The 57671-nt window shown below is 65.1% G+C and carries 50 protein-coding genes and 2 tRNA genes (2 of these 52 cut by a window edge); 19 read left to right on the top strand and 33 right to left on the bottom strand.

Annotation, left to right across the window (positions count from 1 at the left end; translation table 11 throughout):
• Positions 1-1346: the 5' portion of a DUF885 domain-containing protein gene (locus ACFPPA_RS10480; RefSeq protein WP_377319713.1), read on the bottom strand. 466 nt of this gene lie to the left of the window's left edge; the window shows 1346 of its 1812 coding nt (coding positions 1-1346); its start codon is at positions 1344-1346; its stop codon lies off the left edge, out of view.
• Between the two features lie 1062 nt (positions 1347-2408).
• On the opposite strand from ACFPPA_RS10480, the gene ACFPPA_RS10475 reads away from it, so the two are divergent.
• Positions 2409-6353, top strand: coding sequence for an EAL domain-containing protein (locus ACFPPA_RS10475; RefSeq protein WP_377319712.1), 3945 nt, complete (start codon positions 2409-2411; stop codon positions 6351-6353).
• 155 nt (positions 6354-6508) lie between these two features.
• On the opposite strand, the gene ACFPPA_RS10470 is transcribed toward ACFPPA_RS10475, so the two are convergent.
• The 8 genes from ACFPPA_RS10470 to cyoA all read right to left on the bottom strand — a co-directional run bounded on the left by ACFPPA_RS10470 (position 6509) and on the right by cyoA (position 15142).
• On the bottom strand, positions 6509-9127 hold the full coding sequence (locus ACFPPA_RS10470; RefSeq protein WP_377319711.1) for a sensor domain-containing protein: 2619 nt from the start codon (positions 9125-9127) through the stop codon (positions 6509-6511).
• A gap of 282 nt (positions 9128-9409) precedes the next feature.
• The gene (locus ACFPPA_RS10465) at positions 9410-9607 is read right to left on the bottom strand and encodes a DUF3606 domain-containing protein (protein WP_377319710.1); all 198 of its coding nucleotides are present in this window, start codon (positions 9605-9607) and stop codon (positions 9410-9412) included.
• Positions 9604-9843 carry a hypothetical protein gene (locus tag ACFPPA_RS10460; protein WP_377319709.1) on the bottom strand — a complete coding sequence of 80 codons (240 nt, stop codon included), beginning with the start codon at positions 9841-9843 and terminating at the stop codon, positions 9604-9606. The genes ACFPPA_RS10465 and ACFPPA_RS10460 overlap by 4 nt, the downstream gene beginning before the upstream one ends.
• A gap of 446 nt (positions 9844-10289) precedes the next feature.
• Positions 10290-11087, bottom strand: coding sequence for an SURF1 family protein (locus tag ACFPPA_RS10455; protein ID WP_377319708.1), 798 nt, complete (start codon positions 11085-11087; stop codon positions 10290-10292).
• Positions 11084-11491, bottom strand: a complete 408-nt coding sequence (gene cyoD / locus ACFPPA_RS10450; protein ID WP_377319707.1) for a cytochrome o ubiquinol oxidase subunit IV — start codon at positions 11489-11491, stop codon at positions 11084-11086. The genes ACFPPA_RS10455 and cyoD overlap by 4 nt, the downstream gene beginning before the upstream one ends.
• Entirely contained in the window at positions 11488-12114 is a 627-nt protein-coding gene (gene cyoC / locus ACFPPA_RS10445) for a cytochrome o ubiquinol oxidase subunit III (RefSeq protein ID WP_377319706.1), read from the bottom strand. The genes cyoD and cyoC overlap by 4 nt, the downstream gene beginning before the upstream one ends.
• On the bottom strand, positions 12111-14093 hold the full coding sequence (cyoB, locus tag ACFPPA_RS10440; protein WP_377320677.1) for a cytochrome o ubiquinol oxidase subunit I: 1983 nt from the start codon (positions 14091-14093) through the stop codon (positions 12111-12113). The genes cyoC and cyoB overlap by 4 nt, the downstream gene beginning before the upstream one ends.
• A 53-nt stretch (positions 14094-14146) precedes the next feature.
• Entirely contained in the window at positions 14147-15142 is a 996-nt protein-coding gene (gene cyoA / locus ACFPPA_RS10435; protein WP_377319705.1) for a ubiquinol oxidase subunit II, read from the bottom strand.
• Positions 15143-15363: 221 nt separating this feature from the next.
• On the opposite strand from cyoA, the gene ACFPPA_RS10430 reads away from it, so the two are divergent.
• Positions 15364-16698 (top strand): MFS transporter, encoded by a 1335-nt coding sequence (locus ACFPPA_RS10430; RefSeq protein WP_377319704.1) that lies wholly within the window; start codon positions 15364-15366, stop codon positions 16696-16698.
• Positions 16699-16868: 170 nt separating this feature from the next.
• Here ACFPPA_RS10430 and ACFPPA_RS10425 read toward each other — a convergent pair whose 3' ends face one another.
• A complete protein-coding gene (locus ACFPPA_RS10425) occupies positions 16869-17858 on the bottom strand; it encodes a LysR substrate-binding domain-containing protein (RefSeq protein ID WP_377319703.1) in 990 nt (329 codons plus the stop codon).
• Positions 17859-18170: 312 nt separating this feature from the next.
• Here ACFPPA_RS10425 and cysG point away from each other — a divergent pair, with 312 nt between their 5' ends.
• A complete protein-coding gene (cysG, locus tag ACFPPA_RS10420; protein WP_377319702.1) occupies positions 18171-19658 on the top strand; it encodes a siroheme synthase CysG in 1488 nt (495 codons plus the stop codon).
• Positions 19659-19726: 68 nt separating this feature from the next.
• Positions 19727-20668, top strand: coding sequence for a cysteine synthase A (cysK, locus tag ACFPPA_RS10415; protein WP_377319701.1), 942 nt, complete (start codon positions 19727-19729; stop codon positions 20666-20668).
• A gap of 103 nt (positions 20669-20771) precedes the next feature.
• On the opposite strand, the gene ACFPPA_RS10410 is transcribed toward cysK, so the two are convergent.
• A complete protein-coding gene (locus ACFPPA_RS10410; protein ID WP_377319700.1) occupies positions 20772-22022 on the bottom strand; it encodes an MFS transporter in 1251 nt (416 codons plus the stop codon).
• Positions 22023-22148: 126 nt separating this feature from the next.
• Here ACFPPA_RS10410 and ACFPPA_RS10405 point away from each other — a divergent pair, with 126 nt between their 5' ends.
• Together ACFPPA_RS10405 and ppk1 are read left to right on the top strand one after the other, a co-directional pair.
• Positions 22149-22955 carry an AraC family transcriptional regulator gene (locus ACFPPA_RS10405; RefSeq protein WP_377319699.1) on the top strand — a complete coding sequence of 269 codons (807 nt, stop codon included), beginning with the start codon at positions 22149-22151 and terminating at the stop codon, positions 22953-22955.
• Between the two features lie 214 nt (positions 22956-23169).
• The gene (gene ppk1, locus ACFPPA_RS10400) at positions 23170-25332 is read left to right on the top strand and encodes a polyphosphate kinase 1 (protein ID WP_377319698.1); all 2163 of its coding nucleotides are present in this window, start codon (positions 23170-23172) and stop codon (positions 25330-25332) included.
• A gap of 123 nt (positions 25333-25455) precedes the next feature.
• Here the strand turns inward: ppk1 and ACFPPA_RS10395 are convergent, their stop codons facing one another.
• Positions 25456-26772: an ATP-binding protein gene (locus ACFPPA_RS10395; protein ID WP_377319697.1), complete on the bottom strand. Its 1317-nt coding sequence runs from the start codon at positions 26770-26772 to the stop codon at positions 25456-25458.
• Entirely contained in the window at positions 26769-27485 is a 717-nt protein-coding gene (gene ompR / locus ACFPPA_RS10390) for an osmolarity response regulator transcription factor OmpR (RefSeq protein ID WP_377319696.1), read from the bottom strand. Before ompR ends, ACFPPA_RS10395 begins: the two co-directional genes overlap by 4 nt.
• Positions 27486-27693: 208 nt before the next feature.
• On the opposite strand from ompR, the gene ACFPPA_RS10385 reads away from it, so the two are divergent.
• The 7 genes from ACFPPA_RS10385 (at position 27694) to ACFPPA_RS10355 (ending at position 33130) form a co-directional block, all read left to right on the top strand.
• Complete coding sequence (locus ACFPPA_RS10385; RefSeq protein ID WP_377319695.1) at positions 27694-28341, top strand: hypothetical protein; 648 nt, start codon at positions 27694-27696, stop codon at positions 28339-28341.
• 110 nt (positions 28342-28451) lie between these two features.
• Entirely contained in the window at positions 28452-28889 is a 438-nt protein-coding gene (locus ACFPPA_RS10380; RefSeq protein ID WP_377319694.1) for an EF-hand domain-containing protein, read from the top strand.
• The gene (locus ACFPPA_RS10375) at positions 28889-29704 is read left to right on the top strand and encodes a sterol desaturase family protein (RefSeq protein ID WP_377319693.1); all 816 of its coding nucleotides are present in this window, start codon (positions 28889-28891) and stop codon (positions 29702-29704) included. The genes ACFPPA_RS10380 and ACFPPA_RS10375 overlap by 1 nt, the downstream gene beginning before the upstream one ends.
• Positions 29704-30657 carry an alpha/beta hydrolase gene (locus ACFPPA_RS10370; protein WP_377319692.1) on the top strand — a complete coding sequence of 318 codons (954 nt, stop codon included), beginning with the start codon at positions 29704-29706 and terminating at the stop codon, positions 30655-30657. The genes ACFPPA_RS10375 and ACFPPA_RS10370 overlap by 1 nt, the downstream gene beginning before the upstream one ends.
• Before the next feature lie 164 nt (positions 30658-30821).
• A complete protein-coding gene (locus ACFPPA_RS10365; RefSeq protein WP_377319691.1) occupies positions 30822-31022 on the top strand; it encodes a hypothetical protein in 201 nt (66 codons plus the stop codon).
• A 526-nt stretch (positions 31023-31548) separates the two neighbouring features.
• On the top strand, positions 31549-32742 hold the full coding sequence (locus ACFPPA_RS10360) for a hypothetical protein (protein WP_377319690.1): 1194 nt from the start codon (positions 31549-31551) through the stop codon (positions 32740-32742).
• Positions 32729-33130, top strand: coding sequence for a hypothetical protein (locus ACFPPA_RS10355; protein WP_377319689.1), 402 nt, complete (start codon positions 32729-32731; stop codon positions 33128-33130). The genes ACFPPA_RS10360 and ACFPPA_RS10355 overlap by 14 nt, the downstream gene beginning before the upstream one ends.
• An 84-nt stretch (positions 33131-33214) precedes the next feature.
• On the opposite strand, the gene ACFPPA_RS10350 is transcribed toward ACFPPA_RS10355, so the two are convergent.
• From ACFPPA_RS10350 to rnd, 7 genes are all read right to left on the bottom strand, one after another.
• Positions 33215-33826 (bottom strand): hypothetical protein, encoded by a 612-nt coding sequence (locus ACFPPA_RS10350; protein WP_377319688.1) that lies wholly within the window; start codon positions 33824-33826, stop codon positions 33215-33217.
• 187 nt (positions 33827-34013) lie between these two features.
• Entirely contained in the window at positions 34014-34511 is a 498-nt protein-coding gene (locus tag ACFPPA_RS10345) for a hypothetical protein (protein WP_377319687.1), read from the bottom strand.
• Positions 34512-34617: 106 nt separating this feature from the next.
• A complete protein-coding gene (locus ACFPPA_RS10340) occupies positions 34618-34839 on the bottom strand; it encodes a helix-turn-helix transcriptional regulator (protein WP_377319686.1) in 222 nt (73 codons plus the stop codon).
• A gap of 103 nt (positions 34840-34942) precedes the next feature.
• On the bottom strand, positions 34943-35491 hold the full coding sequence (locus tag ACFPPA_RS10335) for a hypothetical protein (protein WP_377319685.1): 549 nt from the start codon (positions 35489-35491) through the stop codon (positions 34943-34945).
• Between the two features lie 90 nt (positions 35492-35581).
• Complete coding sequence (locus ACFPPA_RS10330) at positions 35582-36811, bottom strand: tyrosine-type recombinase/integrase (protein ID WP_377319684.1); 1230 nt, start codon at positions 36809-36811, stop codon at positions 35582-35584.
• 161 nt (positions 36812-36972) lie between these two features.
• Positions 36973-37048, bottom strand: a tRNA-Ala gene (locus ACFPPA_RS10325).
• 59 nt (positions 37049-37107) lie between these two features.
• The gene (gene rnd / locus ACFPPA_RS10320; protein ID WP_377319683.1) at positions 37108-38223 is read right to left on the bottom strand and encodes a ribonuclease D; all 1116 of its coding nucleotides are present in this window, start codon (positions 38221-38223) and stop codon (positions 37108-37110) included.
• A gap of 99 nt (positions 38224-38322) precedes the next feature.
• Between rnd and ACFPPA_RS10315 the strand changes: the two genes are divergently transcribed.
• Entirely contained in the window at positions 38323-40260 is a 1938-nt protein-coding gene (locus tag ACFPPA_RS10315; RefSeq protein ID WP_377319682.1) for an SUMF1/EgtB/PvdO family nonheme iron enzyme, read from the top strand.
• 9 nt (positions 40261-40269) lie between these two features.
• On the opposite strand, the gene ACFPPA_RS10310 is transcribed toward ACFPPA_RS10315, so the two are convergent.
• Both ACFPPA_RS10310 and ACFPPA_RS10305 read right to left on the bottom strand, forming a co-directional pair.
• Positions 40270-40950 (bottom strand): response regulator, encoded by a 681-nt coding sequence (locus ACFPPA_RS10310; RefSeq protein WP_377319681.1) that lies wholly within the window; start codon positions 40948-40950, stop codon positions 40270-40272.
• Positions 40947-43247, bottom strand: coding sequence for a PAS domain S-box protein (locus tag ACFPPA_RS10305; protein ID WP_377319680.1), 2301 nt, complete (start codon positions 43245-43247; stop codon positions 40947-40949). The genes ACFPPA_RS10310 and ACFPPA_RS10305 overlap by 4 nt, the downstream gene beginning before the upstream one ends.
• 310 nt (positions 43248-43557) lie before the next feature.
• Between ACFPPA_RS10305 and ACFPPA_RS10300 the strand changes: the two genes are divergently transcribed.
• From ACFPPA_RS10300 to ACFPPA_RS10280, 5 genes are all read left to right on the top strand, one after another.
• Entirely contained in the window at positions 43558-44046 is a 489-nt protein-coding gene (locus ACFPPA_RS10300; RefSeq protein ID WP_377319679.1) for a c-type cytochrome, read from the top strand.
• 55 nt (positions 44047-44101) lie between these two features.
• Complete coding sequence (locus tag ACFPPA_RS10295) at positions 44102-45133, top strand: DmsE family decaheme c-type cytochrome (protein WP_377319678.1); 1032 nt, start codon at positions 44102-44104, stop codon at positions 45131-45133.
• A 16-nt stretch (positions 45134-45149) separates the two neighbouring features.
• Positions 45150-47489, top strand: coding sequence for an MtrB/PioB family decaheme-associated outer membrane protein (locus ACFPPA_RS10290; protein WP_377319677.1), 2340 nt, complete (start codon positions 45150-45152; stop codon positions 47487-47489).
• A gap of 172 nt (positions 47490-47661) precedes the next feature.
• Positions 47662-48771 carry a hypothetical protein gene (locus ACFPPA_RS10285; RefSeq protein ID WP_377319676.1) on the top strand — a complete coding sequence of 370 codons (1110 nt, stop codon included), beginning with the start codon at positions 47662-47664 and terminating at the stop codon, positions 48769-48771.
• Positions 48772-49038: 267 nt separating this feature from the next.
• Positions 49039-49461: a c-type cytochrome domain-containing protein gene (locus ACFPPA_RS10280; RefSeq protein ID WP_377319675.1), complete on the top strand. Its 423-nt coding sequence runs from the start codon at positions 49039-49041 to the stop codon at positions 49459-49461.
• Between the two features lie 146 nt (positions 49462-49607).
• Here ACFPPA_RS10280 and ACFPPA_RS10275 read toward each other — a convergent pair.
• From ACFPPA_RS10275 to ccmB, 11 genes are all read right to left on the bottom strand, one after another.
• Positions 49608-49693: transfer RNA gene (locus ACFPPA_RS10275), tRNA-Leu, on the bottom strand.
• Positions 49694-49718: 25 nt separating this feature from the next.
• The gene (locus ACFPPA_RS10270) at positions 49719-50300 is read right to left on the bottom strand and encodes a cysteine dioxygenase family protein (protein ID WP_377319674.1); all 582 of its coding nucleotides are present in this window, start codon (positions 50298-50300) and stop codon (positions 49719-49721) included.
• 48 nt (positions 50301-50348) lie between these two features.
• Positions 50349-51476: a homoserine O-acetyltransferase MetX gene (metX, locus tag ACFPPA_RS10265; protein ID WP_377319673.1), complete on the bottom strand. Its 1128-nt coding sequence runs from the start codon at positions 51474-51476 to the stop codon at positions 50349-50351.
• Entirely contained in the window at positions 51476-52528 is a 1053-nt protein-coding gene (locus ACFPPA_RS10260) for a tetratricopeptide repeat protein (protein ID WP_465269302.1), read from the bottom strand. Before ACFPPA_RS10260 ends, metX begins: the two co-directional genes overlap by 1 nt.
• The gene (locus tag ACFPPA_RS10255) at positions 52525-52938 is read right to left on the bottom strand and encodes a cytochrome c-type biogenesis protein (RefSeq protein WP_377320675.1); all 414 of its coding nucleotides are present in this window, start codon (positions 52936-52938) and stop codon (positions 52525-52527) included. Before ACFPPA_RS10255 ends, ACFPPA_RS10260 begins: the two co-directional genes overlap by 4 nt.
• An 86-nt stretch (positions 52939-53024) precedes the next feature.
• The gene (locus ACFPPA_RS10250) at positions 53025-53567 is read right to left on the bottom strand and encodes a DsbE family thiol:disulfide interchange protein (RefSeq protein WP_377319671.1); all 543 of its coding nucleotides are present in this window, start codon (positions 53565-53567) and stop codon (positions 53025-53027) included.
• Positions 53564-55537, bottom strand: a complete 1974-nt coding sequence (locus tag ACFPPA_RS10245; RefSeq protein ID WP_377319670.1) for a heme lyase CcmF/NrfE family subunit — start codon at positions 55535-55537, stop codon at positions 53564-53566. The genes ACFPPA_RS10250 and ACFPPA_RS10245 overlap by 4 nt, the downstream gene beginning before the upstream one ends.
• On the bottom strand, positions 55534-56004 hold the full coding sequence (gene ccmE, locus ACFPPA_RS10240) for a cytochrome c maturation protein CcmE (protein WP_377319669.1): 471 nt from the start codon (positions 56002-56004) through the stop codon (positions 55534-55536). Before ccmE ends, ACFPPA_RS10245 begins: the two co-directional genes overlap by 4 nt.
• Before the next feature lie 23 nt (positions 56005-56027).
• The gene (gene ccmD, locus ACFPPA_RS10235; protein ID WP_377319668.1) at positions 56028-56258 is read right to left on the bottom strand and encodes a heme exporter protein CcmD; all 231 of its coding nucleotides are present in this window, start codon (positions 56256-56258) and stop codon (positions 56028-56030) included.
• Positions 56255-57013 (bottom strand): heme ABC transporter permease, encoded by a 759-nt coding sequence (locus ACFPPA_RS10230; RefSeq protein ID WP_377319667.1) that lies wholly within the window; start codon positions 57011-57013, stop codon positions 56255-56257. The genes ccmD and ACFPPA_RS10230 overlap by 4 nt, the downstream gene beginning before the upstream one ends.
• Positions 57014-57022: 9 nt before the next feature.
• Positions 57023-57671: the 3' portion of a heme exporter protein CcmB gene (gene ccmB, locus ACFPPA_RS10225; protein ID WP_377319666.1), read on the bottom strand. 38 nt of this gene lie beyond the right edge of the window; only the last 649 of its 687 coding nucleotides appear in the window; the start codon falls outside the window, past its right edge; the stop codon is at positions 57023-57025.

Genomic DNA, 57671 nt, shown 5'->3' with positions numbered 1-57671 from the left:
TCGGCGAAGGCGTAGCCGACGAACAGCTGGCCGAACTTCCAGTGTGCGCGGTTGGCGTGCAGGAACTGCAGGAAGTGGCCGGGCCAGACTTCATGGGCGGAGACGAACAACAGCGCGGCCTTGCCCGGCACGTAGGCGGCCTGGTCGGCCTTGCTCCAGCTCGGATCGGGCGGGGCGATGTAGTACACCGAGGGCAGGTTGTTTTCGTACGGGCCGGGGATCTCGATGTAGGCGAAGTTCCAGCGGTTGAACGGCGGAGCCTGTTCGGCCTTCGCCTGCTCGGTGCCGGGAATGCTGACCAGGTCCTTGTCGACGATGAACTGGCGCAGGCTGGCGAGCTGCTTGCGTGCGCCTTCCACCGCGCCGCCGGCCGGCTTGTCGGCACTCTCTTTGGCGACGCATGCCTTGAGCGATTTGCCCGGTGCGAACTGGTTGCAGGCGGCTTGCAGCGCCGCCAGGTTCCGCTTCAGGTCGGACTCGCCGATCGCCTCGAGCCGGTCCAGCGGCAGGTCGACCCGTTCGGTCGCCTGCAGCATCTTCGAGAATTTCTCCGCGCCCAGCGCGAACGCCTGGGTCGCGTGCGGCTTCTGCGCCTTCAGCCAGTCGGCCAGATCCCGGGCGGCCTTGATCGCGGCGGCGTTGCTGGCCTTGAAGCGTGCCTGCAGGGCGTCGTCCTTCACGCTGGCGAAGATGCCGGGGACGTCGGTCTTGAAGAAACTGGCGTAGCCGCCGAACGAGTTGACCCCCACATCGATGTACGACGCCGGCAGCGGCAACTTGAGATTGCCCTTGATCTGCGCCAGTGCCCTGGGCAGCGCCTCCTCGTAGCTGACGAAGGCCGCCATGCGCTGGGCCAGCGGCGCATACGGCCGGGTCACGTACATGCTCGGTGACAAGGCGTCGGTGTAATACGCGGGATTGCTGTACGGCGCGCCGGAATCCTCCAGCCAGAACAGTTGGCCGTCGATCACCGCCAGCACGTAGTCGCGCTGGAAGCGACCCTGCGCATCGAGCTGGTCGTCGGTGAACGCGGCGAAGGCGTTGCGTTGCGCGTGCAGCCAGGCGGCCATGGCCTTCAGGCCGTCCGGACTGTAGTCGGGCAGCTGGCCGTCGAAGGCGTGCTTGCCGGCGTTGGCGGCAAACACCGGGTTGCGCTGGAAATAGCCGTTGATGAAGCCGTCGACAGCCGATGCGAGCGCGGCGCGGTGGTCGCTGGCCGCGACCCTGGCGGTCGACGCGGCGGCGGGTGGCGTTGACGGCGCGGGCGCCGAGGTCTGCGGCGAGCAACCGGCGAGCAGGACGGCGGCAACGACGGCGGACAGCGTGACTGGACGGAATGGACGCATGATCGGACTTTCCCCTTGTCGGAAGCCCGAGCCTAGGTGTTCCGGCGATACGGTGCAATCGCAGACCATCGACCGGTCCCGGACCGGCAAAAGACGTGCCGGTGCCACGCGAGATCGCGCGCGCGCATGCCCGCGGACATCCCCTCGGCGCGCCGGTCGCCGGTTCCGCCGGCATGAGGCACCGGTTGGCCCGCAAAGGGAGGGGGGCACCCGATTCGAAATTCTTGTGACAGCGGTCGGGCGAAAGGCAGGTCCGATGCGCGGAGTGTGATGAAGATCACGTACAAAATGTGACCGGAATGCGTCAATGCGTACTGGTTTAACGTTGTTTAGCTAACCAAGCCGCCGTGAGGCGCCACAGTCCCTAACCCCCCTGGTATCGATGGATGGAACCCGCTTCGGCGGGTTTCCTTTTTCCGAAGGTCGGTGGAAACAAGCGGGAGCGGGCCCATCCCGCGCCCACAGCGGGGCGGGTGGCGGCGTCCCGGGCGTGGCTTCCGGCGCTCCGCGACCACCGTGATCGAGATCCCGGGCCAACCCCTCGCGCCATCGACTCGCCGGTCCCCCATCGGGGAGACGCTCCCCGCCGTATCCGCCATGGGCAAATGCATCCCGCGGCTGCCCGACAGGGGCGATCGCCCCCGATTTCGGGCCCCCGGCCCCAAGTCTGGACCGGGGTTTGAGCGAATGCGCCAGAGTTGATGATGGCGACCCTCGCCAGCCGCTGCCGACGAGTCACGGTGTTGTTCAAAAAGCCCCCGATACCGTCGTTCTTCTCGACAGGTCCATCTTCCCTGGCTGAATATATTGGCGTGCGCCGATCACGCTTCCGTTACAGACACCGATGCCAGTCTGCTGCTAGCTTGGATACACGCCGAACCGCAATAACCTCCCGCCGACCAACCCCCACCAGCCGAGTGGTCCGACGGAACGGACCGGACAAGCGGCAAGCTCATCCTTACCCGTTGAACGCACGAAATCCGAATGAATTTCACGCAATAGCTGGCCGGACCGGTACCGCACTCAGCGAACCCGGCGTTTGACGGATTACGAGGAGACCCGATGGAAGAAATGGCAACGGATTTTCCGGGCGCTGAATTTCAGGCGGTTCTCGACGCGAGCCTCGATGCAACTTTCGTTCTCGATCCGGACGGTCGCATCCTCAATGCGAATCGCGCGGCAGCGAGGTGCTACGGCTACAGCCAGGAGGAATTGAGGCAGATCAATGTGGCCGAGCTGGCCGCGCCGGAGATCCGCGGCGAAGTGCCGGGCAAGCTCAACGACCTGCTCGCCTCGACGGCGATTTTCGAATCGAGCCACCAGCGCCGTGACGGCGCGCGGCTATCGGTCGAAGTTCATGCGCAACCGCTCACGTTGCAGGGCAGGCGGATCATTCTTGCCAGCGTGCGCGATATCACCGAGCGCCAGCAGAGCCGGTTGGCGTTGCAGGAAAAGGAGCATTTTCTCCAGCGCATCCTGGATACGGAGCCGGGTACGGTCTATATCCATGATCTGGCGGAGGGCCGCAATGTCTATGTCAACCGGCACTTCTCCACCGCCTTCGGCTATTCACCCGAGCAAACCGAGGCGATCGGCAGCGACGTCATCAATTTGTTCCATCCGGATGACCGCCCGGCCATCGTTGCCCATCACCGGGCATGGCGAGTGGCCGATGACAACGAGACGCGCGACCTCGAATATCGCATGCGCGACGCCGATGGCGCCTGGCGCTGGTTGAACAGCCGCGAGACACCTTTTGCGCGGGACCAGGCCGGTCGGGTGAGTCAGGTTCTCGGCATCGCCAAGGACGTCACCGCGCGCAAGCAGGCGGAAATCTGGCTGCGTCGCCGGAACCATATCCTGGAGATGATGGTGGCAGGCACGGACCTGTCGTTGATCCTGACGACGCTGGTGCGGGCCATCGAGAGCCAGTCGCCCGGCATGCTGGGTTCGGTGTTGCTGCTGGATGACGACGGCGTGCATGTACGCCATGGCGCTGCGCCGAGCCTGCCGGCGGAATTCGTGGCAGCGGTCGACGGGCAGCCGATCGGGCCGGCTGCGGGCTCCTGCGGGACGGCGGCATTTCGCCGCGAGGCGGTCTATGTGGAGGACCTGCGCGTCGACCCCCTGTGGGACAGTTACCGGGCGGTGGCGATGCGGTTCGGCCTGGTGGCCGCGTGGTCGCACCCGATCCTGGATCGCGGCGGCCGCGTGCTTGGCACCTTCGCGATGTATTACCGGAAACCGGCCTTGCCCGGCCCGGAACATGCGCAGCTGATGGAGTCCGTGCTGCACCTCGCTTCCATCGCGATCAGTCGCCAACGGGAAGAGGTTGCGCTGCGGGAGAAGGATGAGCGTCTGGTCAAGGCGCAGCAGGTGGCTCACATCGGCTTCATCGAATGGAACCTGAAGACCGACGCGATCTATTGCTCGGACGAGGCCTATCGCATCTACGGCCTCGTTCGCGAAACGGAATTCATGGGCCCCGACATGATTGCCCGGGTGGTTCATCCGGATGATCTGGAACTGGTCAGGAGCGGGCTGGAGCGGGCAATCCTGGGCCTGGGCAAGTTCGATCTGATTCATCGCATCGCTCGCCCGGATGGCGGCGTGATCTGGGTGCACGCACAGGCCGAGCTGGTCCGTGATGAAGGCAAGGGTGCCGATGTCCTGCTTGGCACCATGGTCGACATCACCCGACGCAAGCAGGCGGAAGAGGCACTGCAGCGCATGACCCGCCTGTACGCGGCGCTCAGCCAGTGCAACCAGGCGATCGTACGCTGTTCCAGCGAGGCCGAGTTGTATCCGCAGATATGCCGTGACGTGGTGGAGTTTGGCGGCATGCGGATGGCATGGATCGGCATGATCGACGAAAGCACGGGAGTGATGCGCCCGGTTGCCTCGTCTGGTGAGCAGGGCGACTACCTGGACGCGTTCGAGATGCCCTTGCGCGGTGACGACTCCCGCAGCCACGGGCCGCTGGGCTCGTCCCTGCGTGAGAATCGCCCGTACTGGTGCCAGGATTTTCAGCACGATCCGAGCACGGCGCCCTGGCGCGATAGCGCCGCCAGGCATGGCTGGCACGCGATGGCATCGCTTCCCCTCAATCAAAAAGGGCTGCCGGTCGGCGCACTGGTGGTCTATTCGGAGGTGTGCGATGCCTTCGACAAGCCGGCGCAGGACCTGCTGATCGAGATGGCGATGGACATCAGCTTTGCGCTGGATCGCTTTGCCAGCGAAGCCGACCGCAAGCTCAGCGAGGAGAAGCTGCGCATGAGCGAGTTGCGCCTGCGCACGATCATCGAGACCGAGCCGGAGTGCGTGAAGGTGGTCAACCGGGACGGCAGGCTGCTGGACATGAATGCCGCGGGCCTGGCCATGCTCGAGGTGGACTCCATCGAGGAGGCGAGACGGCGCAGCCTGCATTCATTCCTGTTGCCCGAGCACCGTGAGCCTTTCATGGCGTTGCACGGGCGTGTGATGAAGGGCGAGAGCGCGATACTCGAGTTTGAAATCGTCGGGTGCAAGGGCACGCGGCGCTGGCTCGAAACCCATGCGGCCCCGATGCGCGATGCGCAGGGGGAGATCGTTTCCCTGCTGGGCATCAGCCGGGACATCACCGAGCGCAAATACTCCGAAGAGCGGATCCAGTACCTGGCCAATTTCGACGCGCTCACCGGGCTGCCGAATCGCAACCTGCTGGCCGACCACTTGCAGTACGCGATCAGCCTGGTCAAACGTACCAACGGCAACCTGGCGGTGATCTTCATTGACCTGGATCGGTTCAAGGACATCAACGATACGCTGGGGCACAGCGTGGGGGATGCCTTCCTGATCGAGGTGGGTGCGCGGCTGAAGAGAGTGTTGCGCGAGTCGGATACGGCGTCGCGTCTGGGTGGGGACGAGTTCATCCTGATACTGCCTGACACCGATGCCCAGGGAGCGGCGACCATCGTGGAGAAATTGCTCGAGGCGATCTCCCAGCCTTACCAGGTCGAGCAATATGCCCTCATCGTGACCGCTTCGATCGGCATCGCCATCTACCCGCATGACGGCGAGAACCTCGAGACGCTGTCCAGGAGTGCGGATACGGCGATGTATCGCGCCAAGGCGGATGGCCGCAACAGCTATCGGTTCTTTACCGCGGAGATGCAGGCGAGAGCGAGTCGCCACATGCAGCTGGTCAATGCATTGCATCGGGCGTTGGAGCAGGATCAACTGCAACTGTATTACCAACCGCAGTATTCCATCTGCGATGGCGAAATCGTCGGGCTGGAAGCGTTGTTGCGCTGGGATCATCCCGAGCTCGGTGAGATATTCCCGGCGGAATTCATTCCAGTGGCCGAGGATTGCGGCCTGATCCTGCCGATCGGCGAGTGGGTGATACGAACCGCCGTCACCCAGCTCAAGCACTGGCTTGACCGGGGCTTTCCGCCGATGGTCATGGCGGTCAACCTTTCCGCCGTGCAGTTTCGTCATCGCAGCCTGCCCGATCTGATCAGCGGCATCCTGGACGAGGCGAGTCTGCCGGCCGAGCTGCTCGAGCTGGAATTGACCGAGAGTGTCGCGATGCATGACCCCGAAGGCGCCATCGCGGTGATGAATGCGCTGCACGGGCGGGGCATCCGCATGTCGATCGACGATTTCGGCACCGGCTATTCGTCGCTGAACTACCTGAAGAAATTCCGGGTGTACAAGCTCAAGATCGACAAGTCCTTCATCCAGGACATCGGCGCCGACAGTGAGGACCGGGCGATCGTGGCGGCGATCACCAGCATGTCCCGAAGCCTGGGCTTGCGGACCATTGCCGAAGGGGTGGAGACGGCCGAGCAACTCGAGTTCCTGCGCGAGCAGGGCTGCAACGAAGCGCAGGGCTATTACTTCAGCCGGCCCATGCCGGCGATGGAGATCGAGGCCTTCCTCGCCATCCGCACTGCGAACGCAGGCAGCGGGGGAAACGGGCATGTCGACCGCGGAGCCGGGTCAGAGAACCCTATGACCATTTGAGTCGCCCCGTCAGGCCCTGTCCCATGGACCCGGACGCTTCGGGCAACATCGATCGTCCGCAACGACGAATCGGCACATTCCATCGAACCCGTTCCGGCAAGGGGGGCGAGCGCGAGGCCGGTGCCATCGGGAGCCAGTTCCTGCGTGCCCTCGACTCAGCTGTCCGCCGCCGTCGGGGAGATCCTTCCGCCGGCATCCGCCGCAAGAAACTTCGTCTCGAACTCCTCGCTGGGCAACGCCCGACTGAACAGGTAACCCTGCATCTCGTCGCAGCCGAGCAGGCGCAGCAGGCGCAACTGCTCCTCGCTCTCGACGCCCTCGGCGACGACCGTGAGCTTGAGCGAATGCGCCAGATTGATGATGGTGGCGACCAGCGACAGCCCCTGCTGGCTGGTGGTCATGTCGATGACGAACGAGCGATCGATCTTCAGCGCATCCAGCGGCAGTCGGGCCAGGTAGCTGAGCGAGGAGAAGCCGGTACCGAAATCGTCGATGGCGATGCTGACGCCCATGGCGCGGACCGCCTGCAGGCTGAGGATGCTGTGCCTGACGTCCGCCATGATCAGGCTTTCGGTGATCTCCAGTTCCAGCCCGGCCGCCAGCCGGGGGTCGCCGGCGACCACCTGGGCAATCTCGGTGATGAAGCCCCGATGACGCAATTGCAGCGGCGACACGTTCACCGCGACACGTACGGCAGCCAGCCCGTTGCCGAGCCAGCGCAGGTAGTCCTGGGCGGCCTGGTGCAGCGCCCAGCGCCCGACCTCGTTGATCAATCCGGTTTCCTCCAGCACCGGGATGAACTGGTCGGGCAGCATCAGCCCGGTATGCGGATCGTTCCAGCGGATCAGTGCTTCCACGCTGGTGATCTTGCCGCTGACGAGGTTCACCTTGGGCTGGTAGTGCAGCACGAACTGCCCGTGGTCGAGCGCGTGGCGCAACTGGTTTTCCAGCGACAGTTTGCTGGCCACGCTCGCCGTCATCTGCCTGGTGTAGAACAGATAACGATCGCCGCTGGCCTTGGCCTGCTTCAGTGCGGCCTCGGCGTTCCTGAACAGGATGTCGGCACTGGCCCCGTCATGCGGAAACAGGGCCACGCCCACCTTCGCGGTGATCCGGAACACCGCGTCGTCGAGGCGGAACGGGTTGTTCTGGAACGCCTCGATGGTGTCTTCGACACGCCGCATCAGCTCGCCTTGCTGGCGGACTTCCGGCATCAACATCGCAAAATGATCCGCATCGATACGGGCCAGCAGGCTGGCGTCTCCGATGTTGCGCGTGAGCCATTCCGCCACTTGCTTCAGCAACGTATCGCCGGCCGCGCGACCGAGACTGTCGTTGATGTTCTTGAACCGCTCCAGATCGATCAGGCCGATGGCAAGCCGGTGCCTGCCGCTCGTGGCGCTGCGCGTGTACTGCGCCAGCCGCTCCAGGAACAGGCTGCGGTTGGCCAGCCCGGTGAGCACGTCGTAGTAGGCGAGGTAGTTGAGCCGTTCCTGCTTGTCGACGTGATCGATGGCAAAGGCGACGTTGGCCGCCAGTTCCTGCAGCAGGTTCAACTCTTCCCGATGAAAGAAGTCGCTCTCGGTGGCATACAGCGCCAGCACGCCATGCGCGTGGCCCGCCACCAGCAGCGGCAGCACGACCAGCGAGCGCACCCCCGCCTGGGCGTATTTGTCGCCCTGGCTGAGCCGCGGGTCTTCCAGTGAATTGTTCGAGACTATCGGCTTCTTCTCGCGGATCGCCCGCGCCACCATGGTGGTCGAGGCGACCTGGTCGGACGCCAGGGTCGTCCGGATGTCGTGCATCAGATCCTCGCTCTTGCCGGCCGAGGCCACCGGAACGACCTTGCCGGTTTCGGGATCGATCACGGCCAGCATCGCCATGCGGAATCCGGCCGCCTCGACCGCGACCCGGCACGATTCACGGAACAGCTCGTCGCGATCGCTCACCCGCACGATCAGGGTGTTGATGCCGCTGAGCACGGCATGCACCCGAGTGAGATAGGCGAGGCGGCTCTGCGCCAGCCGGCGCTCGGTGATGTCCATCGCCAGGCCTTCGACGATGAAATCCCCTTCTTCCCATTGGCTGCCGATGGCCCGGTCGTAAAACCAGCGCCAGTTCCCGTGGGCGTCCCGGATGCGGTATTCGACCCGGAAGGGGGTGCCGGTCCGGTAGGCCTGGACGGCCAGCGCGACCGTGGCGGCGTCGTCAGGGTGGATCGATGCATTCCACAGCGTCGGATGGGCAAGCAGGTGCTCCACCGAATAGCCCAGGATCGAGGTGACCCTGGAGGAATAATAGATGCCTCCCCGCTGGCTGGAAAATCGGTAGACGATGTCCGGGGAGTTCTCGATCAGTCGCTTGTACCGGCTCTCGCTGTCCTGCAGGAATTGTTCCGTGTCGCTGCGTTCGGTGATGTCCCGGATATTGCACTGGATGACCCGGATACCGTCGCAGTCGTAGCTGCTGCTGACGAGTTCGACCTCGATCCGGGCCCCGCTCCGGGTCGTGAGCGGAAGGCCTTCGTAGCGGGCGAATCCGTTGGCCTTCAGCGCCGCAAGCATTTCCCTGCTCTCGGCCCGATCGGCGAAGGGCCCCGCTTCCCACAGCTCCTTTCCCAGCCACTCCCCCTGCGAATAGCCCAGCATGTCGACCAGCTGCGGGTTGACGTCCTCGATCCGGGCGGTATCGGCGTCGAGCAGCAGGATTCCGTCGCGGGCCGTCTCGAAAAGTCGGCGGTAGCGGCTTTCCGATGCCCGGAGCGCTTCATCCACGAGATCGCCAGACGCATCTGAAGCAGATGAGTGCGATCTGGGTGGACCTTGCATAGGCTGTTGTCTCGCGAACCGGAAGAAACCTGCGTAGGCACCATCCTAGGCTGAATACACGGGTTTATGGAACCGGGTCGCGGCAGGTTTTTGTGACACCGACCGGCAAATACCCTTGCTGCCGGGGGAGGGTGGCCGCGGCAAGCGGCTCCGATCCCCGTGCGCCGAGGTTTCATCGCGGATCGTTTCGGCCAGGAAAGCGTGTCTTGAGGGGCCGTTCGTGGCGATTCAGGCCGCGTCCGAAGCCTCGAAGGTTTCCAGCGCGTACCGGGTGGCGAGATACAGCCCGACCACGCCCACCTCGGTGCTGTGGGTCGCCCGTATCGCCTCGATCAGCTCCGGTTCGCTGCAGCTGAAGCAGCCGCACCAGTGCGCACGGCTCAGCCGATCGCGCAAGTTGATTCGCTCGTGCGTGCTCTTCCTCACGCGGTGGCACCCGTCCAGTGGTCCTGAAGCTTCTGGTAACTGGCCAGCGGCACGATGGCATCGGTGCCGTGCATTTCCACTTGCGTGGCGAGGCCGGATGCCAGGTGCTCTGCGCGAGCAGCGTCCCGCGCATGCCTGATGGCGTGGTCGAGCGGCAGGTCGTCCGCGATTGTGGTGCCCATGCTGGAAACGCTCCACAGCCCGCTTGGGTTCTGCTTGACGGTGTAGGCGATCATGTGAAGAACCATGGAAGAAAGTCGCCCCGGTCATCGGTCCGCGCTGACAGAGGGCAGTCTGGGCCTGACTCGCGGGGCAGGGTCAGGATGCAACACATGCGCGCATGTACTTAAGTGGCGATCAGCGCATGGACGTGTAGGCGCTTGCCGACGCCGGCGCGGAGTACCTCACTCGGCCCGGCTCGACGGCATCGCCGCGGCAGGAGGATGGCGCGCCGGCTCCCTTTTCAACTCGGTGGATATGACGCCCGGTCCTCGGTGAACGATCGGATGGCGATCGGTCGAGGGCCTGGCTGCAAACGATTGAAGGAATCAGAAGTTCGTTTTGATATCGAGGTCCGCCGCCAGCATCCGGGCCTGGAATGTCGTCAGCGTGGGATCGCTACTCAGCTGAGTGAAGCGGTACGGTTTGTTGCTCGCCTTGCCGATGATCGGGTCGGAGCCTCTCATCGGCCCGACGAGGCTCGCCGCAACCGCCACTCCTCACGGCCGACCAGCAGCGCGGCGACGAGTACCCCCAGAGCCAGCAGATACCAGGTGATCAGGTAGGCGAGGTGGTTGTTGGAAAAACGGGTCACGGTCAGGCCGGCACGGGGCCAGGTGGTACGGCCGGAAGGGCCGGGCGCGCCGGCATCGGCATCGACGAAGTAGGGGGCGACCCGGGCCGTTGGCAGGCCGCGTGCCGAGGCCATGGCGGACACATCGCGCGAATACCATTGATGGGCGGCAGGCCGATTGGTACGCAGGAAGCCTCCCCCCGGTTCGGAGAAACGCAGCAGTCCGGTCAAGCGCGCTTCGCCGGCCGGCGGCGCCAGCTTCGCGTAGGCGGGAGTGCCGGGCAGGGTGGCCGGGATATAGCCACGATTGACCAGCACGATGAAGCCGCGATCCGTGCGCAGCGGGGCGATGACCCAGAACCCGTAGCCCAGCTCGCTGGTGCCGTGCACCAGCGTCTGCTCACCCTCGAGGAACCGGCCCTGCAGACGCACATGCAGGTATTGCTGCTGGCCGCCGGCTATCTGCGGCCATTGCGCGGGGCCGGGCGCGGCCACCGGTGGTGCGTGCACGCGCGTGGCGACGTCGCGGATGAGACCGAGTTTCCAGTGGAGGCGGCGGACCTGCCAGTTGCCCAGCAGGATGAAACCGCTGAACAGCACCGCCGCCAGCAGCGCCCAGGCGGTCAGCGCAAGCGGGCCGCGCGGCGTCCGGCCAGGTCCCGGAACGCTGCGCGAGGCGCGGCTCATGAGCCCAGTTTGTGATGCTTGTATTGCGGCGACATCGGCATCATGTTCGCGTTTTCGTTGTACATGACCCACACCGAGGCGCCCAGCACGATCACCACCAGAACGATCGTGAAGATAAACGCCAGCATGTTCCAGCCGCTCTCCGACCGGGTGTCCAGGTGCAGGAAGTAGATCATGTGGACCACGATCTGCACCGCAGCCAGCCCGAGCACGATGAGGACGGTGGCCTGGGTGCCATGGATCACATGACCCATCACCAGCCAGAAAGGAATGATGGTCAGGATGGCGGCGAGCACGAAGCCGGTCAGGTAGCCGCGCAGGCTGCCGTGATGGGATTGCCCGGCATCGTGGTCGCCATGCTGCGACGTGCCGTGATCGAGCGCGGATTGGGATGGATGACTCATCGAAGCACTCCCACCAGATAGACGTAGCTGAAGACGCCGACCCAGACCAGGTCGAGAAAATGCCAGAACATGCTCAGGCAGAGCAGGCGCCGCCGGTTGGCCTCGGTGAGGCCGTGCTTGCCCAGCTGGACCATCAGCACGATCAACCAGAGCACGCCGACCGTGACGTGCAGGCCGTGCGTGCCGACCAGGGTGAAGAACGAGGACAGGAACGCGCTGCGCCCGGGGCCCGCGCCATCGCCGATCATCGTCATGAACTCGTGGATTTCCAGTCCCACGAAGCACGCTGCCAGCAGGCCGGAAACCGCCAGCCAGCCGAGCATGGCGCGTTTGCGCTGGCGCGCCATTTCCAGCATGGCAAAGCCGAAGGTGACCGACGAGACCAGCAGCAGGGCCGTGTTCACGGCCAGGCCGGGCAGATCGAACACGTCGTGCGCGCTCGGGCCGCCGGCGTAGCTGGTGCCGAGCACCGCGTTGCAGGCAAAAAGCGCCGCAAAGATGAAGCAGTCGCTCATCAGGTAAAGCCAGAACCCGAGCAGGGTCCCGTTGTGCGGATGCGCTTCCTCGCGGGACAGGAAGACCCACGGTTCGGAGGGGGCATTGTCGACGGCGATGGTATTCATGCGGTTGCGCCCTGTGCCTTCGGCTCCCAGTTGCCGGTGTGTTGTTCGAAGCGGCCCACTTCCCGAGCGGAGAGGTGGGTGTCGCGGTCGTAGTTGAAGGTGTGCGCGATGGCACAGGCAATCAGCGCGACGAACGAAACGGCCGCCAGCCACCAGATGTACCAGACCATGGCAAAACCGAAGATCGTGCCCAGCGCGGCAAGCAGGATGCCCGCGCCGGTATTTCTCGGCATATGGATGTCGTTGAAGCCCTCCAGCGGGCGCTGGTAACCGTGCTTCTTCATGTCGGTCCAGGCGTCGCGATCGTGCACCCGCGGGATGAAGGCGAAGTTGTACGGTGGCGGTGGCGAGGAAGTGGACCACTCCAGGGTGCGGCCGCCCCACGGGTCGTTGCCCACGGCCAGCTCGTCGCGCCGGCGGATGCTCACGTAGATCTGCACCACGAACGCGAGGATGCCGAGCAGGATCAGGAACGCACCGAATGCCGCGATGATGAACCAGATCTGCAGGCTTGGATCGGTGAAGTGGCTGAGGCGGCGGGTGACGCCCATCAGACCGAGCACGTACAGCGGGCCGAAGGCCACCCAGAAACCGATCTGCCAGAACCAGAAGCTGAGCTTGCCCCAGAACTCGTCGAGCCGGAATCCGAATGCCTTGGGGAACCAGTAGTTGATGGCGGCGAACACGCCGAACACCACGCCGCCGATGATCACGTTGTGGAAGTGCGCCACCAGGAACAGGCTGTTGTGCAGCAGGAAATCCGCCGGCGCCACCGCCAGCATCACGCCGGTCATGCCGCCGATGGTGAAGGTGAACAGGAAGCCCATCGTCCACAGCATCGGCACGGTGAGCTGCACGCGCCCGCGGTACATCGTGAACAGCCAGTTGAAGATCTTCACGCCCGTGGGGATCGAGATCATCATCGTGGTCAGCGCGAAGAACGAATTGACATCCGCGCCCGAGCCCATGGTGAAGAAGTGGTGCAGCCATACCAGGTAGGACAGCAGCATGATCGACGCGGTGGCGTACACCATGGACGAATAGCCGAACAGTCGTTTCCCGGAGAACGTCGGGACGATCTCCGAATACACGCCGAACATCGGCAGGATCAGGATGTACACCTCGGGGTGTCCCCAGACCCAGATCAGATTGACGTACATCATCAGGTTGCCGCCGAGCCCGATGGTGAAGAAGTGGGTTCCGATGTAGCGGTCCAGCGACAGCAGCAACAGCGTGGCGGTGAGGATCGGAAACGACACCACGATCAGGCCGCTGGTGCACAGCGACGTCCAGGTGAACATCGGCATCTTCATCAATGACATGCCGGGGGCACGCATCTTGATGATGGTGACGACGAAGTTGATGCCGGTAAGCAGGGTGCCCAGGCCGGATAGCTGCAGGCCCCAGATGTAGTAGTCGACGCCAGGCCCGGGGCTCTGCTGGAGCTCGGAGACCGGCGGCATGCCCAGCCAGCCGGCGTTGGAGAAGTCGCCGACGAACAGCGAGGTCATGAACAGCACCACGCCGGATGCGGTCAGCCAGAAGCTGAAGTTGTTGAGGAACGGGAACGCCACGTCGCGCGCGCCGATCTGCAGCGGCACCACGAAGTTCATCAACCCCACGATGTAGGCCATCGCCACGAAGAAGATCATGATCGCGCCATGCGCGGTGAAGATCTGGTCGTAGTGGTGGGGCGGCAGGTAGCCCATGTTGCTGCCGAACGCGATCGCCTGTTGCGAACGCATCATCATCGCGTCGGCAAAACCGCGGAACAGCATCACGGTGCCGAGCACCATGTACATGACGCCGAGTTTCTTGTGGTCAACGCTGGTGAACCATTCGTGCCACAGGTAACTCCATTTGCGGAAGTAGGTGACGGCACCCAGCAGCGCGCCTCCCCCCAGGACCACGGCCACGAAGGTCCAGACCACGATCGTGTTGTGGAGCGGCAGCGAGCTCAGCGACAGGCGCCCAAGCAGGAAATTCCAGATGGCGGGACGGTCAGGCATGGTTTGAACCTCGAAAGTACGGATCAGTGCGTCGCCGCGTCGTGCGCGGGCGCCGTCATCGATGAGTCACCGGACATGGCGTCGTCGGCGGAGTTGCCGGGTGCGGCAGGGTCACTGTGGGCGTCCATGGCCATCATCTTGTCCATGCACATCTGCCCCGGGTCCACGCACTGGTTGAGGATGCGATGGTAGAGGTCCGCGTCGAAGCGGGCGTAGTAGTGCACCGGTTCGGCCCGGCTCGGCTGATTCAGTCGATCGAACGCAGGGGTATCCAGATCGGTGCCATCCGCCCGGACCCTGGCGACCCACTGGCTGAAGTCCTGCGGGCTCATGCCGTGGAAACGGAAGCGCATGTCGGTGAAGCCGTGGCCGCTGTAGTTGGACGAAAAACCGTCGAAATCGCCCGGCTTGTTGATGACCGCGTTCAGCACGGTCTGCATGCCGGGCATGCTGTAGACCTGTCCGGCCAGCGACGGGATGAAGAACGAATTCATCGTCTCGGTCGAGGTGAGATTGAAGTGGATCGGCATATCCACCGGGGCAGCCAGCTCGTTGACCGTGGCGATACCGTATTGCGGATAGAAGAACAGCCATTTCCAGTTCAGCGATACCACCTCGACTTCCAGCGGTCGGGTGTCGGCGGCCACGGGGCGTCCGGCATGGATGCGCGTGAGCGAGCGATAGGGGTCGAGCTGGTGGGTGCCGATCCAGGTCATCGCGCCGAGCACGATGATGATCAACAGTGGCGCGGCCCAGACCACCAGTTCGAGCTGGGTGGAGTGGTCCCACTCGGGGTCGTATTCGGCGCTCTCGTTCGACGCGCGATAGCGCCAGGCGATGACGCCGACGGCAATGAGCACCGGCACGATGATGAGGGCCATGAGGATCACCGAGGCGATCATCAGGTCGCTCTGCTGGCGCGCTACGTCGCCGGCAGGATGCAGCAGCACCAGATTGCAGCCACCGAGCATGAGTGCCGGCGGAACCAGGAGCAGGCCTCGTAGGCGTTTTACGGACATGAGCAAGCGGGGGGATGGAGAGGAGCGCGTTATCATATGCCTCTGCCCGTCACCATGACATGCGTCAAATCGTCCACTGGCCGATTCGCTGAAGCAGGTGCATCCTTATAGGGTACGCGTGAGGTCGCTCTTGTCGCATCGACGACCCCATCCGGCCCACGCAAGGCGCTTCATCCTCCCCCGATATGCCGCAAGGCCAGTTCGCCCCCTACGGAAGCATCATGTCGACCAGTTACGCCCAGCCAGCCGATCAGTCGCCCGGCACAGCGCCTTCAGCGGCAGTGCAAGTTCATGCGCATGACGTCACGCCGGGGGATATCTCCATCGGCGTGGTGATCGGACGCATTTCCGAGTTCTTTGATTTCTTCGTGTTCGGCCTGGGTTGCGTGCTGGTCTTTCCGAAGGTGTTCTTTCCCTTCGCCAGCCAGCTGAGCGGCATCTTCTACTCTTTCGCGATCTTCGCGCTGGCCTTCATCGGGCGACCGCTGGGTTCGCTGTTCTTCCTGATGCTGCAGCGGGAGTTCGGGCGTGGAACCAAGCTGACCGTCGCGCTGTTCCTGCTCGGCATGACCACGGCCGGCATCGCCTTCCTGCCCGGGTACGACTCGCTCGGCATCGTGGCTATCGGGGCGTTGGCGCTGCTGCGTTTCGGCCAGGGTTTTGCCATCGGCGGCAGCTGGGATGGTCTGGCCTCGCTGCTGGCGCTCAACGCGCCGCGCAACCGCCGTGGCTGGTACGCGATGATTCCCCAGCTCGGCGCGCCGATCGGCTTCATGCTCGTCGCCGGCCTGTTCGCCTACCTGCTGCTGAGCCTGACGCCGAGCGAATTCTTCGCATGGGGCTGGCGCTATCCGTTCTTCGTGGCGTTCGCCATCAACGTGGTGGCCCTGTTCGCCCGGCTGCGGCTGGTGGTGACACCCGAATATTCGACGATGCTCAAGCTGCGCGAGCTGGAGCCCTCGCCGGTGGGCGAGCTGGTGCGCACGCAGGGCCGGGCCATCGCGCTGGGCGCGTTTGCACCGCTGGCCAGCTACGCACTGTTTCACCTGGTCACCATTTTCGCGCTGTCCTGGGCGCTGTTGTTCACCAGACAGTCGCCGGCCAGCTTCCTGCTGGTGCAGATCGTCGGTGCCGCGGTCGCGGTTCCGTGCATGTTCCTGTCCGGGCGCATTGCCGATCGTTACGGCCGCCGCATGACGCTGGCCGTATGCGGCGTGCTGATCGCCATCTACAGCGGCTGGACCCCCGTCATGCTGGCCGGCGGTACCGCCGAGGGCTATCTGTTCATCATCGTCGGTTTCGCGCTGCTCGGTTTCTCGCACGCCCAGGCCGCCGGCGCGGTGAACTCGAGCTTCCTCAGCTACTACCGCTATACCGGTGCACTGATCACCTCGGATCTGGGCTGGCTGCTCGGTGCGGGCTTTGCGCCGCTGGTGGCGCTGTCGCTGTCGGTCTATCTGGGCGTGGGCTACGTGGGCCTGTACTTGCTCTCCGGTGCCGTCGGCACGCTGGGCGCACTGTGGATCAGCCGGGCCGGCGGCATGCCGAACGACTGACCCGCCGGCGCAACGTCGCGGCTCCCGGCCGGCGTTGTCCGGCTGCCCGGGCGCCGGGCTTCGGGCCTTGAAATGTTGCGCAGAAGCTCAGGCCCGACCGCAACGAGTGCCATTGCGTTGCTGCCGGTCGCGCGCAACGTGGGGCGTCGGCCCGTGGCGCGTTCCCGGTCTCACGCTGCCGCAGGCATGCCCTGGCGTTCATGCCATTGCGGTGCGCGCGGCCAGTGCACCTGTGAGGCGTCGTTGGCGACGCTGCGGGCGACGTCGCGCCGATCCAGGTGCGGCGCGAACTGGTGGATGAACTCCAGCATGTATTCGCGCAGCACGCTGTCGCGGCGCAACACGATCCAGGTGGTGCATGGGGGGAACAGGTGCGTGGCGGACAGCGCATGCAGGTCGGCATCGCCTTCCTGCATCGCCATTTCGGCCAGTACGCCGACGCCGAGGCCGGCGCGCACGTAGGTCTTGATCAGGTCGGCATCACCCGCGGTCATCGCGATCTGCGGGGTCAGCCCGACCGCCTCGAACGCACGGCGCAGGGACGATTCGGATTTCAGCGACGACTCGTAGCTGACCAGCGGCAGCGCGGCCAGTTCGGCCAGGCTGGGCGGCTGGTCGCGCACGGCCAGCGGGTGTCCGTGCGGGGTGACGATCACCCGTTGCCAGCGGTACGCGGGAAACGCAATCCCGGACGGCGGTGGCGCCCCGGCGCTGCTGATGATCGCCAGGTCGACCTGGCCGGCCTCCAGCCGGGCCAGCACTTCGGCGTCGCGGGTAGGCTGCAGGTGCACGCTGACCTGCGGATAGCTGGTGCTGAGCGCGGCGATCGCGGCGGGCAGGGCGAAGCGGGCCTGGGTGTGGGTGGTGGCGATGCGCAACTCGCCGCAGGCCTCGTTGCGCAGGTTCGCGGCGATCGAGCGGATGTTGGCCGCCTCGGCGAGGATGATGCGGCTGCGTTCGATCACCTGCTGGCCGGCGTGGGTCACCGCATCGAGGCTCTTGCCCTTGCGTACGAACAACTGGAAGCCCAGTTCGTCCTCAAGCTGGCGCAGTTGCTTGCTCAGCCCGGGCTGGGTCGCATGCACGCGTTCGGCAGCCAGCGTGATGTTGAGGCCGGAGTCGGCGATGGCGATCAGGTAGCGCAACTGGGCAAGCGTCATGTCGGGTGATCCGTGGTCGGTCGTGGTCGATGGATTGATGTGCGAACGAAATACGGATACATCGCATGGCACGGGTCGGGGTGATGCAGGGGAAGCTTTGCGGATGGCCCGGGGTGGTCCGGTGGCGGGTTTCATTGCATGGCATGATTGGACGTCTATACGGCCAATCCGCTCATATGTCAAATATTTCAGCGGATTTCCCGCCGTCATGCCCGGGCGGCATAAGTGCGGCGGCATAAATCATTTGTCCGGTCTGCGGACGCCTCGTAGCGTGTCGGGGAATCGATTCCGCAAGCGAAGCAGGACCGCGTCATGAAGCTCTACCCGTTGTTTGTCGACCTGTCGCATCGCGCCGTGCTGGTGGTGGGCGGTGGTGCCGTGGCCGAGCGCAAGATCGCCGCGCTGCTGGGCGCGCAGGCACAGGTGACGGTGAATGCGCCCGAGCTGACGCCGCAGTTGCAGCGGTGGGTGAAGGAAGGGCGCATCGCCCAACGCCGCGAGGCGTTCCGGGGCGACTGGCTCGAACGGGTCTGGCTGGTGGTGGCGGCCACCTCCGATCGCGAGACGAACCGGCTGGTGGCCACGCTGGCCGGACTGCAGCGGATCTTCGTCAACGTGGTCGACGATGCCGAGCTGTCCAGTTTTCACGTGCCGGCGGTGATCGACCGTGCACCGCTGACCATCGCGATCTCCAGCGGCGGCGACGCGCCGATGCTGGCGCGGCTGCTGCGCGAGCGGCTGGAGACCTTGCTGGATCACTCGCTGGGCGCACTGGCCACGCTGGCCGCCGGGCTGCGTAAGCGCATCCGTGCGCGCTTCCCCGACATGGCGGCACGGCGCGGTTTCTACGAAAGCCTGTTTTCCGGGCCGGTCGCCGCGTTGCTGCGGCAGGGTCGGCCCGACGCGGCGCGGGCGGCGGCCGAACAGGCGCTGGCCGCCGCGGCCACCGGCTCCAGCGGATCGGTAGTGCTGGTCGGCGCCGGGCCCGGCGATCCGGGGTTGCTGACCCTGCGCGCGCTGCGCGCGCTGAACGAGGCCGACGTGATCCTGCATGACCGCCTGGTCGGCGCCGGCGTGCTCGAGCTGGCGCGGCGCGATGCCGAGCGCATCGAGGTGGGCAAGCAGGCCGGCCAGCATCACACCACCCAGGACGGGATCCACGCCCTGCTGCTGCAGCACGCCCGGGCCGGCAGGCGGGTGGTGCGGCTGAAGGGCGGCGACCCGTTCGTGTTCGGCCGCGGCGGCGAGGAGCTGGAGTTCCTGCGCGCGCATGCCATCCCGTATGAAGTGGTGCCGGGCATCACCGCCGCGGTCGCCTGCGCCGCCTATGCCGGCGTGCCGCTGACCCATCGCGATCACGCGCAGTCGGTGCGTTTCGTCACCGCGCATTGCCAGTCCTCGCGCGACACCCTGGACTGGGCCGCGCTGGCGCAGGAGCGGCAGACCCTGGCGGTGTACATGGGCGTGGCCGAGCTGGGCGTGCTGCAGGCGCGGCTGCTCGAGCACGGTCGCGCCGCCTCGACCCCGTTTGCGCTGATCGAGAACGGCTCGCGCCCGGAGCAGCGCGTGGTGACCGGCACGCTGGGCAACCTCGCCGAACGGGCGCTGGTGCATGCGGTGCGTTCGCCGGCGCTGCTGATCCTGGGCGAGGTGGCCGCGCTGGCTTCCACGCTGGGCTGGTTCGGCGCGCCGCCGCTGGGTGCGACCGTGCACGATATCCGCGATGCCGCCGGCGACCGCCGCGCGGTGGCCGCGGTGCCGGTGCGGGCCGATATGCTGGCGGCGATCCATCGCGGCTGACGATAGTTTTACCTGCGTGGGCGCATCATCGCCGACGCTGTTTTTCTTCCGGCTTCCAGGAGTGAACCATGATCTACGACAGCATTCTCGACACCATCGGCAATACCCCGGTGGTGAAGTTGCACCGGCTGGCGCCGAAGCACACGACGATCTACGTGAAGGTGGAAGCGTTCAACCCGGCCGGCTCGGTCAAGGACCGGCTGGCCCTGGCGATCATCCTGGATGCCGAGAAGCGTGGCGTGCTCAAGCCGGGGCAGACCGTGATCGAGGCCACCTCCGGCAATACCGGGGTGGCGCTGGCCGCGGTGTGCGCCGCGCGTGGCTACAAGTTCGTGGCGGTGATGAGCGAGACGTTCTCGGTCGAGCGGCGCAAGCTGATCCGTGCCTACGGCGGCAAGGTGCTGCTGACCCCGGCGGCCGCCCGCGGCAGCGGCATGGTGGTGAAGGCGGAGGAACTGGCGAAGAAGCACGGCTGGTTCCTCGCCCGCCAGTTCGAGAACGAGGCCAATCCGGCCTACCACCGCAACACCACCGCGCCGGAGATCCTGCGCGACTTCGCCGGCAAGCGGCTGGACTATTTCGTCAGCGGCTGGGGCACAGGCGGCACGCTCACCGGGGTCGGCGAGGTGCTGAAGGTGGCGCGTCCGGAAGTGAAGGTGATCGCCACCGAACCGGAAGGTGCCGCGCTGCTTTCCGGCAAGGAATGGCAGCCGCACAAGATCCAGGGCTGGAACCCGGACTTCGTGCCGAAGGTGCTCAACCGCGACGTGGTCAGCGAAATCGTGCTGGTCGACGACGTGCTGGCGCGCGACACCTCGCGCGCCCTGGCGCAGCAGGAGGGCATCTTCGTGGGTATTTCGGCCGGTGCCACGCTGGCCGCCGCGCTGAAGGTGGCCAGGGATGCGCCGGAAGGCTCGGTGCTGCTGGCGATGCTGCCCGACACCGGCGAGCGCTACCTGTCGACCTTCCTGTTCGAAGGCGTCAACGAAGGCTCCGACGAGATCGAGTGATCGGCCGGTATTCTCCCCCGGCGTCGCCCGGGGGAGAAGGTCGTGCCGGGATGCAAGCCGTCGGTGGTGATGCCGTGGGCGGCATGCGCTTCGACGGAGCGATTCACGCCTTCAGCGGTCGCTCCAGATTCGGCAGGAACACCGTGATCAGTCCCATCAGCGGCAGGTACGCGCACAGCCGGTAGACGTATTCGATGCCGTGGGCATCGGCGAGGCTGCCGAGGATGGCCGCGCCGATGCCGCCCATGCCGAAGGCGAAGCCGAAGAACAGGCCGGAGATCATGCCGACGCGGCCGGGGATCAGTTCCTGTGCGTAGACCAGGATCGCCGAGAACGCCGAGGCCAGGATCAGGCCGATGATCACCGTCAGCACGCCGGTCCACATCAGGCTGGCGTGGGGCAGCAGCAGGGTGAACGGCGCCACACCCAGGATCGACGCCCAGATCACCCACTTGCGGCCGATGCGGTCGCCGACCGGGCCGCCGATCAGCGAGCCGGCGGCCACCGCGAACAGGAACGCGAACAGGTGCACCTGCGCGCTCTGCACCGACACGCCGAACTTGTGGATCAGGTAGAAGGTGTAATAGCTGCTGAGGCTGGCCAGGTAGAAATACTTCGAGAAGATCAGCAGGCCCAGGATCGCCAGCGCGCCGATGATCTGGCGTCGCGACAGCGCGGCCACCGCCAGGTGGCGCGAGGCCGTCTTGCTGCGCGCGACATGATGCTGGCCATACCAGCGCCCGACCTGCAGCAGCACCACGATCGCCAGCAGTGCCGCCAGCGAGAACCAGGCCACGCTGCCGCGACCGTGCGGCACGATGATCCAGGCGGCCAGCAACGGACCCAGCGAGGAACCGGTGTTTCCGCCGACCTGGAACAGCGACTGCGCCAGCCCATGGCGTCCGCCCGAGGCCAGCCGCGCCACCCGCGAGGATTCCGGATGGAACACCGCCGAGCCGGTGCCGACCAGGGCGGCGGCCAGCAGCAGCACCGCGAAATTCGGCGCCACCGCCAGCAGCAACAGGCCGCACAGGGTGAAGCCCATGCCGGTCGGCAGCGAATACGGCATCGGCCGGCGGTCGGTGAGCATGCCGACCAGCGGTTGCAGCAGCGAGGCGGTGATCTGGTAGGTCAGCGTGATCAGGCCGATCTGGGCGAAGCTCAGGTGGAAGCTGTTCTTCAGCAGCGGGTAGATCGCCAGGATCAGCGACTGGATCATGTCGTTGAGCATGTGCGCGAAGCTGATGCCGCCGAGTACGCCATAGGCGGTGCCTTCGGCATGCAGCGGTGGCTTCACTTGTGGAACATCGGGCGGCTGGAGCGGCAGGGGCGTCTGGTCGACACGGGTATCCATGCGGGAAATCTCGGGGTGTGGGGCGGCCGCCTTGCGTGGCCGGAGGCGCCACTTTAGAGTGACGGGTCAAGGCCCGCATGCATGAATGGGTCATGTTCTGTTGAATTCAGGCCAACCACTGCCGCCATGCGCAACACCCGCGTCACCGCCTACGAAGACACGCCACGCGATGTGGTCACCACCGGCAACGACTATCCGCCGCATTACGTGCTGCCACGCCATGCGCACAAGCGCGGGCAGTTGCTGTATGCCGCCACCGGGGTGATCACGGTGATCACCGACGAAGGCAGCTGGGTGGTGCCGCCGCGCCGTGCCGTGTGGCTCCCGGCCGGCGTGTCGCACGAGGTGCGCATGAGCGGTGTGGTGTCCACCCGCAGCGCCTACGTGAGCCACCCGGCCGCGGCAAAATTGCCCGGCCATTGCCGGGTCATCGAGGTGTCCCTGCTGCTGCACGCCTTGCTGCTGGAGGCGGTGGATCTGCCGGTCGAATACGCGCTGGAAGGTCGCGATGGCCGGGTGATGGCCTTGCTGCTGGACGAGATCGCGGCAATGCCGGCGCTGGCCTTGAGCACGCCACTGCCGCGCGATCCGCGGCTGGCCCGTCTGTGTCGGGCACTGATCGCGGCACCGGCGCTGGAGGTCGACATCGATGCGATGGCGCACAAGGCCGGCATGAGCCGGCGCAGCTTCACCCGGCTGTTTCGCCAGCAGACCGGCATGAGTTTCAGCGCCTGGCGCCAGCAGGCGTGTCTGCTGGCGGCGCTGACCCGCATGGGCAATGGCGAATCCATCACGGCGGTGGCGATCGAACTTGGCTACAGCAGCACAAGCGCCTTCACCGCCGCGTTTCGCCGGGTACTCGGTACCGCGCCGAGCCGCTACCTGAAGTCGGATCGACGCATCGGCCGAACCGTCGCGGACGGGCACTGCTAGCCCGCGCACGACGGGGTCGACAACGCATGCGCGGCATCGATGGCCCGGCCAAACCGGGTCGGGCAGGGCACCGAAACTCCCGAGTTGCGGTGTCATGCCGCGGTCAGAAAAGTGTCGCACACTGCCTGACGGCCGCGGGCATGGTTTCGACCTTCATCGGCGGCACGTTACGATGCATAGTCCTGGACCTTTTCCTGCCTGAGTCGATGTATCGATGAACAGCCGCCTGATTCGCGAGACTTCGCCGCCCGATGCTTCAGTGCAGGCAGCCAACGACGCCGCTTCGGCGGTGACACCGGCCGTGGATCTCAACGACAGCCAGCTGTACATCCATCGCGAGCTGTCGCAGCTGCAGTTCAATATCCGCGTGCTGGACCAGGCGCTGGACGAGCGCACGCCGCTGCTGGAACGGCTGAAATTCCTGCTGATCTTCTCGCGCAACATGGACGAGTTCTTCGAGATCCGGGTGGCCGGGCTGAAGGGCCAGGTCGCGCTGGATCACGAATTGATCGGGCCCGACGCCATTCCGCCGCGACGGGCGCTGGCCGAGATCAGCGAGATCGCGCACCGGCAGATCGAGCGGCAGTACGCGATCCTCAACGAGCGGATCCTGCCGGAGATGGCCGAACAGGGCATTCGCATCGTGCGTCGCACGCAATGGACGCACAAGCAGAAGCTGTGGGTGCGCCGCTATTTTCGCGAGGAGGTGGCGCCGCTGGTGACGCCGATCGGGCTGGACCCGACCCATCCGTTTCCGCTGCTGGTCAACAAGAGCCTCAACTTCATCGTGCGACTGGACGGTGTCGACGCGTTCGGTCGCGATTCCGGGCTGGCGATCGTGCCGGCGCCGAGGATCCTGCCGCGGCTGATCCGCATGCCGCTGGAGATCTGCGAGGGCGGCGACAATTATGTGCTGCTGTCCTCGATGCTGCATGCGCACGCCGAGGAACTGTTTCCCGGCATGCAGGTGCTCGGCTGCTACCAGTTCCGGCTGACCCGCAATGCCGATCTCACGCTCGACCCGGAGGACGTCGAGGACCTGGCGCTGGCGCTGCGCGGCGAGCTGTATTCGCGCCGCTTCGGCGACGCGGTGCGGCTGGAGGTGGCGGACAATTGCCCGAAGGACCTGGCCAACTACCTGCTCAAGCAGTTCGGCCTCGCCGAGTCCGAGTTGTACGAAGTGAACGGGCCGGTGAACCTGGCCCGGCTTTTCAGCATCGCCAGCAATGTCAGCTACCCGCAGCTGCAGTACCCGCCGTTCACGCCGGTGCTGCCGAAGTCGTTGCAGCACACCGAGGACCTGTTCCAGGTGATCGGCAAGCAGGACGTGCTGTTGCTGCATCCGTACGAATCGTTCTCGCCGGTAGTCGATTTCCTGCGCCACGCGGCGAAGGACCCGCAGGTCCTGACGATCAAGCAGACGCTGTATCGCACCGGCGCGAATTCGGAGATCGTCGACGCACTGGTCGATGCCGCCCGCGCCGGCAAGGAAGTGACCGCCGTGGTCGAGCTGCGCGCGCGCTTCGACGAGGAATCCAACCTCTCGCTCGCCTCGCGCCTGCAGCAGGCCGGTGCGATGGTGATCTACGGCGTGGTCGGTATCAAGACGCACGCGAAAATGATGCTGATCCAGCGGCGCGAGGGCGGCGCGCTGGTGCGTTACGCCCACCTGGGTACCGGCAACTATCACTCGGGCAACGCGCGGCTGTACACCGACTACAGCCTGCTGACCTCGGACGAGGTGCTGTGCGAGGACGTGCACAAGCTGTTCAGCCAGCTCACCGGCATGGGCAAGGTGCTGCACATGAAGAAGCTGCTGCACGCACCGTTCACGCTGAAGAAGGCGCTGCTGGAAATGATCGGGCGCGAGACCGCGCACGCCGCCGCGGGCAAGCCGGCGCAGATCATCTTCAAGGTCAACGCGCTGACCGAACCGAAGGTGATCCGCGCGCTGTACAAGGCCAGCATCGCCGGCGTGTCGATCGACCTGATCGTGCGAGGCGTGTGCTGCCTTCGCCCCGGCGTGAAGGGCGTCTCGGAGAACATCCGGGTGCGCTCGATCATCGGCCGTTTCCTCGAGCACAGCCGGGCCTACTGGTTCGCCAACGACGGCGAGCCGAAGCTGTACCTGTCCAGTGCCGACCTGATGGAGCGCAACCTGGATCGCCGGGTCGAAACCGCGTTCCCGATCGAAGGCAAGAAACTGCAGCAGCGGGTGCGCCAGGCGCTGCAGCTGTACCTCACCGACAACACCAGTTCGCTGCTGCTGCAGCCGGACGGCCAGTACGTGCCGGTGTCCGCGGGTAGCGGCCAGGTCGCCCGCAACGTGCAGACCCAGCTGCTGGAAAAGATCTGCGGGGCCGGCAGCGGGCAGTGACCTTCAATCGGCCGCATGCGAGGGCAGTCATCCGGTCGTAACGGGGACGCCAGCCTGGCGTGCGTCTTGCCGGCGCACTTTGCCAGCAGGTCCGGACCGCGATGACCGCACCATGCGCCGCCTTCAGTGAACGCCGGGGCGGTCGGGCAGCCGGATGGTGGCCTGGAAACCGCCGTCCGCGGCGTTGCGCAGTTCCAGCACGCCGCCGTGCGATTGCGCGGCGCGCATCACGATGCTCAGGCCCAGGCCACTGCCGATGGTGTTGCTGCGCGCCGGATCGCCGCGCAGGAACGGCTGGCCGAGCCGGTCGAGCAGGCTGGTCGCCACCCCGGGGCCATGATCGCCGACGCCGATGGCATGCGAGGTTTCGTCGGAGCCGAGGATGACCTTGAACGGCGCGGCACCATGGCGCTCGGCGTTGTCCATCAGGTTGCCGATAGCCCGTCGCAACAGCGTCGGCCGCACCCGCACCGGCAGCAGCGGCGGCCCGTCGAGTTCCCAGTCGTCCGGATACTGGCGTAGCGCCAGCAACTGGCCGACCAGGGTGACGAGGTCGATCTCGCGCAGCGCCTCGTCGCTGCCGTCGCGCACGAAGGCCAGGCACTGCTCCAGCGCGCTGTCGAGTTGCTGCAGGTCGTCGACCATCGCCTCGCGCCGCTGCGGGTCGCCGGCATCGCCCAGCTCCAGCGCCAGCCGCAGCCGCGCCAGCGGCGTGCGCAGGTCGTGCGAGATACCGGCCAGCATCAGTTCGCGCTCGCGCGCGGCGCCACGCAGCTGTTTGCCGGCCGCGCCGATCGCGTCGGCCAGGTGGTGCACCTCGCGTGGACTGCCGCGCAGGGTGTCGCCGATCGGGTGGCCGGCGAGCAGGGCATTGGCCTTCGCCGCGAGGCCCTCCAGCGGGCGCGTCAGCCGGCGTGCCGCCACGGCCGCGACGGCCAGCGCGATCAGGCCCGCGATCAGGGCGGCGAGCAGGGTCGAACCGAGCACCTCGCGGCGATAGTTCAGCGCGTGCAGCACGATCCAGTGCCCCGGGTGGCTGCTGCTGCGCACCCAGACTTGCGACTCCGACCGTTGCCCCGGCGTCCGGGGGCTGCGCGTGACCACCACGCGCGACGGATCGCCCAGCATGCGACCGGTGATCTGGCCGACGTCCTCGACGATCGGCGCCACCCGTCGGGGCGCCTCGGGCGGGGCAGCGGCGACATCCGGGCGGATGCCCAGTTCGCGCAGCTGACGCAGGACCTGCTGCGACGCCGGATCGCTGCGACCGGACAGCTCGTCGGTAGCGATGGCCGCGGCTGCCACCAGGCGGCCGTAGGTCTCGCCGGTCACCTGCCGGCCGGCGCGGATCGAGAGCGCGGCGGCCAGTCCGAGTGCCAGGGTCAGGGCCAGCACCAGCAGGCCCAGCAGCAGCGAGAAGGTGGTCGGCGCGCGCTTCACGCACGGTCTCCCTCGGGCACGAAGACATAGCCTTCGCCCCATACCGTCTGCAGCCAGCGCGGCTGGCGCGGATCGTCCTCGAGGCAGCGGCGCAGCCGCGACACCATCACGTCGATGCTGCGGTCGAACGCCTCGTGATCGCGACCGCGGGCCAGCGCAATCAGGCGTTCGCGGGAGAGCGTCTCGAACGGGTGGGTGACCAGGGCCGCCAGCACCGAGAACTCGCCGCTGGTCAGCTTGATCGTGGTGCCATCATCGAGCAGCTGGCGGGTCGCCGGTTCGAACGTGAAGCGACCGAACTGCACCGGACCCTGCTCGGCCTGCGGGGCACCGGCGGGCGGGCGCGGCCGGCGCCGCATCACCGCGCGGATCCGTGCGACCAGTTCGCGCGGATTGCATGGCTTGGCCAGGTAGTCGTCGGCGCCGAGCTCCAGGCCCACGATGCGATCCACCTCGTCGCCCTTGGCGGTGAGCATGATCACCGGCGTCTCGATACCGTCGGCGCGCAGCGAGCGACACAGTTCCAGTCCGTCCGCGTCGGGCAGCATCAGGTCGAGCACGATCAGGTCGACATGGTGCGCAGCCAGTTCACGGCGCATCGCCGCTGCATGGGCGGCGCCGCGCACGCTGAAACCCTGCTGGGCCAGATAGCGCTCGAGCAGGTCGCGCAGGCGCAGGTCGTCGTCGACGACGAGGATGTGGGTCGATTCCATGGCGCGACTATGTCCTGCATCCGGGATGCCGACAAGACCGCCGCGGCGCCATTTGCAAGCAAATGTGTCTGCACGTGGCGATGGCAACATCCGCTCACATGCGGGCGCATCCGGACACACCTCGAGGCGAGGATTTCGGGACAGTGGCTTCGCGTCGTCAGGCATCCATCCGGCGACCCATCCACTTCAACCCGAGCAGGAGTTCGTCATGACCATTGCATCCAGCGTTCGCGTCGCTTCACTCGCGGTCCTCTGCGTTGCCGCCCTCGGCGTGGCACATCCGGCGCAAGCCCGCGTCCACGGTTTTCGCGCCCGGCACGACGGCCAGCAGGTCGGCCATGTCGGCGGCACCTTCGCCAATGGCCAGGGCGGCCTGGTCCACGCCCGCGGCACGCGGGCATCCGGCCCGAATGGCCGTGCGGCGCACGGGGCGTATACCTCGGTGAATCCGGACGGCAGCGTGCAGCATCGGGGCGGCACCGAGGTCAGCGGCGTCAACGGCGGCAGCTTCAGCGGCCGCAACAGCTATACGCGCAATGCGGACGGTTCGGCCAGCAGCAGCCACAGTGCCCATGGCACGACCGCCGGCGGCGGAGCGGTGAGCAGCAACGGCAGTTATGCGCGCAGTGCCGACGGCAGCGTGAGCGGCAGCAGCCAGACCAGCGCCAGCGGCGTGAAGGGTAGCTACGACGCGGCGACCAGCACCGCGGACGGCACCACCCACCACACCACCACCATCAGCAACGCCAGCGGCGAGACCTACAACGGCCAGACCACCTTCACCAGGGGGCAGGGCGTGAGCCACAGCGGCAGCTGCACGGATGCCGGCGGCAACGCGATTCCCTGCGGCCATTGACGGCGCCGGCGACTGCAGCGGATGACCGCCACGGCATGCGCTGCGGCGCCGATCCCGCTTGAAACGATCCCACGCCACGGGCCGGCGCCCACCCATCGAGAGGCCATGCCATGCGTTCCCTTGTTGTCACCCTTGCCTTGTTCGCTTTCGCCTCGTCCGCGTCGGCCCGCATGGGGCAGCGCGATCCGGTCGAGCTGTTTGCCCAGGCCGATACCAACCATGACGGCGTGATCAGCCGGTCGGAGTTTCGTGCCGCGCGGGCGGCACGCTTCGACAGACTCGACCGCAACCACGACGGTTACATGACCGATGCGGACATGCCGCGTTTCGTGCGCTCGAATGCCGACAGGATGCAGAAGTTCCACGCGGCATGGCAGATGGCCGACGACGACCACGACGGCAGGGTCAGTCGTGACGAGTTCATCGCCGCCGGCAGCCGCATGTTCGACATGGTCGACGGCAATCGCGACGGGGTCGTCGACCAGGCCGAATTGCAGCAGGCCGCGGAACGCCTGCGCGCGCTGGCCGAAGGCAAGGAGGGCCGCTGATGGAGCGCTTGGGTCGCTCGCCGGTGTTCCTGTTGCTGATGCTGGCCCTGGTGCTGCTGGAATGGCTGTGGCGCCGGCGCGTCGCCCGGCTGGGCTACGACGGCCGCGGCGCCTGGGCGTCGGTGGCCATCGGCATCGGCAACATCCTCAGTGGCGTGCTCGGCGCACTGGTGCTCGGCGGCCTCTTTCTCGCGGTGAGCCGGCTGGCACCGGTGCACTGGCCGATCCGCGACTGGCGCGTCTGGGCAGTCGGCTTCGTCGCGGTGGAATTCGCCTATTACTGGTTCCACCGCAGCAGCCACACGGTGCGCTGGATTTGGGCCACGCACGCGGTGCACCACACGCCGGAGCAGATGACCCTGCTGTCGGCCGTGCGCCTGGGCTGGACCAACCTGTTCTCGTTCGGCTGGGTGTTCTACCTGCCGCTGCTGCTGGCGGGCTTCGATCCGCGGATGGTGTTCGCGCTGCTGGCGTTCGACCTGCACTACCAGTTCTTCCTGCACACCGAGGCGATCGGCCGGCTCGGCCCGCTGGAGTGGGTGCTGAACACGCCGGCGCACCATCGCGTGCACCATGCCTCCAACCCGGACTATCTGGACTGCAACTACGGTGGCGTGCTGATCGTGTTCGACCGGCTGTTCGGCACGCTGCGCATCGAGCAGGCGGGGCAGCCGATCCGTTACGGCCTGGCCCATCCGCTGGGTTCGCTGAATCCGCTGAAGATCGTGTTCGGCGAATGGCTGCGGTTGTTTCACGACCTGCGGTCAGCCGCGAACCTGACTCGTGCGTTGAGGATCATTTTCGGGAGACCATGATGGAAAGCCACCGCAACCTCATCGCCTGCTGCATCGCATGGCTGTGCCTCGCCCTGGTCTCGCCGGCATCGTTCGCGCAGACCGGCCGGTGGCGCGGGGAGTCCGGCGAGGCCGCCAGCCTGCCGTCCGGCACTCGCGTGGTGCGCGACGTGGCCTACGGCAGCGATCCGCGCCAGCGTTTCGATGTCTATGCGCCCGCGCATGCGGACCGTGCGCCGGTGATCCTGCTGGTGCATGGCGGTGGCTGGCGACGCGGCGACAAGGCGATGCCCGGCGTGATCAAGAACAAGATCGCCCGCTGGGTACCGCGGGGCTTCATCGTGATCTCGACCGACTACCGCATGCGGCCCGATACCGCGCCGCTGCAGCAGGCCCGGGACGTGGCGCGCGCACTGGCGCTGGCGCAGGGCCGGGCGGTGGAGTGGGGCGGCGATGCGAACCGCTTCGTGCTGATGGGGCATTCCGCCGGCGCGCATCTGGTCGCGTTGCTGAGCGCCGAGCCCGCGCTGGCCCGGGCGCAGGGTGCCCGGCCCTGGCTGGGCACGGTGTCGCTGGACAGCGGCAGCCTGGACGTGGTGCAGACCATGCGGGGCCGCCATTTTCCCCTGTTCGACCAGGCCTTCGGTGCCGATCCGGCCGACTGGCTGGCGGCGTCGCCGCTCCAGCAGATGCGCGGACAGATCGTGCCCTTGCTGGCAGTGTGCTCCAGTCGCCGGCGCGACTCCTGCCCGCAGGCCGACGCGTTCGTGGCCAGGGCGAGGTCGTTCGGCAGCCGTGCCAGCGTGCTGCGGGAAGATCTCTCGCATGGCGAAATCAACCGGCAGTTGGGCCTGCCCTCGGACTACACCAGCCGGGTCGAGACCTTCCTGGGCAGCCTCGACCCGGCCGTGGCGCGCCTGCTCGACGAGCGCACGCAGCGACTGGCGGCACTGCCGGTGGTGATCGGCCGCTGACCGTTCGCGGCAATCTGCCGGGAGACCGCCGACCGCAGGATCGGCACGCCAGGGCATGGATGCACTGGCGCGGCCGGCCCCTGCGAGTGAGCGGCCCATCGCTCGATCGAACGGGCGGTGCAAGGTAGGATCGGCTTATTCGGGCCCATGCCGTCGAGGTTGTCGTGAGCGCATCGACCCTGCTCTGGGGCGTCCTGTTCGGTTCGATCGGGCTGGGCTTTTTTCTCTACGGCAAGAAACAGCAGGCGATCGTGCCGCTGGTGTGCGGCGTCGCGCTGATGGTCTTTCCCTATTTCGTGTCGGGCACGGCCTGGCTGGTCGTCATCGGCATGACGCTGATGGCGATACCGTATTTCGCGAAATGACGGCGGCACGCGGCGGGCATGATCGCTTGCAGGGCTGACCGCGATGCGCCATCGGCATCCAAAAAAAAGCCGGGCCGATGCGTCTGCAAGGGCCGGCGGCTTTGATTGTTGTCGCTGGATCCTGCTGGATGTTCCCGTGGTGGGCGGATGTCCCTATAACATTGGTTGTGATGCGTTGCTATGTAACGATTTCGGTGAATTAGATTTTCAGGTTACCCCCAAAGTTACCCCCAACATGCTGCGACGCTGGCGCGTGCGTAGCGGGCATTTTAGGGATATGCATGGCGGCCCCGGGCAGACTGCAAGCGGGGCTGATGAGGCTCGCCAAAGGCAATTATCAATGTTGTCGATCGGCCGACTTCGGCCAGAAGGGAGACGCCCCTTTGTCAATATCCCCATATGGCAACACCATGGTCGCAGTCTGCGCGATGTCTATGGTCGATGCTCTAGACTCGTGGGGCCAGACAACGCCGCGACTCATCTGCTATACAGCCAAGATGACCACCTCGGTAGCTGAGGGGATACCGTGACTGACCAGCCTACCCACATCGAAGATGGACAGACACGACCCGACAGTGAAGGGGCGTTTCTGTGCGCGCGCTTCGCGGGCGGCCGCTTTAACGCACACGCAATCCCCTTCGACGTACTGCCTGATCTAGCGGCTTACCGCAGCCTCCTTATTGAGGTTGCGAAGATGCTGTTCAAACGGCGGCATAACAACCGCGTGCGCGTTCCAAAGGGATTCGAGGATTCGTTTCAGATTGGACTGGCGCGCGTTGAAGGTGGTCAGAGTGCCGTAGTTACCGGCGTTCGACTTCCCCCGCACCAGACTGCCCCGCAGGGTGATCTCGGCTTTCCTGCCTACGAGGAGTTCCAGGAAGCCAAGGCGTATGTAGATGACCTTATTCGCCGTGTGCAAGCAACGGGTGAAGTTCCCACTGACTTTCCACCTGAGTTGGCAGGATGTTTCAATCCTTTCGGGCAAAACCTCCAGCCAGACGAGTTCATAGAACTGGGCTATGACACGCCGAAACCGGTTCGCTATGACACGCTCATACGCAAACAGATCGTTCTATCGAGGGAGAAGACCTACGAGAACGCGGTCAATGCCGTATTCACACTCAACGGCGGTGTCTCGGATGCTGGAACGGTTCACGTCCTCGACGACACGGGTACACGGTTTGATTTTCGTCCGCTGTCGGAGTTTGAGTTTCAAAAGGCATACGCGCGAACGACAAAGCGTGTGCGGTTGATCGGGACTGGCCTCTACGACAAATCCGAGCGACTGCGCCGCCTTGTCGATGTGAGCATTGTTTATAACGACGACGAACCCCGCCAGCCATTTGACGAACGCCTCGATGAAATCGCACGGGCCGAAGAAGGGTGGTATGAACCCGGTAACCCCGCGCCGACGCACGCGGCTGTTGAGGCTATGCGGAACTTTGTAAGGCTTGCTGTGCTGGAAGTCGGTGCGCACGCTCCCTATCTCTATCCACTACCAGACGGCGGCATCGGAGCGGAGTGGACGATTGGCACATGGGAGGCCAGCGCAAACATTGCGCCAGACGGCTCGACCGTCTCGCTCCACGCGATCAATACGGGCTCAATGAAGGAACTCCGGGACGAACTAAAGACGGACGCCATCGATCTAGCAGCACGTTTCAGTATGTCATGGGACGTGCTTACCACCGACACGGGGGACGGTGATGCCGGTAGCTAACGCCTACAAACTAGCCGTGTCAGATGAGCTTCTGATGCGGCAGGTGCACCCCAACAACATGATTCAGGAAGGTCGACTGTGGTCGGGCGCGTTCACACCGACGAAAGCTGATGCCGGTCTGTTGTCGGCCGACCGCGATTCGATCATGTCACCGAAGGAAGCTTATGAGCGTTACCTGAGGGCGAAGGCACTGATGCAAGCTGGTGGCACTTGGGGTGTAAGCGTCAGCGAACTCGCTGTAATCGGCCTTACATGCTACAGCGACCCGGTGACCGGCAATGATGCCCATGCGATTGTGGACTTCGCTGAAAAAGGGGCGGAAAAGGAAAAAGGATTGGGCAAACTCGCGTACTCAAAGGCGAGCACACGAGGCCGGCTCTACCCCTAGCGACTTGCATACCTCACCCCATGTCGGCTGCGTAGGCGGGCGAGGTTTTTTGCGCAAGCCTAAATCCATAGCCAGAACGGCCTTTTATTCGTACCGCTGCAGTCGTCCGATTAGACCCAGCAGGTAGCCGTTTTCCCGGTCGGCCAGCTCGGCATCACGCTCGGCATAGCGTTCAAAGGTGCGCCAGTGCATCCGCTTGGGCTTCCACGGCTCGCCGAACAGGTCGCTGATGGTGTCGCCCAGCTTGCGGCGGATCGCCCAGCGCTGCGCGATGATGCGGTCGCTGCCGCTCACGCGTTGGCTGGCGTAGCTGGGCAGTGGGCGGATCGCGGTGCGGCTGCAGAATTGTTCGATGCTGCCGAACTTGTACAGCTTCAGCACGCGCCGCCCGGTGTAGGGGCAATGCATGTACCAACGCCGGCCGCCGTAGTGCAGCGGCAGCGATGACAGGCGGATAGTGCAGATGACGTCTTTCGACTCGCCGTCGTGCTTGATGGTATAGGACAGTCGCAGTTCGCCATCCTCAGCGCGCAAGCTGGCGCTGTAGCCGATGCCGGCCACTTGCTTGCCATCGCGGTTCCATTGCCAGCCTCCTGACGATGTAGCGCCAGCCTGCAGCGCTCCTGCCTTAAACAGGCTGCCCAGGTTCAACGACAACGCGGATTCGATATGCGGGTGCCAGCCGTAGTTACTCATGCGTCACCTGTACGCAGTGGCCGTAGTTGCCGAAAAGGGCGCGGGCAGGGCGGGAGCGCTTGAAGGCCTTTAAACCATGACAATACATAACACCCTCCATTGGTAATATATAAAGGTGCACGCCGGTCGTGTCAGTGAGTGCAAGAAAGCCGCTCTGACTGCCACGCCGATCGTGTCAGTGGAACCCTTATTGACACGCCTGCCGTGTCGCGCTGTCACGCGTGCCGTGTCGGTCTGACACGCTGGCCGTGTTGGACGTTGAGTTTTTCCGATCCCGCTTCGGCATCGGAGGTTGTGGCTTATTCCACAGCCCAGATGCAACGCCCGTTGCAGGTACGTCCAGCTTGTTGCGGCATTCGTCGATGGCAATCCACGTCAGCGCGAATAGGCTGCAATGGTTCAAGCCGCCTTGCCGGGTTTTTTCGATCATGCCGAAGTGCAACAGCTCGGCCAGTGCACGGCCCAGCGTATCGCGCGAGCGCCAGCCACGCGGTTGCATCAGCCGCCATGCGGCGGACAGGTCGCCATTGTTGGCACCGCGAAACTGCAAGCCCACGTCGTTTAAAAGCATGCGAGCGTGCGGAGACAGGGCTCGATAGTTTGGCGATTCCATCACGGCATGCGGCAGCTTGAAGTAGCCACCACCTTCGGCGCGTCCGGTCGTCTTGCGTCGTGACAGGCTCATGGCATGCCTGCCTGCCTGCGCGAAGCGGGCGCGGGCACATCGGGCGAGGGTGGGGGTAGGGGCCTTGCTTGCGTGGTCATCTCGACGACAGTCAGGCAGCGACCGTTCATGCCGCGTCTACCTTGTCGGCATCGCCTGCAACGACTTGTTGAAACGCGGCGAGGTCGGCGCGGTGATAGCGCACCATTCTTGCGCCGATCTTGCGGTAGTGGGGGCCTTTGCGCAGTGCGCGCCAGTTCCGCAGGGTGCGGACGGCGGTGGACAGGATCGCGGCGGCTTGGTGTTCGTCGACGAGCTCGCCAGGAGAGGGCAGGGTATTGATAGGCATTGCAGCATCCTCAGTGATGCCCCCGGATGTTGCGGGGCGTGCTGGGGATCTTCGCTGCATGGTGCGCTGCCGCTGCCCGTCAACTAGCACAATGGCCAGTGTGCTAGTTGGCTGGGGTTTCCTTTGTCCTTGCCTCCTTTTCCCAAGCGGTGCACCAGCCGCAGATGACTTTGGAGCTAGTCAGTACTGGCCAGCGTCGCATGGTCTCAGTGGCAAATTGTTCGTTTGTACGCAGCTGCTTATGCTGTCCGGCGCGGCGCGTTTGCCATAGCTTGAGCGCTTCGGCCTTTGCGGCTTGCTTAACATCGCTGGCCAGCTTCTTCGTGGCTCCGCGAGATTTTTTGGCGATCATGCGTCGAAGGAACTCAGACAACAGTTCAATTAAGGTATTTGAATTGACAGCTTCATACTCTAAGCGCTTTTGCAAATACCATTGTTCCGCAAATCGCCGCGCAAGATGTTCTTGGTCTGCTCGTTGTGCCCATTCATAGACCCTTTGCCGCTGCCGAGCTAGTCGACCAAAATATCTCTCCTGGTTTGCTTTGACTTCGGCGCCTTGGTCTTCAGATGCGGAACAAGGGTTGTATCTAAAGCGTACTTCTTTTCCTCGCTCTCCGAGGAGACGTTTCAGCCCGCCGTATACATTCGCCATCCTCACACCTCCTTGCCCTTCAACGGGTCGCCACTGGAGCCGGTGAAGGTGTCCCGCGTTCGACTTGCCGTGCCGGCCGTAGCGATTCGACTACGCCCTGCGCTTGATCGCCACCACCTTGCCGGGAGCCACGCGCAAGCCGTCCAGATACTCGGCCCAAGCATCCATCATCTTGCGGCGCTGGGGCAGGAACGAGGTGCGGTTGTAGGCGCGTCCGTTGGCATCCTTCACGGCGTGCGCAAGCTGGTGCTCGATGATGTCCACGCGAAAGCCCAGCACTTCATCAAGGATGGTGCGGGCGATGGCGCGGAAGCCGTGGGCGGTCATGATGTCTTTACCGTAACCCATGCGGCGCAGCGCTGCATTCACGGCCATATTGCTTAGCGGGCGCTTGTTGGTGCGTGCGCCGGGGAACACATAGCGTCCGGCGCCGGTCAGCGGGTACAGATCGCGCAGGATCGCCACGGCTTGCGGCGCCAGCGGGACAAGGAGCGGCAGGCGCAGCTTCATCCGCTCGGCGGGAATGTTCCACTCGCCGGCATCAAGGTCGATTTCCGCCCATGCCGCCTCACGCAGTTCGCCCGGTCGGGTGAATACCAGCGGCGACAGTTTCAGGATCGCGGCCAGCACGTAGGAGCCGGTGAAGGCGTCGATCGCCCGCAGCAGCTCGCCTACTTTTTCCGGTTCGGTGATGCTGGCGTAGTGCTGCGGCTTCCACGGGGTCAACGCGCCGCGCAGGTCGCGTGTCACGTCGCCTTTGGCGCGGCCGGTGGCAACGGCGTAGCGGAACACCTGGCCGCAATTCTGGTGCACGCGGTGAGCGGTTTCCACGGCGTTGCGCGACTCGACGCGGCGCAGCACGGCCAGCACGTCCGGTGCCTCAAGCGCGGCGATGTTCTTGCTGCCGATCCATGGGAACACGTCGCGCTCAAGCCGGCGGATAACCTTGTCGGCATGGCTGGATGCCCACTTGGGCGCATGCCTTGCAAACCATTCGCGCGCCACGGCCTCGAACGTATCGACGTTGGCGGCATGGGTGGCCTTGCGCTGGTCGCCGGGGTCGATACCGTCTGCCAGCAGCTTGCGGGCTTCGTCGCGGCGGTCGCGCGCCTTGCGCAGGCTCACGTCGGGGTAGGTGCCCAGCGATAGCGCGTTTTCCTTGCGCGTGTCGGGGCGCCGATATTTCCAGCGCCACCACTTTGCGCCGTTCGGCTGCACCAGCAGAAACAGGCCGCCACCATCGGCCAGCTTGTACGGCTTGGCTTGCGGCTTGGCGTTGGCGACGGCGGACGGGGAGAGCGGGTCAACACGCTTCGGCATGGGGGTAACACCCAGCGCGCCAAGCTGGCGCCCCCCAAAGCTACCCCCAAACTTGGGTGACAACAAGGGAAGCCGGGAGAGCCTTCCGGTACGTCAGGCAAAGAAAAACCGCGCCGTAGCGCGGTTTCCGGGGTATTGCGTGACACTGATGAATCATTCCGTGGTGGAGCGGATGGGGATCGAACCCACGACCTCCACGATGCGAACGTGGCGCTCTCCCAGCTGAGCTACCGCCCCACGGAAGCTGCGGATGTTAGCAGCGCGCGGGGTGATTCGCCAAGCGCCATTGCGACGAATCAACCAGGGAGCAGGGCGGTGAGGCGTTCATGCAGCACCTCGTGGCGCCAACCTTCCAGCAGATCCGGCCATTCGGCGGTGACGACGTACTCCTCCAGCGCCTTGCGCGGGCACAGCAGGCCCGGTGGCAGGTCAAGCTCGACGGCCAGGGCATCGACCACCTGTTTCATCGCGCCGAGCGCCTTCTTCGCTTCGCCCTGCGGGTGGGCGGGAATATGCGCCGTGGCCGCGATTTCCTCGGCACTGACCGCCGTGGCAAGCAACTCGAACAGCTCGTTGCGTTGGGCCGAGCGCAACGCACGCTGGCCGCGACTGCGCTGTTCCAGATGGCTCAGCGTGGTCGGCGGTTGTTGCGCCAGGCTCATCGCCAGGGTGTCGTCGAGCAGCCAGGGACGCGGCACGTCGAGCCGGCGCGCACTGCGGTCGCGCCACAGCAGCAGGCGGCGCAGCAGGGCCTGCTGCGATGCGTGCCAGTCGGCGGCGCCACGCATCGCGCGTTGCGGTTGCGGCTCGCCGTCGCGGCGACTGGCGCGGCGCTTGAGCCGGGCGCAGTCCTCGGCGTGCCAGTCGCTGCGATCCCGCTGCTGCAGCCGCCGGACGAGTTGCTCGTGGATGGTTTTCAGATACACCACGTCCAGTGCGGCGTAGCTGCATTGCGCGGTGGTGAGCGGGCGCTGCAGCCAGTCCGAACGGGTTTCGCCCTTGTCCAGCTCCACCCCGGTCAGTTCGGCGACAAGCGCGCGATAGCTCATGCCCAGTCCCATGCCGGCAAAGGCGGCTGCGATCTGGGTATCGAACAGGATGTGCGGACCTTCCGGCAGCAGCGGGGCGAGGGTTTCCAGATCCTCGCTGGCGCTGTGCATCACGGTGATCGCAGGGCCGTTGCCCAGCAGCGGCTGCAGCGCATCGCCGATGCCGAACGCGAGCGGATCGATCAGTGCGTGACGACCGTCCCAGCCCAGCTGCAACAATGCCAGTTGCGGGTAGAACGTGTTGCGACGCATGAACTCTGTATCCAGTCCCACTGCCGCGTCGGCCGGTATCCCGGCCAGCCATGCCTGCAGCGCATCGGGATGATCGATCCAGTCGGCTGCAGTCGTTTCGGGCAATGACATGGGGTTTCCTTTGAAGGTGCCGGGGTGGATTGCCCTGTGGGCGGTTTGTGCCTATGGTGAGCAGCGCACGATAACAGGCCGCACCAAGGACGCCCATCTATGCCAAGCAACGCAACCCTGCGCCGTCAGCGCGCTCTTGGCGGGGCGCTGGGGGTGATCGTGCTGGGGCTGTCACTGACGTATCACTTTTTTCCGCGGGTGTTTCATGTCGATACGACCCGGCTACCCCGTCGTTCGATGACGCTGGGTACCGTGATGCCGGCCAGCGGGTTGCAGCCGGAACGCGCATCGGCGATCAATGAACTCAATGCCGGGCCTCCGCTCACCCTGGCGCCGACCGCGGTGATCGTGGCGCGCGGCAACCTGCACGCGAACCTGCCTGAACAGAAGACCGTGGATACGCCGGCAGTGCAGGCCATGCTGGCACGCGCGGTGAAGGCGCTGCGTGCCGGCAAGCTGGTGGGCGACGAAAACAGCGCGGCGGCGCTTTTCATGCAGGCACTGAAGGAGCAGCCGGACAGTCGCCGCGCCCTGCAGGGCTTGTTCGACGTACGTGCCCGGCTGGTCGCGGAGATCGACCAGGATATCGCGGTCGGTGATGTCGACGCGGCCACCGACCTGCTCGATGCACTGCGCACGCTGCCGAATGCCGGCAAGGAAGTGGCGCAGCTGGAACAGAATCTGAAGACCCTGGCCAGGGTGCGGCCGATGCTGGCACAGGCCGCCGCGCTGCTGCAGCAGGGCAAGGCGGACCAGCCGCCAGGTGGCAGTGCGCTGGACCTGTATCGCGAGGTGCAGCAGCTCGATCCGCAGAATGCGGTGGCCGAGCAGGGTATTTTCCAGGTTCAGCGGGCCGTGCTTGATCGCGCCCTCGCCGCCGTGGCACAGAACGACTTTGCCGGTGCGGACCGGGAGCTGGCGATCGCCCAGGCGATCCGCCCTGGCTCGCAGCAGATGCATGACGTGCACCAGCGTGTCGATGACATGCGCCAGCAGCGCGCGAACGGCCTGCTGGCGCAGGCGCACTCGGCGCTGGATGCCGGCAATCTCGCGCTCGCCCGGAAGCTGGCCGGGCAGGCCCGCACGATCGATCCCGCCCTGGCGGCGCTGGCGGAATTCGACGAGCAGCTGACCAACGCGCGCCTGTACGCGAGTTACAAGCCCGGCCAGGTGTTCACCGATCGCTACGTGGATTTGCCGGGCAAGACCCCGGCGATGGTGGTGATCCCCACCGGCAATTTCCTGATGGGCACCACCGCCGACGACCCCGATCACATCGATGCCGAGATGCCGCAGCATGCCGTCACCCTGGACAAGGGCTTCGCGATGGCACGGACCGAGATCACGGTGGGCCAGTTCCGCGAGTTCGTGCGTGCCAGCAACTACGTGCCCGATTCGGTCAAGCTCGGTGGCGCCAGCGTCTACGACGAACGCGGCGGTGCGATGCATGACGATACGGACGCGACCTGGGAAGACGACTATGCCGGTCACCACGCCGACGACAACCTGCCGGTGGTGAACATTTCCTGGAACGACGCCGCCGCGTATGCCGCATGGCTGAGCCAGCGCACCGGCAAGACCTACCGGTTGCCGAGCGAGGCCGAATTCGAGTACGCGCTGCGCGGGGGCACCACCAGCCGCTACTGGTGGGGTGACGGGGTCCCCACGCGCAAGGTGGAAAACCTCACCGGCTCAGGCGATCGCTCGCGCAGCGGGCGACATTGGAGCAATTCGTTCCGCGGCTACCACGATGGCTACTGGGGGCCGGCTCCGGTGATGAGTTTTGCGGCCAATCCGTTTGGCCTGTACGACATCAACGGCAATGTCTCCGAGTGGGTCGCCGACTGCTGGCACGACAACTACATCCGTGCACCGAACGATGGCAGCGCCTGGCTCAACCCGGGCTGTCGCGCCCACGTCCTGCGTGGCGGTTCCTGGGGCAGCTCGCCGGACCAGGTGAGCTCGGCCTACCGGCAAGGCGCCATCAGTGACGTGCGCAGCGGTCGGGTCGGTTTCCGCGTGGTGCGCGAGCTGTAGGGCAGGCCGCTAGATCGTCGAGGAATGCTGCATCCGGAGGTTGTCCGGCTCCTCGTCCAGCAACTCATGGTTGAGGGCGTAGCGCACCAGGTCGGCCTGGTTGGTCATCCCCATTTTGTCGAACAGGTGCGACTTGTGCGTGCTGACGGTCTTGATGCTCAACGAGAATTCCTGGGCGATCGCGGTCAGGCTGATGCCACGGGCGAGCCGGCTGAAGACCTCGAATTCGCGATTGGACAGCAGCGTATGCGGCGGGGCGTTCTGCGGTCTGGAAATGTCGCTGGCGAGCAGTTCGGCGACCTTGCTGCTGACATAGACGCCGCCCGAGGCCACCTTGCGTATGGCCGACAGCAGGAGGTCGCCATCGAATTCCTTGGTGAGGTAGCCGGAGGCACCCGCTCGCAACGCGCGCACTGCGTACTGTTCTTCCTGGTGCATGCTGAAGATGAGTATCGGCATTTGCGGTTGCGCCTCCTTGACCAGTTTGATCAGTTCCAGCCCGTTGCGTCCGGGCATCGACAGGTCGAGGATGAGCATGTCCCAGTGGCGATCGCGAACCTTCTCGAGCAATATCCAGCCATCGCAGGCTTCGCCGGCGAATTCCAGGTCCGGCGTGTCGTCGAGAATTTTCTTCAGACCGTTGCGGATCACCCCATGGTCATCGGCAACGAGTACCTGCACCTTGGTCATGTCTCATCTCCCACCGGCATCGGAACGTTGAAGGGGACCCGCACTTCGATCGTGGTGCCTTGCCCGGGTTTGCTCATGATCGTGAACTTGCCGTCGACGGCCGTGGCGCGTTCGCGCATGCTGACCAGTCCGATGCCCCTGCCGTTGTCGTCGTGCACGAAACCCTTGCCCGAATCGCGCACGCGCAGGACCAGTTCGTCGCCGTCCCGGACGAAGCTGACCTCCAGCTGATCCGCGTTCGCGTGACGCGCGATATTCGTCAATGCTTCCTGCACGATCCTGAAGAGAGCCGTCGCCAGCGCGTCTTCCCTGACGAGTCCGGCGGCCGGCAGGTGGCACACGGCCTGGAGGTTGCCTCGTTTGGTAAGTTCCCCCACCTGCCAGCACACGGCTTCTTCCAGGTCGAGATCGTCCAGGATGCGTGGCCTCAGTTCGGTCGAGATGCGACGAACGGAGACAATCGTGCTGTCCAGCATCTCGCGCATTCCGTCCAGCACGCCGGGGTCCGGCTGTCGGCCCTCCCGGAGACGTCCACTGAGCCAGGTCAATTCCAGCTTGAGTCCGGTCAGCTGCTGACCCAGTTCGTCATGCAACTCACGGGAAATCCGCGTGCGCTCTTCCTCGCGCACGGATTGCAGCGATATCGACAACTGGCGCAGCTCGGAGTTGACCCTGCGAAGATCGGCATCCTTGCGCTGGCGTTCGGTGACGTCGCGCAGGACGGCGGTGAACTGCGGCTTGCCGTTGATCACCGTTTGCGAGATGGCCGATTCCAGCGGGAACTCGCGACCGTCGGCACGAAGCCCGAGGATCTCCATCTGCATGCCCATGCCGCGCGAAGGCACGCTCGAATTCATGAACGACTGCACATGTCCGGCGTGGGCACCGCGTCGCGGCAACGGCATCAGGCTGGTCAGTGGCTTGCCGATGACGTCGGTGGCAGACACACCGAACATGTGTTCCGCAGCCAGGTTGAACATGACGATGTTCTGCGCCTGATCCACAGAGACGATCGCATCCATGACCGAGTCGATGGTGAGGCGATAGCGATCGTCCGCTTCCTGCAGGGCGGAGTTGAGCGACGCCTCGCGCCGCAGTTCGATCGCCAGCAGGGCCGCCGCCACGAGGATGAAGAACGACACCAGCGCACTGCCGACCACGACCGTGACGGCGGCCTCTCGCCAGGCCGACAAGGTTTCGGCATCGTTGTTGGTGACGCTTACCAGGAACGGGAAATTCTTGACGTAACCCAGGGCGAATACCCGTCGGCTGTCATCGGCGTTCCTGTGGCTGACTTGCCGCAGGTCTTCGTTCGTCGAATCAAGGCGAACACCTCGCAGTTCGGGTGCCGGCTTGCCGATGTCTCCTTCACGATGGGGCAGGCTGGCAATCAGGGTGCCATCGTTCATGTAGAGCCCGATCGGTCGCAGGAAGTCCTGCTCCATGTAGCCATAGAATTGTTCGAAGTGATCGAGGTCGACGGCGGCGACCACGATGCCGCGAAACCTGCCGTCCGCATCGGCGATGCGGCGGGCGAGATGGAGTTGCCAGTGGCCGCCGGCCTGAGTCTTCGCAGGGCGGCCGATGAAGAGCCCGGTTTCCCGACCCTCGGAAAGAAGCCTGAAGTAGTCCTTGTCGGCCACCGATCCGCGCGGCTCCGTCCCGGGGGCGGATGAATTGGTGACGAGGCCGTTTGCATCGACGACGAATATCTCGGCCAGTTGCGGCGATCCGGCGATCCGGGTGCTGAGCAGCAGCCGAACCAGCGGGCTGTCCAGGCCGAGCTGGATTCCGTACGGCGTCTGCAATCGATCCTGGACGCCTCGAAGGGCGAGGTCGGCGTTGTGGAACGACTGCTCGGTCTGCTCCATGAGCAGCCGCGCGAGGCTGCTGCTTTCCTGATGCGCACGGGTCAGGTCGCGAGCGCGCAGATTGAACAGGAACGAGGTCACCAGCATGGCCAGGGCGATGATCGTGAGCGCAGCCAGCAGATAGATCGATCGGGCCGGGCGGAATTTTCTGGGCATGCTCGGATTCTCGAACGCGGCCCGGCTCGGGTGCGAAGAAGGGGCGTGTGGCGATGTCTTGGTTGCAGAACGATCGGGCAGTTCGTCCTGTCCGCGGTCCGCGACGGAATCCCCGCTACGGGCGACCGTGAATGCGGGCGGGCGCGGAGATCGACGGCATGACGCCCTGTCTTTTGTACGCACAAATTTCCCCTCTCCAGGATATGTGCCAGCCCCTGCGTCGACGCTCAGGTTACTCAGGTCGCCGCGGTGCCAGTTGATGCAGATCAACCAGAAGCTCTCGAGATGGGCAGGATTGCCGGCTCACGGGCGGCCGGACCGGCTCCGGGCGGGTTTCGACGGAGCGCCGACCCCGGACGTGTCCGAGTCCGGATGGCATCGATGCGACGGTGTGCCGCGCGACGGGAGCGTTGCGCGGCGGGGACGACGCCGGCTCGAATCGTTTTTCACCGGCCGGTCCATGGAGCGACCTGATCCCTCGCGCGGCCTGGGCGTGTCGAGCGCGGGCGGCGGGGCACTCCGGCTGCCGACATGGGCCGTGCGGCGATCATTTTCTCCCATCGGCCATAGGACAAATCCTATGGCAATTTTCATCCCCCCTCCGATGGTTGGCCGCATGGGCCACGACGATAATTTGCTCATGCCTCTGGTGTGCTTCGAGCGATGCCACAGGCCGTTACTCGGGAAAATCATCCATCAAGGTGAGACAGAAATGATGAATATCTCTCGCTCCGCGCTGGCAATCATCGTCACAGGCATCGCCATCGTCGCGTTTCTTCCCGCCTCCCGCGCCGCCGACATGGATGCGGCCAAGACGCTGGCGAGGGCCAACAACTGTTTCAAGTGTCACGCCATCTCGCGCGACAAGGACGGCCCCGGCTGGAAAAAAGTTGCGGACAAGTACAAGGGCAATCCGGACGCCGAGGCAAAGCTGATCCATCACCTGACCTCGGGCGAGATGGTCAAGCTCGCCGATGGCAGCCAGGTGCACCACGAGATCATCAAGACGGATCCGGCAAACGACACGGCGCAAATCAAGAATCTGGTCGACTGGATCCTTTCGTTGTAGGCGTCTCCAGCTGAGCTTGGTTACCCCATCGATAAAGCAGGAAGGGACCTGATAAATGCATCTCACAAAGAAATTCATCCTGGGGGCGGCCCTGATCCTGGCCAGCTGGGTTGTTCCAGCCCTGGCGGCCAATCCTCCCATCCAGCTGCCCGACCTGGGTTCGAACCAGGCGGCCATGCATCAGTCGACCGCTGAAACAGCCAGGCTGGCACTGGCTGATGACGCCAAATGCACCCGGTGTCATGACGAGAATGAAGCGAAGCCGATTCTGTCGATCTACCAGACACCTCATGGCGTCAAGGGTGATGCGCGGACACCGACGTGCCAGTCGTGCCATGGCACCAGCGAGAAGCATCTGGCCGGAAACAAGACGGGAAAGGGGATCCCGCCGCCGGATGTGATGTTCAACAAGCATGACTATCCGCAATCCGGAGCGGACGAGCGCGCCGGCCAGTGTCTGACCTGCCACAAGGGAACACAGCGCACGCATTGGGACGGCAGCGAACATCAGGTCAACGGCGTCGCCTGCAACGACTGCCACAAGGTGCACAGCGCCGTCGATCCGGTGCGCAACAAGCTGACCCAGCCGGAGGTCTGCACGACCTGCCACAAGGAGCGTCGCGCCGACATCCACAAGATCTCGCACCACCCGATCGGCGAAGGCAAGGTCGCGTGCTCCGATTGCCACAATCCGCACGGTTCGACCGGGCCGCATCTGCTGAAGAAGGCCACGGTGACCGAGACCTGCACTACGTGCCACGCGGAGAAACGCGGCCCCTTCCTGTGGGAGCACCAGCCGGTGGTCGAGGACTGCACGAACTGCCATACGCCGCATGGCTCGAACATTCCGCCGCTGCTGAAATCCCGTCCGCCGTTCCTGTGCGACGAGTGCCACGACGGCCCGCACAACAGTCAGGCGCCCTATGGCGCAGGCGTTGCCGGCCTGCAATCGACCATGGCGGGTTTCGCGACCAGCGGCGGTCGTGCGCCCAACCCCAGCTCAAGCGCAGCCGGACGGTCATGCCTCAACTGCCACGTGATGGTTCATGGCTCGAACAGTCCGGCTGGCGCCTTCCTGCATCGTTAACTACTAGGGACGTGATATGAAATCCGTGAATGGAGTGCTGTCCGTCAAGTCACTGGTGCTGGCGATATTCGCGGCGCTGCCGCTGGTCGCCTTCGCCCAGGCCGAGGATGACGTGACCATCCTGACCAAACCCACCAACTTCGTCGAGGTTGGCCTCGGCTACACCGACACCGCTTCGGCCCAGTTTGGCCAGTACAACGGACTGGACAGGTCCGGCATCTATGTACTCGGCAACCTGAGTCTGCGCGGCGGCGATGCCTACGGCCAGGGATCGGGCACGAACCTCTGGGCGATCACGGCCACCGATCTGGGGACCACTTCCCGGTCGCTCGATGCCAGCGTCAGGAACCAGGGGAAATGGATGCTGGGTGTCAGCTTCGATCAGTTGCGCCACAACATCACGGACGACTATGAGACCCCGCTGCAGGGGTCCATGGGGGGAAATTCGTTCACGATGCCGCAGGGATTCGGCGTGGTGAGCACCGCTCGACCCGCAGTGGCTGGCCCGTACGGGACGCAGGTGCTCACCCCGGATCAGCAGGCGTACTTCCACCGGGTGAAGGTGCACAGCAACCGGGACAACTCGGGGTTCACCTTCGGCTACAACTTCAACGAGCAGTGGGATGCGCAGTTCAGCTGGAACCACATCGAACAGTCGGGTGCCAAGCTGATCTCTTCCGGTACCGACAAGAACAGTGCCTCGGCCGGCTTCTCGCTCGCCGGATATTCGCTGGGCGGTGAAGCAATCCAGATGATCATGAATCCGACGGATTACACCACGGACAACATCAATCTGGCGATGAACTGGGTGGGGACGAAGGCGTTCTTCACGGCCGGCTACTTCGGTTCGCGTTTTCGCGACAGCTACGACATGGTCAGCTTCCCCAATCCCTATACCGGCACCAATGTGGCGAACGGCACGCCGGGCGGGGCCTATGCGATTGACGCGCTCAGTACGCCGCCGGGAAACAATTTCAACCAGGCGAACTTCAGTGGAGGCTACAACCTGACCCCGAGGACGAAGCTGGTCGCCGGCTATTCCTATGGCCGCAACACCCAGAACGTCGGTTACGTCAATCAGGATCAGATGCAACCGGGCGGGCTGCCTGTCAATTCCCTCGACGGCAAGGTGATCATCACCCATGCCGATGCGAAACTCACCAGCAGGGCAACCAGGGACCTCACCCTGTCGGCCGGGGTGAACTACAACAAGCGCGACAACCAGACGCCGTCCTATACCTACGAGTTCCTCAACCTGGGTGGCGACCCGCAGACGTCGGTCAACATCCCGTTGAGCTACAGCAAGACCCAGGGGACGCTCGCGGCGGATTACCGGATCAGCAGCAGGCAGCACCTCCACGCGGGCTATGAGTACGAAAGGACCAGGCGCTGGTGCAACAACGCTCTGGCCAACCAGGCCCAGGGCGAGCTGTCGCCGACCAATCTCGGGTACTACACGACGGCCTCCTGCGTGCAGGTTCCGAAAAACGAGGAGAACAAATTCGTCCTCAACTACCGCCTGACAGCCAGTGACGAGGTGAGTCTCAATGCGGGGTATGCCTATAGCGACCGCAACGCCACGGTAAACAGCTCCTTCTACAACCCCATGCAGGGCAACGAGGAAGGCTTCGAGAACTATGGATACCGCGCCTACTTCGATGCCTCGCGCACGGAGAATCTGTTCAAGGCAGGCATCAACTGGCAGGCCACGGAAAAGCTGAGCTTCAGTGCGGACGGTCGCGGCACCTACGACGACTACAACGATTCCCCGCTGGGCGTGCAGCGTGGCCACTCGACAAGCTTCAACCTGGATGCCTCATACGTATTCTCCGAGAAGGCCATTGCCTCGATATACGCCAGCTCGCAACGGCGTACGCGGGCATTGCTAAGCGCCAATGGACGCAATGCAGTGGCTCCGCTCCCGAATACATGGACAAACGACCTGACGGACAAGGGCAACATCTACGGCATCACGGCGAAGCGGAGCGGACTGATGGCCGGGAAGCTGCAGCTGGTTGCGGATGTCGCCTATTCGCTGGACAAGACGCGCTATTCCACCGCACTCAATTATGTCGCTGCATCGTGCACCACCCCCGGCAATGCCGGATACAGCTGCGGGTCCACACCGGATATCCGCAGCGCGCTGACCCGGGTGAAACTCATCGCCAATTACGAGCTCGACAGGAAGAGCGCGATCACCTTCGGCTACATCTACGAGAAGCTCGATTCCAACGATTATTACTACAACTACTACCAGCTCGGCTATACCGGCACCACGACGATGCCGACCAATCAGCTGAGCCCGAGTTACACCGAGAATGTCGTATTCGTGGCCTATCGCTACAGCTTCCTGTAGCGCGTATCACGGTCGCCGTCCGGCGCTTCCTGGGTAACGCCTGATTCCAGCCCGCTCCCATGCCGGTGGGACGCTGTCGGGGAATCGATGATTCACCCGGCAGAGTTCGTGGTCCTGCCGGGCAGGGATGCGAAGGGCGATTTATTTGCAGAAGCATTCGAGGAAGCTGGCAATGAGCAATAACGAAGTGCCGGGGCAACAAAGACTGGCGGCCAGAATCTCCGCCCTGGTCATCGGTGCCCTGACGATATTCGCGCCCTGGTACATCAGCGGGCCCCTGGCCACATTGAATCGCGGCATCTTCTGGACCTACATCATCACCGGCGTGCTCATGGTGACGGTTGCCGTCGTCGCCCTGATCTGGCGCCGTGCCTTCTGGCCGGCGTGGGGATTCTTCCTGCTCACGGTGTGGATCATCCTCGCCCCCGACGCCCTGAGCTCGGCGGCAAAGGACGTATCCCTCATGCACTTCATCCTCGGTGCGGCTGGCATTGTCGTCTCCATCTTCTGGATACGGCGGATGTTCGGGCGCATTCCGCGGGATCGACCAGTGGTGAAAGGGCGAACCTTCCGCGACTGCTCGAGCAGCGAGCGCACGCTGTATGGCCTGGTGATCTGCGTTCTCGGCCTGGGCTACTGCATGGCGCTGGGTTATCTGTATCTGACCCACGCCGGCCTCAACGGCAAGCCCGGGATTTCCGTGCAGGATATCGCCATCACGTATTACGGCAATCGAAGCGGTACCCGACTGGAGCTGATGCTGCGTGGCCAGATGCGGGACAAGATCAGCCCCGATGAAATGGATCGGGTGGTGGCCTGGCTGAAATCCGGTTCGACCGAAGACGAATATGACGAGACGATCTATCCGATCATCATGAAGGATTGCGCGAGCTGCCACAGCCCGAAATCCGGCAAGAATCTGAAGGATTACACGACCTACGAAGGCATCATCCCGGTGGCGACGGTCGACCATGGCATGTCGATCGAGACCCTGGTGAAACTGTCCCATATCCACCTGTTCGGCATTGGCCTGGTGACTTTTGTCTTGGGGTTCGTCTTCTGTTTTTCGATGCTGCCGGCCTGGTTCAAGAATGTCGTCATCGTCGCGCCTTTCTTCGCGATGGTGATCGATATTGCCACGTGGTATCTGACCAAGTGGGATCCGGTGTTTGCCTACACCGTGGTGGTTTCCGGCTTGATTCTGGGAAGTGCCTGGGGCATCCAGATATTCGTTTCGCTCTACCAGATCATTTTCCTCCCCGCCGCAGAAAAGAAGGCCTGACTCGACGAACGAACTTGCGGGTTCGGATGGATGGATGCGCAGGCGAGCCATGAGGCGGTGAGCAGATTTTCACCACGTGCCCCGCCTGGCAGCGGGCGGATGGTGGGCCGGAGTGGCTCGATCCGGCGAGGGTTACCAGGAAGCCGGTCGTTCCCCGCAATGGGGGCGCCCGGCGTGCCACGGATGGCTGCTTTCCGGATATGGATTCCCGCGCTGTTCGTGGCTCGGGCGTTCCCGATTTCCTTGGCGACACGTCAGGAGGCAACCATGTCTTCCAGAAAGTCCGTCTACGCGATGCCACTGGCCGTGTTGCTGCTTGCCGGCTGCGGCCAGCGCGCGGTCAGCTACAGTCGCGACATAAATCCGATATTCCAGGACAACTGTTCTGTTTGCCACAGCCCGGGAGGGGCGGGTTTCGAACAGAGCGGTTTCAGCGTGGCGACGTACGAAGATGTCATGAAGGGCACCAGGTATGGCCCCGTCGTCAAACCCGGAAGCAGCGTGGGCAGCACGCTGGTCAGGCTGGTGAGGCACCAGGCCGACAGGACGATCAACATGCCGAAGAATTACACGATCGACCTGACCCGGCACGACAATATCGTTCTGCCGGGGGTTGATGCGCGCCAGCTGCCTTCGCGGGACGTGGACCTGATCGCGGCATGGGTCGATCAGGGCGCCAAGAACAATTGAGCCGGCTTGCGCCGTGCCATCTCCGCATGCTTGCCGGATGAGCCCGGCGGGGATCTGCCGGCCATGCTCCAGGCATGAAAAAGCCCGCAGTCATGCGGGCTTTGGGTGTTTCATGGGTCTAGCTGATACTGCCTGAAAACCTCACTTGGTACCGGTGATAGGACTCGAACCTACACGACATCGCTGCCAGCGGATTTTGAGTCCGCCGCGTCTACCATTCCGCCACACCGGCATGTGAGCGATGCATTATGCCGGGTTCAGTGCACGCGGTCGAGTCCCAGCTGGCGCACGTCGCGCCCGTACCAGCGATCCTCCGGCAGCGGCTGGAACACCGAGCAGCGCATCATCGGGCCGGAGTAGATGTGCAGGCTGACGGTGATGGCGTCGTCGCTGGGGTTGCGGATGCTGTGGTATTCGTGCGGCGGGATCAGGCTGCCGGCCGAGCCGGCGCCTGCCTGGATCGAGCCCACCGCCTGGAAGCAGTAGCGCTGGGCGTCGTGTTCCACCAGCTCGTACTGCACGATTTCCAGTGCGCCGTTCCAGACGCCCTCGACGCACCACATGCCGTCGTGATCGTGGATCGGTGTGCCCTGGCCCGGACCCCAGGTCATCGCCACCACGCAATAGCCGTGTTCCTCGCTGCGATACAGCTCGCGGCGGGCGTAGTGCTCGGCGTTGGCTTCGAACACGCAATCGGGCAGGGTCACCGCCTTGTCGCGGATCAGCCGACACAGGCTGTTGCGCAGGCTGTCGGTGAGCTCGTGCATGTCGGGCTTGGCCACGGCCGCGTCGATGGCGTCGATCAGCGTACGGCTGCCGGGGAAATCCAGGGTAAGCATGATGTTCTCGGGTGGTGCGCGAAGCGGATCATCTTAACAGCGTCGCGATCAGGTCATGGCCAGCCGGCTCAGGAAGCCGCCGATGGCCGGGCTGTAGTGCTCGATGTCGACCAGGAACGCGTCGTGGCCCTGGGGCGAGTCAAGGGCCACGAATTCGACGCGCGCACCGGCGGCTTCCAGGCCTTCGGCGATCTGTTCCTGTTGCTGCAGCGGGAACAGGATATCGGTGCTGACGCCGATCACCATCGCCTGCTCGATGTGGATCCGCTTGAGTCCTTCCAGCACGCTGCCGTTGCCGTACTCGGCGATGTCGAACCAGTCGCTGGCGCGCGACAGGTACAGGTAGCTGTTCGGGTCGAAATTGCGCACGAAGCGCTGGGCATGGCCTTCGAGATAGGACTCGACCTGGAACTCGCGTCCGAACGGCTCGTCTTCGCGCTGCTCCGGATCGAGCCGGATGCGCGCGAAGCGGCCGTTCCATTCCATCGCCGAACGGTAGGTGATCACGCCCAGCTTGCGCGCGATGCTCATGCCCATGTCCGGGTAGGTTCCACCCGTCGTCGCATGGATGTCGTAGTTGCCATCGTTCCACTGGGGATCGAGCCGGATCGCCTCGCGTTGCAGCGAGCGGATCGCGATCGCGAACGGCTGCGCCTGAGGGGCGGTATCGACGCTGATGTGTGCCCGCACGCTGTGCGGGTGCAGCACCATGTACGCCAGTGCGCTCATGCCGCCCATCGAGCAGCCGATCAGGCAGGCCAGTTGCTGGATGCCGAGGCTGCCGACGGCTGCATGCGCCGCATTGGCCACATCTTCGAGCGCGAGCTGGGGAAAGCTCAATCGGTAGGGTTCGCCGGTGGCCGGGTCGACCGAGGCCGGGCAGGTGGAGCCCTTGTCGCTGCCCAGCGAGTTCACGCAGATCACGAACCAGCGTGAGGTGTCGATCGCCCTGCCGGGGCCGACCATCGCCTCCCACCAGCCGGGGCTGGGATCGGCTTCGCAGGAGGCCATGTGCGCGCTGGGCGACAGCCCGGTCAGCACCAGCACGGCATTGTCGCGGGCGTCGTTCAGGCGGCCCCAGGTCTCGTAGGCCACATGCGCGCCATGCAGCTCGCCGCCGCGCTTCATCGCGAACGGCGAGGGCAGGCTGAAGTAGCGCCGCGCGTCGTGCTCCATCAGTGCACCTTGTCGATCAGGATCTCGACTGGTGTCTTTCGGGTCACGTCGACGATGCCGGCATTGCCTTCCAGGTCGCCCGGCTGGGCAATCGGCTGGCCGCTGTGGCTGATGCGGGCACCCACGAAGACCTGCGCCACCGACGACAGCGTGCGTGTCGGCGTCATCGCCATCGCATCGGTCAGGGTCACCTCGGCCGGCAGCTGGCTGGCCTGGAGTCTGGCCACCGCCAGGGGCATCGGCGGACCGCTCACCGGACGGGCGTAGATGAACAACGTATCCCCGGGCGCGAGTTTCGCTTTCAGGTCGGATGCCAGTGACACCTGCACCTGCAGGGCGGCTTCCGTCGCCGTCGCCGCGACGGCGCCGGAAGCCGCCTCCGCTGGCGCGCCGCCGGCACGGGCATCGGCCTGGCTGATCTGCTCGGCGACCGCCTTGGCCACCTCCGAGCCGGGTTCGAGCTGTGGAGCCAGCAGGCGCCAGGTGGCAGCCGCTCCGGCGTAGTTGCCCTGCTGGAACTCGCTGGTGCCCAGCAGCCACAGGCCGCGCTGGCTGTCGGGTTGCAACTGCACGGCATGCTTGAGCAGCGCCACGGCGCGATCCCCGATGACATGGTCGCCTTGCAGCATCGCATCGGCCTCGGCCCAGCCGACCATGGCGTCGGCATTGTTGGGATCGAGCTTCAGGATGTGGTCGTACGCATCGCGGGCATCGGCGGTGTTATGCAGCATCGCGCTGGTCTGCGCCAGCAGGGTCCAGGCCTGCAGGTCATCGGGCTTTTCCACGAGATGTGCGCGCAGCTGGGCAACCGCCTGTTGCATGGTCAGCGGCATGCCGGCCTGGGGCGCGACCCCGTTGATCGCCACCGGTGTGCCTATCTTCAGATACAGCCAGCCCGTTGCCAGCGGCAGCACGAGAGCGATCGCCAGGGTCAGCACGAATACACCACGCGAGCGGCCGCTGCGACGCCCCTGACGGACCAGCGGCAGCAACAAGGCTGCCAGCGCCACCGCGATCATCGCTGCGGCGATTGCATAAAAGAGCATTTTCACCAGTCGTCCCCGTTTCCGGTCTGTGCTTCGGTGGTTGTGTCATCGCCGCGGTTGCGTCTGCGGATGGCCATCACCACCACGGCGGCACCGCCGAGCAGTATCAACAGTGGCCCGAACCACAGCAGCCAGGTGCTGGGCTGCAACGGCGGGTCGTACAGCACGTAGTCGGAATAGCGGGCGACCAGATACTGCTTGATCTGTTCGTCGCTCTTGCCCTGCTGCATCAGCTGGAAGATCTGGTTGCGCAGGTCGCGTGCGATGGGCGCGTTGGAATCGGCCAGCGTCTCGTTCTGGCACATCGGGCAGCGCAGTTGCCGGGTCAACTGCTGGAAGCGCAGCTCCTGGGCGTGGCTGGCGAACGGCATGGGCTCGATCGCCTGCGCATGGGCGAGGCCGGCCAATGCCAGCATCGTCAGGAACAGCAGCCGCAGCAGCGCCACCGGTGCGCGAAAGTGCTTCGGCCGGGAGTCACGCTCCCGCCCGGGGACAGGCCGCATCATGGGGCCTCCTTCAGCATCGAGGCGATCGCCGGCTTCAGTTCGTTGGCGACCACTTCGGGTGTCAGCGGGCCGATGTGCTTGTAGCGGATCACGCCCCTGGCGTCGATCAGGAAACTCTCCGGTGCACCGTACACGCCGAAGTCGATCGCGGTACGGCCGGATTCGTCGGCGATCAGCAACTGGTACGGATTGCCATGTTCAGCGAGCCAGCGCTTGGCATCCGCCGGCGCGTCCTTGTAGTTGTAGCCGACCAGCAGCACGCCGAGCGTCGGGCCTTCCGCTTCCAGCACCGGATGCTCCACGCCGCACTCGATGCACCAGCTGGCGAACACGTTGAGCAGATAGGGTTTGCCCAGCAGGTCGGCCTTGCTGACGCTGGTCTCGGGCTCGTACAGCTTCGGCAGGTTGAAGGCCGGTGCCGCCTTGTCGATCAGCGGCGACGGGATCGCGGTCTGATCGTGCTGGCTGTTCCACCAGATGCCGAAGCCGAACAGCGCCACCAGCAGCAGGAAACCGAAGAGCGGCATCAGACGACTCATGCGCGCGATTCCTGCGCCAGCAAATCACCGCCATTCGCCACTTCGGCCACGCGCTTGACTCGGAAGCGCCGGTCGGTGGCGCAGACGAATCCACCCAGCATCATCAGCAGGCCGCCGCCCCAGATCCAGCGGATGAACGGCTTGTAGTAAAGCCGAAGCGACCACGCGCCATGGATGTTGCCGGCATCCATCGGTTCGCCCAGCGCCACATACAGGTCGCGGGTGAAACCGGCGTCCACCGCGGACTCGGTCTGCACCCGGTCGCCGGCGTAGGTGCGCTTCTGCGGGCGCATGGTGGTGACCGGATCGCCGTTGCGGGTGACCGTGATCACGCCCTGGTCGGCGTGCCAGTTCGGGCCCGTGGTGCGCTGCACGCTGTCGAAGCGAAGGTCATAGCCGCCGATGTCGTGGCTCTGCCCGGGAATCATCCGCACGTCGCTGCTCACGCTGAGCGATTCGGACAGCAGCACCCCGGCCACGAATACCGCCATGCCGAAGTGGGCCAGCAACATGCCGGCCATCTCGGCCGGATAGCGGCGGCCACGGGGAGCCTCGCGCCAGCGCTTGTAGGTGTAAAGCAGCACGCCCACGGCGATCCAGGCCGCGGCAGCGACGCCGACGATGGCCTTGACCTGGCCATGCACGAAGAACGCCGCGATGATCGCGCAGGCCACTGCCGCGATCAGCACGCGCAACAGCAGGCTCTTCACGGCCGCGGTATCGCCCTGGCCCCAGCGCAGGAACGGCCCGAACGGCATAAGCAGGACCACCGGCAGCATCAGCAGCGGAAACAGGAAGCCGAAATAGGGCGGGCCGACCGAGATCCGGCCCAGGTTCAGCGCGTCGCCGATCAGCGGGAACAGTGTGCCCAGCAGCACCATCGCCGCGGCCACCGTGAACATCAGGTTGCCGATCAGCAGCAGGGTTTCGCGCGACAGCAACCGGAACGACTTGCCGCCGGCGACCTTGGGCGCGCGCAGCGCGTACAACACCAGCGAGCCGCCCACCACGATGGTCAGGAAAGCCAGGATGAAGATGCCGCGGCGCGGGTCGGAGGCGAATGCATGCACCGAGGTAAGCACGCCCGAGCGCACCAGGAAGGTACCCAGCAGGCTCAGCGAAAACGCGAAGATCGACAGCAGGATCGTCCAGGCGCGCAGCGACCCCCGTTTTTCGGTGACGGCCTGCGCATGGATCAGCGCCAGGCCGACCAGCCAGGGCATGAAACTGGCATTCTCGACCGGGTCCCAGAACCACCAGCCACCCCAGCCGAGCTCGGCATAGGCCCACCAGCTGCCGGCCACGATGCCGAGGGTGAGGAAGCCCCAGGCCACATTGGTCCATGGCCGCGCCCAGCGCACCCAGGCCTGCTCCAGCTCGCCGCCGAGCAGGGCGGCAATCGAGAACGCGAACGCCACCGAGAAGCCGACGTAGCCCGTGTACAGCACCGGCGGGTGGAAGGTCATGCCCGGATCCTGCAGCACCGGATTCAGGTCGGCACCGTCGCCCGGCATCGGCAACAGCCGTCCGAACGGATCGGAGGTGAAGATGATGAAGGCCAGGAAGCCCACCGCGACGAGCCCCATCACGGCCAGTACCCGCGAGGCGAACACCTCGGGCAGCTTCTGGCTGAACGCGGCCAGCGTCACCGTCCAGACATTGAGGATCAGGATCCACAGCAGCAGCGAACCCTCGTGCGCGCCCCACACCGCGGCGATGCGGTAGTACCACGGCAGCGCCAGGTTGGAGTTGTCGGCCACGTACTGCACCGAGAAGTCGAAGTGCAGGAACGCCCACACCAGGATGCCGAACGCGATCGCCACGAACACCGCCTGGCCCGCCGCGGCGGGGCGCGCCACGGCCATCAGCGCGCGGTTGCCGCGCCAGGCGCCGATCAGCGGCAGGACACCCTGGGCCAGTGCCAGCAGCAGGGCGAGGATCAGCGCGAGCTGGCCGAGTTCGGGGGTCATGGCATCTTGTCCTGCGCGGCGGCCGCGTCCTTGATCTTCTTCTCGGCATGCGCCTTGGCCATGGCGTCCTTCAGCTCTTTCGGCATGTAGGTCTCGTCGTGCTTGGCCAGCACTTCGGTGGCGACGAAGCGGGCGCCGTCCATGTGGCCGGTGGCGATCACCGACTGGTTGTCGCGGAACAGGTCGGGCAGGATGCCGGTGTACTCCACCGGCATCGCGCCGCCCGCATCGACCACCGTGAAGGTGACCTTGAGCGAATCGCTGCCGCGCTGGATCGAGCCGGCCTTGACCATGCCGCCGAGGCGGAACGTCCGGTGGCCGTCGGCCTGCCCGGACTGCACCTGGCTCGGGGTGAACAGGTAGTTCATGTTCTGCTGCAGCGCATACACACCCAGGCCGCCCGCGGTGGCAGCGGCAAGGATGACCAGGATCACGATGATGAGCCGGCGTTTACGGGTGGGATTCATGGGCATTGCGCTGGACCATTCCCTCAAGGGGACGCGGAAGTGAATGTGGGGTTGTCGTCGGGATGATCCGCTCGCGACCGCTCCTGCCGGCTGACCTGTCGCGCCATGCGTACACGAAGGTCGCGCAGCACGCGGCGGCGGCGCAGCGAGGGGGCGACGGTGTCGGCGATCAGCACGATGAAGAACACCGCGTAGGCCGGCCAGACGTAGAGGGCGTAACCGCCCATGGCCAGGAAAGCATGCAGTGCGCTCATTTCCGGGCCTCGTCTTCGGCGATCTGGCGCACCCAGTCCTTGCCGCCTTCCAGCGCCAGCAGGTCGGTGCGCGCGCGGTGGAACAGGCTGGCGACATAGTAGAACTTGGTTGCCAGCGTCATCGCCAGCAGCGGCCACAACATGTCCCAGGCGATCTTCGAGGGGCCGAACAGCTTGACGGTGCTGCCCTGGTGCAGGGTATTCCACCAGTTGACCGAGAAATGCACGATCGGCACGTTGATGATGCCGATCAACGCCAGGAAGGCCGCGGCACGGGCGCCCTGGCGGCGATCCTCGAACGCGTGGTACAGCCCGATCACGCCCAGGTAGAGGAACAGCAGCACCAGCTCGGAGGTCAGCCGGGCATCCCAGGTCCACCAGGTGCCCCACATCGGCTTGCCCCACAGCGAACCGGTGACCAGGGTGATGAAGGTGAACGCCGCCCCGATCGGTGCGGACTCCATCGCCACCACTTCGGCCAGCTTGATCCGCCACACCAGCGCGATCAGCGAGGACACGCCCATCACGCCATAGACGAACATGCTCATCCAGGCGCAGGGCACATGGATGAAGATGATCCGATAGGCGTCACCCTGCTGGTAGTCGGCCGGCGCCAGCACCAGTCCGCCGTACAGCGCGATGACTCCGAACAGCACCGCCAGGGCCATGGCCCACGGGCGCAGCGTACCGGCGAAACGGTAGAACGTCGGCGGCGAGGAGAGCTTGTGCAGCCAGAGCGGGATCCAGTTAGACATGATGGGTCGTCAGGCGTCCAGGGCGATACGGAGGGCGGCCGCGCAGGCCAGGGGGGCCAGGACCATGGCCAGGACCAGTGCGGCTCCGAGCCAGGCGAGAGGCGCAATCCATGGCAATCCCTGCTGCGCGGCGGCCACGGCACCCGCGGCGAAGATCACCGCGGGCACGCACAGCGGCAGCAGCATCAGGGCGAGAAGCATACCAGAGCGCCGGGTGCCGGCCGTCAGCGCCACCAGCACCGCGCCGAGCAGGCTGAGCAGCGGCGTGGCCAGCAGCAGGGCCAGCAGCAGCACCGGAATCACCGCGCCGGGCAGGTGCAGCATCGCGGCCAGCAGCGGAGCGATCACGATCAGCGGCAGCGCCGTGGTCATCCAGTGGGCGAGGATCTTCATGCCCATCATCAGCGCCAGCGGTTGCGGCGCCAGCACCAGTTGCTCCAGCGAGCCATCCTCGACATCGCTGGAGAACATCGCGTCCAGCGCCAGCAGCATCGCCAGCAGCACCGTCACCAGCACCACGCCGCCGGCGATGCGCTGCAGCAGCGTGTCTTCCGGTCCCAGCGCGAACGGAAACAGCATCGTCACGATCACCGCGTACAGCACCGGCATCGCGATGTCGCCGCGCCGGCGCCAGGCCAGTGTGAGGTCGCGTCGAAGC

The sequence above is a fragment of the Rhodanobacter ginsengisoli genome (genome assembly GCF_042657065.1).
In the GTDB taxonomy this organism is placed as follows: domain Bacteria; phylum Pseudomonadota; class Gammaproteobacteria; order Xanthomonadales; family Rhodanobacteraceae; genus Rhodanobacter; species Rhodanobacter ginsengisoli.
Note: the sequence above shows the minus strand (reverse complement) of the source record. Positions and strands in the feature narration are given on the sequence as shown.

Excerpts from the sequence above, each read along its gene's own strand:
- ACFPPA_RS10475 (WP_377319712.1), top strand. The coding sequence starts at position 2,409 with ATGGAAGAAATGGCAACGGATTTTCCGGGCGCTGAATTTCAGGCGGTT.
- ACFPPA_RS10460 (WP_377319709.1), bottom strand. The coding sequence starts at position 9,843 with ATGATCGCCTACACCGTCAAGCAGAACCCAAGCGGGCTGTGGAGCGTT.
- ACFPPA_RS10455 (WP_377319708.1), bottom strand. The coding sequence starts at position 11,087 with ATGAGCCGCGCCTCGCGCAGCGTTCCGGGACCTGGCCGGACGCCGCGC.
- cyoD (WP_377319707.1), bottom strand. The coding sequence starts at position 11,491 with ATGAGTCATCCATCCCAATCCGCGCTCGATCACGGCACGTCGCAGCAT.
- cyoC (WP_377319706.1), bottom strand. The coding sequence starts at position 12,114 with ATGAATACCATCGCCGTCGACAATGCCCCCTCCGAACCGTGGGTCTTC.
- cyoA (WP_377319705.1), bottom strand. The coding sequence starts at position 15,142 with ATGTCCGTAAAACGCCTACGAGGCCTGCTCCTGGTTCCGCCGGCACTC.
- ACFPPA_RS10430 (WP_377319704.1), top strand. The coding sequence starts at position 15,364 with ATGTCGACCAGTTACGCCCAGCCAGCCGATCAGTCGCCCGGCACAGCG.
- ACFPPA_RS10425 (WP_377319703.1), bottom strand. The coding sequence starts at position 17,858 with ATGACGCTTGCCCAGTTGCGCTACCTGATCGCCATCGCCGACTCCGGC.
- cysG (WP_377319702.1), top strand. The coding sequence starts at position 18,171 with ATGAAGCTCTACCCGTTGTTTGTCGACCTGTCGCATCGCGCCGTGCTG.
- cysK (WP_377319701.1), top strand. The coding sequence starts at position 19,727 with ATGATCTACGACAGCATTCTCGACACCATCGGCAATACCCCGGTGGTG.
- ACFPPA_RS10410 (WP_377319700.1), bottom strand. The coding sequence starts at position 22,022 with ATGGATACCCGTGTCGACCAGACGCCCCTGCCGCTCCAGCCGCCCGAT.
- ACFPPA_RS10405 (WP_377319699.1), top strand. The coding sequence starts at position 22,149 with ATGCGCAACACCCGCGTCACCGCCTACGAAGACACGCCACGCGATGTG.
- ppk1 (WP_377319698.1), top strand. The coding sequence starts at position 23,170 with ATGAACAGCCGCCTGATTCGCGAGACTTCGCCGCCCGATGCTTCAGTG.
- ompR (WP_377319696.1), bottom strand. The coding sequence starts at position 27,485 with ATGGAATCGACCCACATCCTCGTCGTCGACGACGACCTGCGCCTGCGC.
- ACFPPA_RS10385 (WP_377319695.1), top strand. The coding sequence starts at position 27,694 with ATGACCATTGCATCCAGCGTTCGCGTCGCTTCACTCGCGGTCCTCTGC.
- ACFPPA_RS10380 (WP_377319694.1), top strand. The coding sequence starts at position 28,452 with ATGCGTTCCCTTGTTGTCACCCTTGCCTTGTTCGCTTTCGCCTCGTCC.
- ACFPPA_RS10375 (WP_377319693.1), top strand. The coding sequence starts at position 28,889 with ATGGAGCGCTTGGGTCGCTCGCCGGTGTTCCTGTTGCTGATGCTGGCC.
- ACFPPA_RS10370 (WP_377319692.1), top strand. The coding sequence starts at position 29,704 with ATGGAAAGCCACCGCAACCTCATCGCCTGCTGCATCGCATGGCTGTGC.
- ACFPPA_RS10355 (WP_377319689.1), top strand. The coding sequence starts at position 32,729 with ATGCCGGTAGCTAACGCCTACAAACTAGCCGTGTCAGATGAGCTTCTG.
- ACFPPA_RS10350 (WP_377319688.1), bottom strand. The coding sequence starts at position 33,826 with ATGAGTAACTACGGCTGGCACCCGCATATCGAATCCGCGTTGTCGTTG.
- ACFPPA_RS10345 (WP_377319687.1), bottom strand. The coding sequence starts at position 34,511 with ATGAGCCTGTCACGACGCAAGACGACCGGACGCGCCGAAGGTGGTGGC.
- ACFPPA_RS10340 (WP_377319686.1), bottom strand. The coding sequence starts at position 34,839 with ATGCCTATCAATACCCTGCCCTCTCCTGGCGAGCTCGTCGACGAACAC.
- ACFPPA_RS10335 (WP_377319685.1), bottom strand. The coding sequence starts at position 35,491 with ATGGCGAATGTATACGGCGGGCTGAAACGTCTCCTCGGAGAGCGAGGA.
- ACFPPA_RS10330 (WP_377319684.1), bottom strand. The coding sequence starts at position 36,811 with ATGCCGAAGCGTGTTGACCCGCTCTCCCCGTCCGCCGTCGCCAACGCC.
- rnd (WP_377319683.1), bottom strand. The coding sequence starts at position 38,223 with ATGTCATTGCCCGAAACGACTGCAGCCGACTGGATCGATCATCCCGAT.
- ACFPPA_RS10315 (WP_377319682.1), top strand. The coding sequence starts at position 38,323 with ATGCCAAGCAACGCAACCCTGCGCCGTCAGCGCGCTCTTGGCGGGGCG.
- ACFPPA_RS10310 (WP_377319681.1), bottom strand. The coding sequence starts at position 40,950 with ATGACCAAGGTGCAGGTACTCGTTGCCGATGACCATGGGGTGATCCGC.
- ACFPPA_RS10300 (WP_377319679.1), top strand. The coding sequence starts at position 43,558 with ATGGCAATTTTCATCCCCCCTCCGATGGTTGGCCGCATGGGCCACGAC.
- ACFPPA_RS10295 (WP_377319678.1), top strand. The coding sequence starts at position 44,102 with ATGCATCTCACAAAGAAATTCATCCTGGGGGCGGCCCTGATCCTGGCC.
- ACFPPA_RS10290 (WP_377319677.1), top strand. The coding sequence starts at position 45,150 with ATGAAATCCGTGAATGGAGTGCTGTCCGTCAAGTCACTGGTGCTGGCG.
- ACFPPA_RS10285 (WP_377319676.1), top strand. The coding sequence starts at position 47,662 with ATGAGCAATAACGAAGTGCCGGGGCAACAAAGACTGGCGGCCAGAATC.
- ACFPPA_RS10280 (WP_377319675.1), top strand. The coding sequence starts at position 49,039 with ATGTCTTCCAGAAAGTCCGTCTACGCGATGCCACTGGCCGTGTTGCTG.
- ACFPPA_RS10270 (WP_377319674.1), bottom strand. The coding sequence starts at position 50,300 with ATGCTTACCCTGGATTTCCCCGGCAGCCGTACGCTGATCGACGCCATC.
- metX (WP_377319673.1), bottom strand. The coding sequence starts at position 51,476 with ATGGAGCACGACGCGCGGCGCTACTTCAGCCTGCCCTCGCCGTTCGCG.
- ACFPPA_RS10255 (WP_377320675.1), bottom strand. The coding sequence starts at position 52,938 with ATGCTGGCATTGGCCGGCCTCGCCCATGCGCAGGCGATCGAGCCCATG.
- ACFPPA_RS10250 (WP_377319671.1), bottom strand. The coding sequence starts at position 53,567 with ATGAGTCGTCTGATGCCGCTCTTCGGTTTCCTGCTGCTGGTGGCGCTG.
- ACFPPA_RS10245 (WP_377319670.1), bottom strand. The coding sequence starts at position 55,537 with ATGACCCCCGAACTCGGCCAGCTCGCGCTGATCCTCGCCCTGCTGCTG.
- ccmE (WP_377319669.1), bottom strand. The coding sequence starts at position 56,004 with ATGAATCCCACCCGTAAACGCCGGCTCATCATCGTGATCCTGGTCATC.
- ccmD (WP_377319668.1), bottom strand. The coding sequence starts at position 56,258 with ATGAGCGCACTGCATGCTTTCCTGGCCATGGGCGGTTACGCCCTCTAC.
- ACFPPA_RS10230 (WP_377319667.1), bottom strand. The coding sequence starts at position 57,013 with ATGTCTAACTGGATCCCGCTCTGGCTGCACAAGCTCTCCTCGCCGCCG.